General features: G+C 57.3%; 45 protein-coding genes and 1 pseudogene (2 of these 46 running past the window's edge). 21 read left to right on the top strand and 25 right to left on the bottom strand.

The window, feature by feature from the left end; translation table 11 throughout:
• The 8 genes from hisI to AO242_RS30385 form a co-directional block, all read left to right on the top strand.
• Positions 1–345, top strand: partial view of a phosphoribosyl-AMP cyclohydrolase gene (gene hisI / locus AO242_RS05590; protein WP_027901650.1) — the 3' portion only. It extends 48 nt beyond the left edge of the window; only the last 345 of its 393 coding nucleotides appear in the window; the start codon falls outside the window, past its left edge; it ends in the stop codon at positions 343–345.
• A 3-nt stretch (positions 346–348) separates the two neighbouring features.
• Complete coding sequence (locus tag AO242_RS05585; protein ID WP_027901649.1) at positions 349–681, top strand: phosphoribosyl-ATP diphosphatase; 333 nt, start codon at positions 349–351, stop codon at positions 679–681.
• A 41-nt stretch (positions 682–722) separates the two neighbouring features.
• The gene (locus AO242_RS05580; protein ID WP_027901648.1) at positions 723–995 is read left to right on the top strand and encodes a twin-arginine translocase TatA/TatE family subunit; all 273 of its coding nucleotides are present in this window, start codon (positions 723–725) and stop codon (positions 993–995) included.
• A 10-nt stretch (positions 996–1005) separates the two neighbouring features.
• Positions 1006–1497, top strand: a complete 492-nt coding sequence (gene tatB / locus AO242_RS05575; protein WP_099267987.1) for a Sec-independent protein translocase protein TatB — start codon at positions 1006–1008, stop codon at positions 1495–1497.
• Positions 1494–2288 carry a twin-arginine translocase subunit TatC gene (tatC, locus tag AO242_RS05570; RefSeq protein ID WP_099267986.1) on the top strand — a complete coding sequence of 265 codons (795 nt, stop codon included), beginning with the start codon at positions 1494–1496 and terminating at the stop codon, positions 2286–2288. The genes tatB and tatC overlap by 4 nt, the downstream gene beginning before the upstream one ends.
• Positions 2285–2992: a 16S rRNA (uracil(1498)-N(3))-methyltransferase gene (locus AO242_RS05565; RefSeq protein ID WP_099267985.1), complete on the top strand. Its 708-nt coding sequence runs from the start codon at positions 2285–2287 to the stop codon at positions 2990–2992. Before tatC ends, AO242_RS05565 begins: the two co-directional genes overlap by 4 nt.
• 381 nt (positions 2993–3373) lie before the next feature.
• Positions 3374–5257 carry a HAMP domain-containing methyl-accepting chemotaxis protein gene (locus tag AO242_RS05560; RefSeq protein ID WP_373562194.1) on the top strand — a complete coding sequence of 628 codons (1884 nt, stop codon included), beginning with the start codon at positions 3374–3376 and terminating at the stop codon, positions 5255–5257.
• Between the two features lie 249 nt (positions 5258–5506).
• Positions 5507–7450 (top strand): methyl-accepting chemotaxis protein, encoded by a 1944-nt coding sequence (locus AO242_RS30385; protein ID WP_099267983.1) that lies wholly within the window; start codon positions 5507–5509, stop codon positions 7448–7450.
• A 110-nt stretch (positions 7451–7560) separates the two neighbouring features.
• Here the strand turns inward: AO242_RS30385 and AO242_RS05545 are convergent, their stop codons facing one another.
• The 10 genes from AO242_RS05545 to bioB all read right to left on the bottom strand — a co-directional run bounded on the left by AO242_RS05545 (position 7561) and on the right by bioB (position 19377).
• Positions 7561–7722 (bottom strand): YqaE/Pmp3 family membrane protein, encoded by a 162-nt coding sequence (locus AO242_RS05545; protein ID WP_049826708.1) that lies wholly within the window; start codon positions 7720–7722, stop codon positions 7561–7563.
• Positions 7723–8087: 365 nt separating this feature from the next.
• Complete coding sequence (locus AO242_RS05540) at positions 8088–9866, bottom strand: acyl-CoA dehydrogenase C-terminal domain-containing protein (RefSeq protein ID WP_099267982.1); 1779 nt, start codon at positions 9864–9866, stop codon at positions 8088–8090.
• Positions 9867–10186: 320 nt separating this feature from the next.
• On the bottom strand, positions 10187–11479 hold the full coding sequence (locus AO242_RS05535) for a GGDEF domain-containing protein (protein WP_027902458.1): 1293 nt from the start codon (positions 11477–11479) through the stop codon (positions 10187–10189).
• A 638-nt stretch (positions 11480–12117) separates the two neighbouring features.
• The gene (locus AO242_RS05530) at positions 12118–13923 is read right to left on the bottom strand and encodes a phenylacyl-CoA dehydrogenase (protein WP_027902457.1); all 1806 of its coding nucleotides are present in this window, start codon (positions 13921–13923) and stop codon (positions 12118–12120) included.
• A gap of 345 nt (positions 13924–14268) precedes the next feature.
• Positions 14269–14565, bottom strand: coding sequence for a hypothetical protein (locus AO242_RS05525; protein WP_027902456.1), 297 nt, complete (start codon positions 14563–14565; stop codon positions 14269–14271).
• A gap of 203 nt (positions 14566–14768) precedes the next feature.
• Positions 14769–15449: a dethiobiotin synthase gene (gene bioD, locus AO242_RS05520; protein WP_099267981.1), complete on the bottom strand. Its 681-nt coding sequence runs from the start codon at positions 15447–15449 to the stop codon at positions 14769–14771.
• A gap of 28 nt (positions 15450–15477) precedes the next feature.
• Complete coding sequence (gene bioC, locus AO242_RS05515; RefSeq protein ID WP_099267980.1) at positions 15478–16290, bottom strand: malonyl-ACP O-methyltransferase BioC; 813 nt, start codon at positions 16288–16290, stop codon at positions 15478–15480.
• A complete protein-coding gene (locus AO242_RS05510; protein ID WP_099267979.1) occupies positions 16283–17014 on the bottom strand; it encodes an alpha/beta fold hydrolase in 732 nt (243 codons plus the stop codon). The genes bioC and AO242_RS05510 overlap by 8 nt, the downstream gene beginning before the upstream one ends.
• Positions 17007–18197 (bottom strand): 8-amino-7-oxononanoate synthase, encoded by a 1191-nt coding sequence (bioF, locus tag AO242_RS05505; RefSeq protein WP_099267978.1) that lies wholly within the window; start codon positions 18195–18197, stop codon positions 17007–17009. Before bioF ends, AO242_RS05510 begins: the two co-directional genes overlap by 8 nt.
• A gap of 124 nt (positions 18198–18321) precedes the next feature.
• Positions 18322–19377 (bottom strand): biotin synthase BioB, encoded by a 1056-nt coding sequence (gene bioB / locus AO242_RS05500; RefSeq protein ID WP_027901924.1) that lies wholly within the window; start codon positions 19375–19377, stop codon positions 18322–18324.
• Positions 19378–19498: 121 nt separating this feature from the next.
• On the opposite strand from bioB, the gene AO242_RS05495 reads away from it, so the two are divergent.
• The 3 genes from AO242_RS05495 (at position 19499) to AO242_RS05485 (ending at position 23169) form a co-directional block, all read left to right on the top strand.
• Positions 19499–20233 carry a ComF family protein gene (locus AO242_RS05495; RefSeq protein ID WP_099267977.1) on the top strand — a complete coding sequence of 245 codons (735 nt, stop codon included), beginning with the start codon at positions 19499–19501 and terminating at the stop codon, positions 20231–20233.
• Positions 20234–20418: 185 nt separating this feature from the next.
• Complete coding sequence (locus AO242_RS05490; RefSeq protein ID WP_099267976.1) at positions 20419–21183, top strand: TOBE domain-containing protein; 765 nt, start codon at positions 20419–20421, stop codon at positions 21181–21183.
• An 81-nt stretch (positions 21184–21264) separates the two neighbouring features.
• Positions 21265–23169, top strand: a complete 1905-nt coding sequence (locus AO242_RS05485) for a PhoX family protein (RefSeq protein WP_099267975.1) — start codon at positions 21265–21267, stop codon at positions 23167–23169.
• A 107-nt stretch (positions 23170–23276) separates the two neighbouring features.
• Here AO242_RS05485 and AO242_RS05480 read toward each other — a convergent pair whose 3' ends face one another.
• The 6 genes from AO242_RS05480 to AO242_RS05455 all read right to left on the bottom strand — a co-directional run bounded on the left by AO242_RS05480 (position 23277) and on the right by AO242_RS05455 (position 28941).
• Positions 23277–24110 carry a phosphodiesterase gene (locus tag AO242_RS05480; protein WP_099267974.1) on the bottom strand — a complete coding sequence of 278 codons (834 nt, stop codon included), beginning with the start codon at positions 24108–24110 and terminating at the stop codon, positions 23277–23279.
• Between the two features lie 137 nt (positions 24111–24247).
• Positions 24248–25279: an ABC transporter ATP-binding protein gene (locus AO242_RS05475; protein WP_099267973.1), complete on the bottom strand. Its 1032-nt coding sequence runs from the start codon at positions 25277–25279 to the stop codon at positions 24248–24250.
• Positions 25276–26070 (bottom strand): ABC transporter permease, encoded by a 795-nt coding sequence (locus AO242_RS05470; protein ID WP_099267972.1) that lies wholly within the window; start codon positions 26068–26070, stop codon positions 25276–25278. Before AO242_RS05470 ends, AO242_RS05475 begins: the two co-directional genes overlap by 4 nt.
• Complete coding sequence (locus AO242_RS05465) at positions 26067–26873, bottom strand: ABC transporter permease (protein WP_164706215.1); 807 nt, start codon at positions 26871–26873, stop codon at positions 26067–26069. The genes AO242_RS05470 and AO242_RS05465 overlap by 4 nt, the downstream gene beginning before the upstream one ends.
• Positions 26874–26933: 60 nt before the next feature.
• Entirely contained in the window at positions 26934–27938 is a 1005-nt protein-coding gene (locus AO242_RS05460) for an ABC transporter substrate-binding protein (protein ID WP_099267971.1), read from the bottom strand.
• Positions 27922–28941 (bottom strand): LacI family DNA-binding transcriptional regulator, encoded by a 1020-nt coding sequence (locus AO242_RS05455; protein WP_099267970.1) that lies wholly within the window; start codon positions 28939–28941, stop codon positions 27922–27924. The genes AO242_RS05460 and AO242_RS05455 overlap by 17 nt, the downstream gene beginning before the upstream one ends.
• 186 nt (positions 28942–29127) lie before the next feature.
• On the opposite strand from AO242_RS05455, the gene AO242_RS05450 reads away from it, so the two are divergent.
• Both AO242_RS05450 and rarD read left to right on the top strand, forming a co-directional pair.
• Complete coding sequence (locus AO242_RS05450; RefSeq protein ID WP_087266014.1) at positions 29128–30102, top strand: serine/threonine protein kinase; 975 nt, start codon at positions 29128–29130, stop codon at positions 30100–30102.
• Between the two features lie 450 nt (positions 30103–30552).
• Positions 30553–31440, top strand: a complete 888-nt coding sequence (gene rarD / locus AO242_RS05440) for an EamA family transporter RarD (RefSeq protein ID WP_099267968.1) — start codon at positions 30553–30555, stop codon at positions 31438–31440.
• Positions 31441–31678: 238 nt separating this feature from the next.
• On the opposite strand, the gene AO242_RS05435 is transcribed toward rarD, so the two are convergent.
• The gene (locus AO242_RS05435) at positions 31679–31897 is read right to left on the bottom strand and encodes a DUF6124 family protein (protein ID WP_099267967.1); all 219 of its coding nucleotides are present in this window, start codon (positions 31895–31897) and stop codon (positions 31679–31681) included.
• Positions 31898–32512: 615 nt separating this feature from the next.
• Positions 32513–33031, bottom strand: a complete 519-nt coding sequence (locus AO242_RS05430) for a glycine cleavage system protein R (protein ID WP_099267966.1) — start codon at positions 33029–33031, stop codon at positions 32513–32515.
• Between the two features lie 340 nt (positions 33032–33371).
• Between AO242_RS05430 and AO242_RS05425 the strand changes: the two genes are divergently transcribed.
• The gene (locus tag AO242_RS05425; protein WP_099267965.1) at positions 33372–35549 is read left to right on the top strand and encodes a malate synthase G; all 2178 of its coding nucleotides are present in this window, start codon (positions 33372–33374) and stop codon (positions 35547–35549) included.
• A gap of 131 nt (positions 35550–35680) precedes the next feature.
• On the opposite strand, the gene AO242_RS05420 is transcribed toward AO242_RS05425, so the two are convergent.
• On the bottom strand, positions 35681–36127 hold the full coding sequence (locus AO242_RS05420; RefSeq protein ID WP_027899830.1) for a response regulator: 447 nt from the start codon (positions 36125–36127) through the stop codon (positions 35681–35683).
• Positions 36128–36380: 253 nt separating this feature from the next.
• On the opposite strand from AO242_RS05420, the gene AO242_RS05415 reads away from it, so the two are divergent.
• Positions 36381–38315 (top strand): DUF294 nucleotidyltransferase-like domain-containing protein, encoded by a 1935-nt coding sequence (locus tag AO242_RS05415; RefSeq protein ID WP_099267964.1) that lies wholly within the window; start codon positions 36381–36383, stop codon positions 38313–38315.
• Between the two features lie 14 nt (positions 38316–38329).
• The gene (locus AO242_RS05410) at positions 38330–39043 is read left to right on the top strand and encodes a 3'-5' exonuclease (protein WP_099267963.1); all 714 of its coding nucleotides are present in this window, start codon (positions 38330–38332) and stop codon (positions 39041–39043) included.
• 995 nt (positions 39044–40038) lie between these two features.
• On the opposite strand, the gene AO242_RS05400 is transcribed toward AO242_RS05410, so the two are convergent.
• Positions 40039–47130, bottom strand: coding sequence for a PI-PLC X phosphodiestherase-like domain protein (locus AO242_RS05400; protein ID WP_257153377.1), 7092 nt, complete (start codon positions 47128–47130; stop codon positions 40039–40041).
• A gap of 582 nt (positions 47131–47712) precedes the next feature.
• The gene (gene gbcA / locus AO242_RS05395; RefSeq protein ID WP_027899826.1) at positions 47713–49011 is read right to left on the bottom strand and encodes a glycine-betaine demethylase subunit GbcA; all 1299 of its coding nucleotides are present in this window, start codon (positions 49009–49011) and stop codon (positions 47713–47715) included.
• Positions 49012–49330: 319 nt separating this feature from the next.
• On the opposite strand from gbcA, the gene gbcB reads away from it, so the two are divergent.
• On the top strand, positions 49331–50431 hold the full coding sequence (gene gbcB, locus AO242_RS05385) for a glycine-betaine demethylase subunit GbcB (RefSeq protein ID WP_027899825.1): 1101 nt from the start codon (positions 49331–49333) through the stop codon (positions 50429–50431).
• A 122-nt stretch (positions 50432–50553) separates the two neighbouring features.
• Here gbcB and AO242_RS05380 read toward each other — a convergent pair whose 3' ends face one another.
• The 3 genes and pseudogenes from AO242_RS05380 to AO242_RS30375 all read right to left on the bottom strand — a co-directional run.
• Positions 50554–51261, bottom strand: a complete 708-nt coding sequence (locus tag AO242_RS05380) for a hypothetical protein (protein WP_099267961.1) — start codon at positions 51259–51261, stop codon at positions 50554–50556.
• Between the two features lie 524 nt (positions 51262–51785).
• The gene (locus AO242_RS30380) at positions 51786–52649 is read right to left on the bottom strand and encodes a methyl-accepting chemotaxis protein (RefSeq protein WP_406644026.1); all 864 of its coding nucleotides are present in this window, start codon (positions 52647–52649) and stop codon (positions 51786–51788) included.
• A pseudogene (locus AO242_RS30375) lies at positions 52641–53396 on the bottom strand (MCP four helix bundle domain-containing protein); the annotation flags it as partial. The pseudogene AO242_RS30375 and the gene AO242_RS30380, both read right to left, overlap by 9 nt.
• A 430-nt stretch (positions 53397–53826) precedes the next feature.
• On the opposite strand from AO242_RS30375, the gene AO242_RS05370 reads away from it, so the two are divergent.
• Together AO242_RS05370 and AO242_RS05365 are read left to right on the top strand one after the other, a co-directional pair.
• Positions 53827–54060, top strand: coding sequence for a hypothetical protein (locus tag AO242_RS05370; RefSeq protein WP_027899824.1), 234 nt, complete (start codon positions 53827–53829; stop codon positions 54058–54060).
• Positions 54057–54359, top strand: a complete 303-nt coding sequence (locus AO242_RS05365; protein ID WP_099267959.1) for a cell division protein ZapA — start codon at positions 54057–54059, stop codon at positions 54357–54359. The genes AO242_RS05370 and AO242_RS05365 overlap by 4 nt, the downstream gene beginning before the upstream one ends.
• Positions 54360–54465: 106 nt before the next feature.
• Here AO242_RS05365 and AO242_RS05360 read toward each other — a convergent pair whose 3' ends face one another.
• Positions 54466–55506, bottom strand: coding sequence for a threonine aldolase family protein (locus tag AO242_RS05360; RefSeq protein WP_099267958.1), 1041 nt, complete (start codon positions 55504–55506; stop codon positions 54466–54468).
• 230 nt (positions 55507–55736) lie between these two features.
• Here AO242_RS05360 and AO242_RS05355 point away from each other — a divergent pair, with 230 nt between their 5' ends.
• On the top strand, positions 55737–56504 hold the full coding sequence (locus AO242_RS05355; RefSeq protein ID WP_099267957.1) for a TraX family protein: 768 nt from the start codon (positions 55737–55739) through the stop codon (positions 56502–56504).
• A 208-nt stretch (positions 56505–56712) separates the two neighbouring features.
• Positions 56713–57671, top strand: the 5' portion of a protein-coding gene (alaC, locus tag AO242_RS05350) for an alanine transaminase (RefSeq protein ID WP_099267956.1). The gene runs 262 nt beyond the window's last position; only the first 959 of its 1221 coding nucleotides appear in the window; the start codon lies at positions 56713–56715; its stop codon lies off the right edge, out of view.

The following is a 57671-nucleotide window of genomic DNA, read 5'->3' as shown; positions in this document are numbered from 1 at the left end:
CCTGCCATTGCTCAGGATCACAAGACCGGACGTGTTCTGATGATGGCGTGGATGAACCGCGAGGCCCTGAGCCTCACCGCCGCAGAGAATCGTGCAATCTATTGGTCGCGTTCGCGTGGCAAACTCTGGCGCAAAGGCGAAGAATCGGGCCATGTGCAGAAGCTTCATGAACTGCGTCTGGACTGCGACGCCGATGTGATCATCCTGATGGTCGAGCAGATTGGCGGCATCGCTTGCCATACCGGGCGCGAAAGCTGCTTCTATCGCGTCTACGAAGACGCCGCCTGGAAGACCGTCGAACCGGTCTTGAAAGATCCTGAAGCTATTTATCACGCAGGACACTGAAACATGACTGATACCTTGACCCGCCTGGCCGAAGTGCTGGAGTCGCGCAAAGGTGCCGCTGCCGACAGTTCCTATGTCGCCAGCCTGTATCACAAGGGATTGAACAAGATTCTGGAGAAGGTCGGCGAAGAGTCGGTCGAAACCATCATTGCCGCCAAGGATGCCGCTGTCAGCGGCGATTGCAGCGATGTCATCTACGAAACCGCTGACCTGTGGTTTCACAGCATGGTGATGCTTGCTGCACTGGGTCAGCACCCACAAGCAGTGCTGGATGAACTGGACCGCCGTTTCGGCTTGTCCGGGCATGCGGAAAAAGCCGCACGCACAGCTGACTGACCTTCACTTTTCGAGCTTGAAATTTCTACGAGGATTGCTTCATGGGTATTTTTGACTGGAAACACTGGATCGTCATCCTGGTTGTCGTGGTACTGGTGTTCGGCACCAAGAAGCTCAAGGGGCTGGGCAGCGATGTCGGCGAGTCGATCAAGGGCTTTCGCAAAGCCATGAACGATGATGAAAAACCCGCCGAGCAGCCGCCGGTGCAGCCTCAGCAACCGCCGCAAGCTGCGCCACAGGGCTCGCCTCTGAACCAGCCGCATACCATCGACGCGCAAGCGCATAAAGTCGAAGAGCCAATCCGCAAAGACTAGGTCGTATTGAATGTTTGGTATCAGCTTCTCTGAACTGCTGCTGGTCGGCCTCGTCGCCTTGCTGGTGCTTGGCCCTGAGCGTCTGCCCGGCGCTGCGCGTACCGCTGGCCTCTGGATAGGCCGGCTGAAGCGCAGCTTCAATGCGATCAAACAGGAAGTTGAACGCGAAATCGGTGCCGACGAAATACGTCGGCAACTGCATAACGAGCACATCCTGTCGCTGGAAGAAGAAGCGCGCAAGATCATGTCTCCGCAGCAACCCCCGGCCAACCCGCCTCCGGCAACCGAACAAACGCCCGCTGAGCCGGTGGTTTCGACTATTCCGAACACGCCGTCTGTGACACCTGCCGCTGATCTGGGGCCGGCCGCTCCGGCGGGCACTACGCCCGCTGCTGAACCGACGCCCCATGTCGCGACTGAACCTGCGCACGTGTCGCCAGCGACGCCAGCACCCAACGCACCCTCCGCCAACGATTCGTCACTGCCACCGCGAGCCCCATGAGCGATATTCCGGAAAATGACCAGCAAATGCCGCTGGTCTCGCACCTCACAGAACTCCGTTCGCGCCTGCTGAAATGCGTACTGGCGATTTTCGTGATCTTCGCCTGCCTGTTTTACTTCACCCAGAAGATCTACACCTTCGTTTCGGCACCGCTAAGGGTTTTCCTGCCGGAAGGTGCAACGATGATCGCCACCGATGTGGCCTCGCCGTTCATCACGCCGTTCAAGCTGACCATGATGGTTGCGCTGTTCCTGGCCATGCCGGTGATCCTGCATCAGATCTGGGGCTTTATCGCTCCGGGCCTGTACAAGCATGAAAAGCGCGTCGCGGTACCACTCCTGGTGTCGAGCATCATCCTGTTCTATTCGGGCATGGCCTTCGCTTATTACCTGGTCTTCCCGCTGATATTCCACTTCTTCGCCAGCGTAACGCCGGAAGGCGTGTCGATGATGACGGACATCGCCAGTTATCTGGACTTCGTCATGACGCTGTTCTTTGCGTTTGGCGTAGCGTTCGAGATTCCGGTAGCCGTCGTGCTGCTGGTGTGGATCGGCATCGTTGACGTGAAGTACCTGAAAAAGATCCGCCCTTACGTAATCATCGGCTGCTTCGTGGTCGGCATGATTCTGACCCCGCCAGACATCTTCTCCCAGACCCTGCTGGCTGTGCCGATGTGGCTGTTGTTCGAGATCGGGGTGTTGTGCAGCTCGCTGATTACCAAGCGTGGTGATCATGCCGATGACCAGCGCGAAGAAGACAAGCAAGACCAGCCGCCCGCGACTCAGCCGTGAACCTGCTGCTTCTCGAAGACGCCGACTTTGTTGCGGCTGACAGGGTCGTACTGCGCGACAGACGCCTCAAGCATATGCAAGAGGTGCATCGCGCAGAAGTTGGCGACAGCCTGCGTGTCGGCCGTATTGGCGGCTTGCTGGGCAGCGCTGAGCTGCTGCGGCTTGAGACACATGAAGCCGAGCTACGCATCACCCTCGACAGTGCCCCGCCCGCCAAACTGCCGTTGACCCTGTTGCTCGCCCTGCCCCGCCCGAAAATGCTGCGCCGGGTGTTTCAGACCGTGGCGACAATGGGTGTGTCCAAGGTCATTCTGCTCAACAGTTATCGCGTGGAAAAAAGCTTTTGGCAGACGCCGTTCCTTGAACCTCAAGCGATCCGCGAGCAGCTGATTCTCGGCCTTGAACAAGCACGGGACAGTGTGTTGCCCGAGATCATTATCGAAAAACGCTTCAAGCCGTTTGTCGAAGATCGGCTGCCGCAACTGGCTCAAGGGACTCTGGGGCTGGTCGGACATCCCGGAAACTTTCCCGCCTGCCCACGCGCCGTGACCGGGCCAGTTACCCTGGCCATCGGCCCCGAGGGCGGCTGGATTCCCTACGAAGTCGACCTGCTGACCAAAGCAGGGCTGCAACCGGTGCAGCTTGGCGACCGCATCCTGCGGGTCGAAACAGCAGTGACTGCGTTGTTGGCCCGGCTGTTCTGATCGACGCGCATCACGGCAAACGCGGTGAATGAATTCGGTCTCACAAGGGATTGAGTGCTTCGTTGGAGCGAGGCTTGCCCGCGAAGAAGGCGACGCGTGTTATCGGACAAACCGCGTTAAGGCTTTCGCGGGCAAGCCTCGCTCCAACAGGTCCGTGTTTGCTGCGCGCCAACGTGGCGTCCGGGACAATGGGCAACCTCCTATCAAACAAAATGCAATGTTCTGAGTTGACCCAAATCCTGTAGGAGATTGAGCCGATTCAGAACACTGTCGCCCCTTCAGTTCCCCACCCCCCTGCCGATGCATGTCGTAAGAAACTACCTACAAAAAACCTATTCCAAGGAGTTCCGCATGGGTTTGCTCGGCAAAAGTCTAGGTAACATGGGCGTCAGCCTGAAACTCGGAGTCGGTTTCGGGCTGGTCTTGCTGTTGACTGCACTGATTACAGTGACAGGTTGGCTAAGCGTCGGCGCACTGATCGAACGTGGCGACAAGCTGGGGGCCATCGCTGATGTCGCCAACCAAACCATGGAGCTGCGTATCCGACGCCTGGTCTATGAGCGTCAGTACGACGCTGAATCCGCCGCAGCAATGAATGCCACCCTCGATAAACTCGACGCCAGCGTCAAGAAAGCGCGCAGCATGGTCGTCAGTCCGGAAAGCCAAAAGTGGCTGGAAGAGGCACAGCAATCGGCCGCTGAGTACCGTAAAACCTTCAACGACATGATCAAGGCCATCGCAACCCGCGAAGCAAGCCGGAGCCTGATGGGCGATGCCGCTGACAGAGCGGTTGTCGAGATCGACAAGATTCAGGCTGCGTTGTTACAAGGCGATAACATTCTGCAATTCAACGATGCGGTGGGCGTCAGCAAACTCATTCAGCAGGCCCGGTTTCAGGTACGCGGATACACCTATAGCGGCAAGCCGGAATTCGAAAAGAACGCCAAAGCCGCCATCGACGAAGCACTCGTCGGTATCAACACGCTGGCTGGCAGTATCCCTTCTACCTACTTATCAGGTCTGCAGGCCGCAACAGCCGGTCTGAAAGACTACCAGTCAGCGGTTGATCAATACCGCGACGCACAGGCTGCCAGTAAAGAAGCGCTGGCAACCATGACCAAGGAAGGTACGGATTTGCTGGACCTGAGCGCCCAACTGAACGGTGACCAGTACAAGAAGCGAGAAGCAGAGAGTTCGAAAGCCAAGTCGACCTTGACCCTCGTTACTGTCCTGGCGCTGTTGTTCGGCGTCATAGCCGCCTGGGTTATCACCCGTCAGATCGTTACGCCTTTGCAGCAGACGCTGAGCATTGTCGAGCGGGTTGCTTCCGGTGATTTGAGCCACGATCTGGCCATTGACCGTCGCGACGAGATGGGTCAGTTGCAAACCAGCATCCAACGCATGACAGTGAACCTGCGCCAACTGATCGGCGGGATTCGCGACGGCGTGACGCAGATCGCCAGCGCGGCTGAAGAGCTGTCTGCGGTAACGGAACAAACCAGCGCCGGGGTGAACAGCCAGAAGGTCGAGACTGACCAAGTGGCCACCGCGATGCACGAAATGACCGCCACGGTTCAGGAAGTCGCACGTAACGCCGAGGAAGCCTCTGAAGCGGCCGTAGCAGCGGATCAGCAAGCCCGTGAGGGTGATCGCGTGGTCAATGAAGCGATTACCCAGATCGAGCGTCTGGCCTCGGAAGTGGGTAACTCCACCGAAGCAATGAGCGAACTCAAGCGCGAAAGCGACAAGATCGGCAGTGTCCTGGACGTTATCAAGTCGGTTGCACAGCAGACCAACCTGCTCGCCCTCAACGCCGCCATTGAAGCCGCACGCGCCGGGGAAGCCGGTCGTGGTTTCGCGGTCGTCGCCGACGAAGTGCGCAGCCTTGCTCAGCGCACTCAGAAGTCGACCGAAGAGATCGAGCAACTGATTGCAGGCCTGCAAAGTGGCACGCAGCAAGTGGCGACCATCATGGACAACAGCCGCGAACTGACCGTCAGCAGCGTGGAGCTGACTCGCCGTGCCGGTAGCTCGCTGGAGAACATCACCAAGACCGTTTCGGCAATCCAGGCGATGAACCAACAAATCGCGGCTGCCGCCGAAGAACAAAGCGCTACCGCTGAAGAAATCAACCGCAGCATCCTCAATGTGCGCGATGTTTCCGAACAAACCTCCGCTGCCAGTGAAGAAACCGCAGCGTCCAGCGTTGAGTTGGCACGACTGGGTAATCATTTGCAGGTGATGGTGAGCAAGTTCAAGATTTGAGTTAACACCGTAGGACCGGCTTTAGCCGGGAGGGCGTCATTCCTGACATAGAGTATGCTGCGAATGTAAAGCCCCCCTCCCGGCTAAAGTCGGTCCTACGGTTCTCCGTCGGTTCGATCACACGCCCCTCTCAGAATCCACCTACGACCAACTCAGGTCGCGCTCTTCTTTGCCCTGCCGATGCGCTGACAACGTAGGTCCTGGCTTGTCCAGGCCCTACCTGTTTCGCACAATTGCAGGAGCTTTCCGATGTTTCGATGGATCAACCAAACGCTTGGCAACACCAGCGTAAAACTCAAGCTGTCCCTGGGTTTCGGCCTGGTGCTGATGCTCACGATGGCAATCACCCTGACCGGCTGGCATGGCCTGGACACCATGATTGAACGCTCGGAATCCCTGACGTCCATCGGGCTACTGAGCAACATGACCAAGGATTTGCGCACCGACCGCATTATCTATCGTCAGAAAAACAGCCCGGAAAACGCGAACAAGGTTGTTAACCAGCTCAATGGACTGGAGAGCCATCTGGAGGCATTGCGAAAAGAAACAGACGACCGCATCAGCGTTGGCTTGCTGATCGGGCAAAGTAAAATCGTCGCTGATATGGAAAAGACTTTCACGGCGCTCAGCGATGAGAACCAACGGCGAGACTTGTCCCGGACTCAACTGGACCAACAATCGGAACAAGCGGTACAGGCTGTCGCGCTGGTGGAGATTGAAGTGCTCAAAGCCGTAAGCCAGGAGCAGGACAATGGCGAGCGGCTGGATGAATTCACCAACATCTCGCAGCTCAAGCAGCAGATCCAGAACGCTCGATTTCAGGTTCAGGCCTACACCTTCACTGCGCTGGAGGCCTATGAAACAGCAGCCATTGCCGCTATCGACGAGTCTCTGAAAGAAGTGCAGCAAATTGGCCAGGATCAGGCCGACAGCAACCTCAAAGGCCTGCAGCCGGCGAAAGAGGCGCTGGAGCGCTATCGTGCTCAGCTCGGTCACTTCAAGGACATTCAGGTCAAAGTGGAGGCCGCTCAGGAAACGCTCGAAGACCTGGGCGACAAGATGCTGAGCAGCGTCGCGGAACTGCTGGCCCTGCAAAGCCAGCAACGCGACACCGAGGCGGGCGCCTCTCGCACCATGCTGAGCAGCGTTGCCGTATTGGCCATGTTGCTTGGCCTGCTCGCAGCCTGGGTCATGACGCAACAAATCATCGCACCGCTGCGCGAGACACTGGCGGCCGCAGAACGTATCGCCAAGGGTGACTTGAGCAAGGACTTACAGGTTCAGCGCAAAGATGAAATGGGGCAACTGCAAGACAGCATGCAGGCCATGACCCTCAGCTTACGGCAGTTGATCGGCGGGATCAGCGAGGGCGTCGCGCAGATAACCGATGCGGCGCAGCAGCTGTCGGCTGTGACCGAGCAGACCAGTACCGGGGTCAACAGCCAGAAAGACGAGACCGATCAGGTGGCTGCGGCCATGAACGAAATGACCGCGACCGTGCACGAAGTTGCACGTAGCGCACAAGAGGCTTCTCAAGCGGCGGCGCAGGCGGATCAGCAGGCGCGGGAAGGCGATCAGGTGGTGGGACAGGCAATCGGGCAGATTGAGCAATTGGCGGACGAGGTCAAGAAATCCACTCAGGCCATGAATCTGTTGAAGCTGGAAAGCGACAAAATCGGCGGCGTGCTGGACGTGATCAAGTCAGTCTCGCAGCAAACCAACCTGTTGGCGCTGAACGCTGCCATTGAGGCTGCGCGTGCCGGAGAAGCCGGACGTGGTTTTGCGGTCGTCGCCGATGAAGTGCGCGGTCTGGCGCAACGTACACAGCAGTCGACAGAGGAAATCGAAGAGCTGATTGCAGCGTTGCAAAGCGGCACCCAACAAGTCGCCACGACACTGGATAACAGCCGCAGCCTGACCGACAACAGCGTGCAATTGAGCCGCCGCGCAGGCAGCGCGCTGGAGCAGATTACCCGCACCGTATCGACCATTCAGGACATGAACCAGCAGATAGCCACCGCCAGCGAAGAACAAAGCGCCGTGGCGGAGCAGATCAATCGCAACATTATCAGCGTGAGGGATGTGTCAGAGCAGACCGCGTCGGCGAGCGATCAGACGGCAGCGTCCAGTGTGGAGCTGGCGCGGTTGGGCACTCATTTGCAGGGACTGGTGGCGAAGTTTCGCGTGGGCTAGCGCGTTAACTGTTGGAGCGAGGCTTGCCCGCGAAGAACGATAACGCGGTGTTTCAGGCACACCGAGGCGATAGATTCGCGGGCAAGCCTCGCTCCAAGATGTTCAGCGAATCATTTACGGCTGGCGATGATGTACACAGCGTGAATGATGCCTGGGAAGTAACCAAGGATGGTCAGCAGGATGTTCAACCAGAAGGCGCCGGCGAAACCGACTTGCATGAACACGCCCACGGGCGGCAGCAGGATTGCGAAGATGATGCGAATAATGTCCATGGGGTAGCTCCAGATTAAATGGCTCTCGTAAGCCATACAGCGAATGGACCCATGGGCAATGAAAGAGGTTCCATTTGGTCTGGCAACCAGCCATTACCGAGGAGAATCATGGGTTGAAGCTGCCGTAAATCATCTGCAACTTAATCGGCCCCAATAAGAAAACCCCGCCTAAGCGGGGTTTTGCAGACTGTTTCCCTGACTTCCATTTCTCCCCACCATCCTGGCAGGCATCCTTACGTGTCCGTGTTATTTGTTGCGCTTCCTGCGCTACGTCCTTGGAACAAAGATTAACTTTGGATCCAACATTCGGATAGAGGCAAAAAAGCACCACGTAGTGTAAGCAAATGCTTACAAAGCCTCAGTCGTCAAAATTGCGCCGCATCCAGCAGGAACAGCGACTCGCTTCCCGCCTTGACCGAAGCACTCAATGAGTGGATGCGCGGCAGCAAGCGGGCGAAGTAAAAACGTGCCGTGCCGAGCTTGCTGGCGTAGAAATCTTCCTGAGCTTCTTTGCCCAGCGCCGCTTTGGCCATCATCGCCCACAGGTAGGCGTATGTGGTGTAACCAAACACGTGAAGGTATTCGACGGACGCGGCACCGATCTCCTGCGGGTTGTTACGGGATCGGTCGAGAATCCAGTGAGTCAACTCGTCCAGCGTATCCAGCGCAGCGCTCAACGGCTTGGTGAATTCGCTCAACGATGCGTCAGAACCGGTGATGAAACCACGGACCTCATCCGAGAACAGTTTGTAGTAGGCGCCGCCGCTGCCAACGATCTTGCGTCCCACCAGATCCAGCGCCTGAATGCCGTTTGTCCCTTCGTAGATCTGAGTGATGCGCACATCACGCACCAGTTGCTCCTGGCCCCACTCACGAATGTAGCCGTGGCCGCCAAACACTTGCTGGCCGTGGACAGTGGTTTCCAGGCCCATGTCGGTCAGGAACGCTTTGGCGACGGGGGTCAGCAACGCGACTAATTCATCAGCGCGCTGACGAGCGACGTCATCTTCGCTGAACTTGGCGATATCCAGCTGTATCGCTACATAGGTAGAAAACGCACGACCACCTTCATTCAGCGCTTTCATAGTCAGCAACATGCGCCGCACATCCGGATGGACGATGATCGGGTCAGCCATTTTCTCAGGCTGTTGCGCGCCGGTTGGCGAACGGCTCTGCAAACGGTCACGGGCGTAATCAATGGCGTTCTGGTAGGAACGCTCACCGGAAGCCAGGCCCTGAATGCCCACGCCAAGACGCTCGTAGTTCATCATGGTGAACATCGCAGCCAAGCCCTTGTTAGGCTCGCCGATCAGATAACCAACCGCTTCATCGAAGTTGATGACACAGGTAGCGGACGCCTGGATGCCCATTTTGTGCTCAATGGAACCGCAGCTCACGGTGTTACGCGAACCCAGGCTGCCGTCGGCATTAACCATGAATTTCGGCACCAGAAACAGCGAAATACCTTTTGGCCCAGCAGGCGCATCCGGCAGCTTGGCCAGGACCAGATGAATGATGTTTTCAGTCAGGTCGTGCTCGCCGCCAGTAATAAAAATCTTGGTGCCGGAAATTTTGTAAGAGTCGTCCGCCTGCGGTTCGGCCTTGGTGCGGATGATGCCCAGATCAGTCCCCGCATGGGCCTCAGTCAGGCACATCGAACCCGACCAGGCGCCGGAATACATGCTCGGCAGGTACGTGGCTTTGAGTTCTTCTGTGGCGTGGGTGTTGATCGAGACACAGGCCCCGGAAGTCAGCATCGGATACAGGCCGAAGGCCAGGCTTGCCGAATTGAGCATCTCTTCGACCTGAGCCGAAACCGCTTTGGGCATGCCCATGCCGCCGAAATCAGGATTACCGCCAACGCCCACCCAGCCGCCTTCCGCGTATGTCTGATAGGCCTGCGGGAAACCATCGGGGGTAGTCACGGCAGTGTCGTTCCAGGTACAGCCCTGTTCGTCGCCATTACGGCTCAGCGGTGCGATGCTCTTGCTGGTGACTTTGCCGGCTTCTTCAAGGATTGCTTCGACTGTCTCTGCATCAACCGTCTCAGCAAGTGCCGGTAACTGCGCCCAAAGCTTCGAGACCTCGAAGACCTCCTTAAGTACGAAACGCATATCGCGCAACGGCGCTTTGTAGTCAGCCATGGCAAACCTCACTGGGACAGGAGCAGTACGTCTGAATGGAGGAATCGCGCGATGAATGCGCGAAGTCAGTGTCGATGGGACGAGTGTACTCGAACACCGTTAGAGACACATAGGGTCGATATGTGACCATACACCAACAATTGGTCACTAAAGTTCGAAGCTGTCGTCACTTCCAGGAATTTCACATCGCTGTAGGACTGGCTTTAGCCGGGAGGGCGTCGGTAAATGCGCCGCATATCTTCAGTGTGTGTCAGGTAAACCGCTATCGCGGCCTCGCGGGGCTCGTGCGCTCCTACAGGGAGGTGCGCGTGCGGAGAGGATTAAGCAGCAGCTGTGCGCACTGCACCGCGTTTGGTGCTCTGCCCGTGGGACATGACGCAGTTGCGGCCAGCGCCTTTGGCGGCATAGAGCGCCTGGTCGGCCGCCTTGAGGACTTCTTCGGGGGTGCGGTGCTCCGGCAGGCGCTCGGCAACGCCAATACTGACCGTCACCGACACACTGGTGGCAGGCCCCGCCCCGCGTCGCTGACGGCCTTGCTGATCGTCTTTGGGGCGGTTATCTGGATTGCGCAACTGAATCTCATAGTTGGCGATCAATTCACGAATGGCTTCCAGATGCGGAATGCATTCCTCGATGGACTTGGCAGCAAACACGATGGCGAATTCTTCACCACCGTAGCGATAAGCCTTGCCGCCGCCACTGGTGATTCTCGACAACTTGCTGGCCACCAGCCGCAGCACCTGATCGCCCACGTCATGGCCGTGGGTGTCGTTGAATTTCTTGAAGTGGTCGACGTCGCCCATGGCCAGAACGTAATTGCGCCCCAGACGCTGCATACGCTCATTGAGCGCGCGACGCCCCGGCAATCCGGTCAATTCGTCGCGGAAGGCCATTTGATAAGCCTCATGAGCGACACCCGCTGCAATCATCAACATCACCTGGCTGCACATGATGTTCAGCGTGAACGGCAAAATGAAGGTTTTCGGCAATGCCCAGAACAGGCCAACCAGACCAATCAGCTGCGCGGCGTGCAAGGGACGAGGCTTGCGCACGTATTGCGCGATGAGCAAACCGAAGGCGATCAGAAAAGAAAGGTAGGACAGTTGAATCAGGCTCATCCACGAGCCGTGCAACGCAGGCCAGCGGATTTCTGCCAGCGACGCCAACAGCGCAGCCGGATAGCTTTGCTCCAGCCCCAGCGCGACAGCACCCACTGCGACCAGCACCGCAAGGCGGGCGATCAGGTCCTGGACCAAGTGAGTTCGCTCTTCCCAGGCGGCATAGACCCCGTACAACAGTGGCAGCAGCAAGCACACCAGATGGAATACCACGGCAGCGTCTTCACGCACCTTGCCGTTATCGCGGAAATAATCAGTTTGCGTGTCGAGCAGGAAATAGGCGGTGTAGACGGTAATCATCAAAAACAGCTCGCGCTGGCGACGATAGACACAGCAATACGCGCCGCCCAACAGCAGAACCAGTGTGGGCAGAACGTTGAACAGGGACGTGAAGAAAACGTTCAAGTCCTTGACGTACGCGGCCCCCAGCCCCCCCACCAATAAAACCAGCGAAGGCAGAAAATGACTCAGGCGTGCAGCAGAAGAACGCAACAAATGGGATGTCTCCTACCCATCACAGGGTAAAGAACTTAGTAGCTGGCATTGTGCCTTCATCCGCTCGGATATGCATTCAGAAGAACTAAATAGCAGGCTACTTTCTTTAACGGCAGCAATCCGGAAATGTTTATTGGTGGGAGGTGAAGATCGCGTGACGGCAGTGATAAGCCATACCGGACGCACCGCCTCGCGAACAAGTTCGCTCCTACCCGAAATCCCTGCCCCATCCGGATTTGCTTACCGCAGGACCCGAGTGGGCGATGACATCACCGGTGGGAGCGAACTTGTTCGCGAACAGCCATCTCCCATACACCGCCTCGCGAACAAGTTCGCTCCTACCCGCAATCCCTGCCCCATCCGGATTTGCTTACCACAGGACCCGAGTGGGCGATGCCATCCCGGTAGGAGCGAACTTGTTCGCGAACAGCCATCTCCCATACACCGCCTCGCGAACAAGTTCGCTCCTACCCGCAATCCCTGCCCCATCCGGATTTGCTTACCACAGGACCCAAATGGGCGATGCCATCACCGGTAGGAGCGAACTTGTTCGCGAACGGCGTCCCCGATACGAACAACAACCAAAAAAAAGCCGCCTCCCCCGAAGGAGAAGCGGCTTTGAGTGAAACCGGCGAGGCTTAGTAAGCCAGGCCGAAATCTTCTTCTTTCATGTCCATCAGGTTGTTGGCGCCCGACAGCATGGCGGCAACGTGCGAACGGGTACGTGGCAGGATGCGCTGGAAGTAGAAACGCGCAGTCTGCAGCTTGGCGGTGTAGAACGCCTCTTCGCTGGTGCCAGCGGCGAGCTTCTCGGCCGCCACGCGAGCCATGTCAGCCCAGAAGTAAGCCAGGCAGGCGTAACCGGAATACATCAGGTAATCCACCGACGCAGCACCGACTTCTTCACGATCCTTCATGGCGGCCATGCCCACTTTCATGGTCAGTTCGCCCCACTCCTTGTTCAGCGCGGCCAGCGGAGTGATGAACTCCTGAACAGCTTCGGCGCCTTCGTTGTTCTGGCAGAACTTGTGGACGATCTTGGTGAAGCCCTTGAGCGCTTCGCCTTGAGTCATCAGCACCTTACGACCCAACAGGTCCAGCGCCTGAATACCGGTGGTGCCTTCGTACAGCATGGAAATGCGGCTGTCGCGAACGTTTTGCTCCATGCCCCACTCGGCGATGAAGCCGTGGCCGCCGTATATCTGCACGCCATGGTTAGCGGACTCAAAGCCCACTTCAGTCATGAACGCCTTGGCAATCGGGGTCATGAACGCCAACAGTGCATCGGCCTGCTTCTTGTGTTCAGCGTCTTCGCTGTACTTGGCGATATCCACCTGTTTAGCGGTGAAATACACCATGGCACGCGTGCCTTCGGAGAACGCTTTCATGGTCAGCAACATGCGACGCACGTCGGGGTGGACGATGATCGGATCAGCGGCTTTGTCCGGCGCTTTCGGGCCAGTCAGGGAACGCATCTGCAGACGATCACGCGCGTATTTCAGGCCGCCCTGGAAGCCGATTTCGGCGTGGGCCAGACCTTGCAGCGCGGTACCAAGACGTGCGGTGTTCATGAAGGTGAACATGCAGTTCAGACCTTTGTTCGCCGGGCCGATCAGGAAGCCGGTGGCCGCATCGAAGTTCATCACGCAGGTCGCGTTGCCGTGGATGCCCATCTTGTGTTCCAGAGAACCACAGTTCACGGCATTGCGCTCGCCAACGCTGCCGTCAGCGTTTGGCAGGAATTTCGGCACGATGAACAGTGAGATACCTTTGGTGCCAGCAGGGGCATCCGGCAGACGCGCCAGTACGATATGGACGATGTTATCGGCCATGTCGTGCTCGCCAGCCGAGATAAAGATTTTGGTGCCGGTGACACGATACGAGCCATCAGCCTGAGGTTCGGCCTTGGTGCGCAGCATGCCCAGGTCGGTACCGCAGTGGGATTCGGTCAGGCACATGGTGCCGGTCCATTCGCCCGACACCAGCTTGGTCAGGTACAGGTGCTGCTGTTCTTCGGTGCCGTGTTCGGAAATGGTATTCATCGCGCCATGGGACAGACCTGGGTACATGCCCCAGGACCAGTTGGCTTCGCCGACCATCTCACTAACCGCCAGCCCCAGGGATTCAGGCAAGCCCTGACCACCATGCTCAACGTCGTGCGCCAGGCTTGGCCAGCCGCCTTCGACGAATTGCTTGTAGGCCTCTTTGAAGCCGCTCGGCGTTTTCACGCCCGACTCGCTCCAGGTACAACCTTCCAGATCACCAACACGATTCAGCGGTGCCAGCACCTGCTCACAAAACTTGGCGCCTTCTTCAAGAATGGCGTCGACCATGTCTGGAGTAGCGTCCTGGCAAGCCGGCAGACTTTGATAGTGCGCTTCGTAGCCGAGCAGTTCGTCACGAACGAAGCGAATATCACGCAAGGGGGCCTTGTAGTCAGGCATAGCGATAAACCTCTGCTGATGAAACCTGGAAATGTATGACCGATCGGTCGCTGCGGGAACGTTCCCCAACCACCGGACAATCTCGGATGCCTAGCGGTCAAACAGGTGTTTGAAACATACGTTTACGCCCAAACCTTGTCAAGCATGCGTCTACTACCTTTCATCTTGAGATGTTTTACAAGACGCACAGGCAAAGGCGCACAGCGGGATAAATGCCGTTCGTCGACGTCATGAGTCTAGTTGAGAGAGATGACTTTGCGGAGCTGCGCGGAGGAAATAGAAGCGAGTGATGACAGGGAATTCAGCGCATGCCGTGCGCAGATCGCACGGCACAGAAGGGGTAAATCAGGCGTAGGTATCGATCAAAGTGCCGAGCATTTCGTCGCTGGCTTTCTGCACGGCAACACCGGCTTCAGCCTGAAATTTCCCAGAAGCCATTTCGACCAGATTCGCGGACAAGTCAGAACGTTGGGAACGGTCAACCGAACGCAGGTTTTCCAGCTGGAAGTCCGAAGACTGGCTTCTGCCGGAGACTTCGATGTTGCTGCTGGCGATTTGGGTAGCCGCTTGATCGACACGAGACTGCCCGACTTCCATGGCGCTGAGGCCTGGATAGAGCGTGTTATTCATGGAGATTTGCATAAATCGATCCTCTGTTCGTAAGCGAACACGGGCTTATTTAAGCAGCAAACCCGGCGAAACACCCGACAAAAAGACTAATGGCACAAAGCCTCTTCATAGGCTTAGCCTTTCTCGTTTGGTCAGTTTACTGCTTCGACCTGAATCACATTGATCAATTTTTGTGCGGTGGCGCACATTCCAGCCACACCGATTTCTGTAAGGACTCAATCCAGCAACTCCAGATGCAGATACTTCGCCACCGCGTCAGCCCCGGCCTTCTTCAACTTCGGTACTCGGCCCAGACACGGCGCAGGCAGACGCTCAGCCAATGTCGCCAGATTCTCTTCGAGACGCGAGGTTTTCGGGTCGATGATATTGGCCACCCAACCCGCCAATTGCAGCCCATCAGCAGCGATGGCCTCAGCGGTCAGCAATGCATGACTGATGCACCCCAGGCGTACGCCAACAACCAGAATCACCGGCAATTGCAGACCGACGGCCAGATCCGACAGATTGGCCTGGTCGGCCAGCGGCACACGCCAGCCACCCGCCCCTTCGATCAGAGTGAAGTCAGCATTGCGGGCCAGTAACAAGCGCATCGGACCCAGCAGCGCCTGCACCGTGAGCGCGACGCCCGCCTCCCGCGCAGCCAGATGTGGTGCGATGGCGGGTTCGAACGCAAACGGATTGATCTCGTCATAACTCAACGCTATCGAACTCTCGGCCATCAGCGCCAGGGCATCCGGGTTGCGCAAGCCATCAGGAGCGACCACACACCCCGACGCGACGGGCTTACCCGCGAGCGTACTCAACCCGCTCAACCGGGCAGCATGCAACAAGCCCGCAGCAATCGTAGTTTTACCAACATCAGTGTCGGTGCCTGCGACGAAGTATGCACGGCTCATCTCGGCAATCCCTTTTCACGTGGTGAACTCAGACGGTTTTTTCCAATACCGCGTAGATAACCTGATACGTCGCAGGCAAACCTTCAGCCTGACGATAACCTTCATACGCCTCAATCAAGGCTAGTAGCCGCACCCGCCCGGTCAAACCGCCGGGACGTCCGGGGTTCAGATTGTGCGCGCCCAATGCTTTCAGCTCATGGGTCAGGCTGCGCACATCCGGGTAGTGCAGGACATGCGGACGGACCTCAAGCGAGCGTACTCGCATCCCGCTGGCCGCGCATAACTGTTGGTAATCGTCGAGTTGCCGGAAGCGGTTGACGTGAACCAGCCCGTCTACCGTCTGCCAGCTGTCGCGTAATTCATGAAGGGTGCCGACGCACAGACTGGCAAAGGCAAACACGCCCCCCGGCTGCAGTACGCGGCGGGCTTCACTCAGGACAGCAGCAAAATCGGCACACCACTGCACCGCGAGACTGGAGAAAATCACCTCACAACTGTCATCGCGCAATGGCATGCGTTCAGCATCGCCCGCCACGAAATGCTCAGCGCCGCCCAACGGCTGCGCATGGCGCAGCATGCCTTCGGCGATATCCAGCGCCACCCCTTTGCTGCCCGCAAAGGTCTCGGCCAGTGCGCGACTGAAATAGCCGGTGCCGCTGCCCAGATCCAGCCAGCGCCGAGGGGTCAGCCCGGCAGGCAGACGCGACAGCAGTTCGCCGCCCACCGCACGCTGCAACTCGGCGACGCTGTCATAACTGCCCGCTGCACGGGAAAAAGAGGCCGCCACCTGGCGTTTGTCGGGCAAACCACCCGGCAGCCGTGGATTGGAAAGATCAGTCATCACCGGACTCATGCAGAAACGCGTGGATTGCCGCCGCGACGCCGTGGGGGTTCTCCAGCAGGAAGGCATGGCTGGCCTGTTCGATCAGCCCTACTTCCACATCAGGTAACAGCGCCAGCAGATCACTCGCTGCCTCGGCGGGCACAAACGCATCCAGACCGGCGAACAGGTGCAACTGCGGGCCACGAAAGGTCTGCAGCGCGCTTCGGGTATCAAGTTGCCCCAGCAATTGCAGGCCGTGTACCAATGCGTTGATGGAGCCATGTGGCGCGCCCGCTTTGAGCAAGCGCGAAATAGCCCGCGGGTCTTCGGCCCCTTGTGCACACAGCAGACTGAAGCGCTTCAAGGTCGCGTCCGGATGATCAATGCATCCAGTCAGGAAAGCATCGAAATCCCCAGCGGGCATCGCGTTGGGCCACGCACCACGGGGCACGAAACTGGCGTTGCTGGCCAACGTCAGAAGACCACAGCAACGCTCACCACGACGCGCCGCCAGCTCAGCGGCGAGCATACCGCCCAGTGACCAGCCACCTAGCCAGGCGTCATCAGGCAGGGTCGCGTCCAGCTCGTCTAGCCATTCTCGAAGATCGCTGCTGTCCAGCTCCGGCAACGGCTCGATTTCCACCCGAAGGTGCTCGTCGAGACCGCGCAACGCAGCGGCTAAAGGCTCCAGAGGCGAGATACCCAAGCCCCAACCCGGTAACAGAATCAACCGATCACGCATGCTCTGGCTCCACCTGTTCGCTCATGCCCAGCAGCGGGTAACACTGCGCCAATGCATTCAACAATAGCTGCACTTGGGCGGCGCTGTGTGCGGCGGATAACGTCACGCGCAAACGCGCACTGCCAGCAGGCACAGTCGGCGGGCGAATAGCGGTCACCAGCAGGCCGTGCTCGCGCAGCATCTGCGACAGGCGCACAGCCTGCCCGGCATCGCCAATGAGGATCGGCTGGATCGGCGTGAAGCTGTCCATCAGCGTCAGGCCAATCTGTTCGGCTCCGGCGCGAAACTGTGCGATGAGCCGCGTCAGGTGTTCACGACGCCAATGCTCGGTGCGCAACAACTCAAGGCTTTTCAGTGTTGCGCAGGCCAGGGCCGGCGGCTGGCTGGTGGTGTAGATGTACGGTCGGGCGAACTGGATCAGGGTTTCGATTAACTCGTCGCTGCCCGCCACAAAGGCTCCGGACGTGCCGAACGCCTTACCCAACGTGCCGATCAAGACCGGCACGTCATTCATGCCCAAACCGAAATGCTCAACGATACCGCCGCCATTGGCGCCCAACGGACCGAAGCCATGAGCATCATCGACCATCAGCCAGGCGCCTTTGGCTTTCGCGGTGTGTGCGAGTGTCGGTAGATCGGCGATATCGCCATCCATGCTGAATACGCCATCGGTGACGACCAGCGTATCCCCAACGGCTTTCTCCAGACGTGAATTCAAACTCTGGGCGTCGTTGTGCAGATAACGGGAAAACCGCGCACCGCTGAGCAATCCGGCATCCAGAAGCGAAGCATGATTGAGGCGATCTTCGAGCACGGTGTCGCCCTGCCCTACCAACGCAGTAACGGCACCAAGGTTGGCCATGTAGCCATTGGAGAACAGCAGCGCACGCGGTCGCCCGGTGAGCTCGGCCAGCGCCTCTTCCAGTTCGTGATGCGGGCTGCTGTGGCCGATCACCAGATGCGAAGAGCCACCGCCAACGCCCCACCTATCAGCGCCTGCCTGCCAGGCGGCGATAATTTCGGGGTGATTGGCCAGCCCCAGATAATCGTTGTTGCAGAACGCCAGCAACGGCTTGCCGTCGACTACCACTTCGGGGCCTTGCGGGCTTTGCAGCAAAGGGCGCTGGCGATAGAGATTGTCAGCACGCCGGGAAGCCAGACGTGCGCTCAGATCGAAAGACATGGGGGCCTCGGGGAAGTCATTCCACGTAGGACCGGCTTTAGCCGGGAGGGGGCCAGTACATCCGCAGCATTTCCTAAGTCAGGAAAGAAGCCCTCCCGGCTGAAGCCGGTCCTACGGTCGGTGGTCAAACCACGGCGTTATAAAACTGCTCGCTGCTCTTCTGTTCGACCAGCGCTTGCTCGATGGCAGCCTGGTGCACTTCGTCGGCATGTTCTTCGCGGGCTTCGGGCTTGATCCCAAGACGCGAGAACAACAGCATGTCTTTGTCCGCTTGTGGGTTGGCGGTGGTCAGCAGCTTGTCGCCGTAGAAGATCGAGTTGGCACCGGCAAAAAACGCCAATGCCTGCATTTGCTCGTTCATGGCCTCGCGACCCGCCGACAGGCGCACGTGGGACTGTGGCATCAGAATGCGCGCCACGGCGAGCATGCGGATGAAATCAAACGGGTCGATGTCTTCGGCATTTTCCAACGGCGTACCGGCGACCTTGACCAGCATGTTGATCGGCACCGATTCCGGATGCTCTGGCAGATTGGCCAGCTGGATCAGCAAATTGGCGCGGTCATCCAGCGACTCACCCATGCCCAGAATACCGCCTGAACAGATCTTCATCCCGGAGTCACGCACGTAGGCCAGGGTCTGCAAACGCTCGCTGTACGTGCGGGTGGTAATGATGCTGGTGTAGAAATCCGGCGAGGTATCGAGGTTGTGGTTGTAGTAATCCAGACCGGCCGACGCCAGTGCTTCGGTCTGTTCCTGATCCAGACGACCCAGGGTCATGCAGGTTTCCAGGCCCATTGCCTTGACGCCTTTGACCATCTCCAGCACATAAGGCATGTCTTTGGCAGATGGGTGCTTCCAGGCCGCGCCCATGCAAAACCGGGTCGAACCGATGGCCTTGGCACGAGCGGCTTCTTCGAGAACCTTCTGCACTTCGAGCAGCTTTTCTTTTTCCAGGCCGGTGTTGTAGTGACCCGATTGCGGGCAGTACTTGCAGTCTTCCGGGCAGGCACCGGTCTTGATCGACAGCAGGGTCGAGACCTGAACGCGATTGGCGTCGAAATGAGCACGATGCACCGTCTGCGCCTGAAACAGCAGGTCATTGAAAGGCTGTACGAACAGCGCTCTGACCTCAGCTAAAGTCCAGTCATGACGCAAAGTGGCGGTGGTGCTGGCGCTCATCGGGCGGTCCTCGGTTTCTGCTGTGATTCTTTTGGCTAACGACCTGCGACTCAGCCCTGCTTGCACAGGCTAAAAGTCCACAAGCACGACATGGATGTTTCAGTATGTTTAAGGAAGAGCCTTGCGCTGTCAACCACATCCTACCTATCAGGTTTACAACTGGCTAAAAAACAACCAGAGATGTTTATTGTGCGACGAGTTGACCGACACGCTTTATCCGATTTGCACAGCCTGTGAAACCGAACTGCCCTGGCTCGGTGACCAATGCCAGCAATGCGCACTCCCTCTGGCGATGTCAGGCCTGAATTGCCCGCAGTGCACGAGAAACGAGCCAGCCTTTGACGAAGTAGCAGCGCCCTGGCTGTATGAATTCCCCATCGACAGCCTGATTACCCGATTCAAGCATCAGGGCAACTGGCCCATGGGGCGCCTGTTGGCGCAATTACTCGGGCAGTTTCTGCAACACCGCTTCGAAGAAAACCTGCCGCGCCCGGACTTTCTCCTGCCCGTGCCATTGGCTGTTAAACGCCTGCGCCAGCGCGGCTACAACCAGGCAGCGATGCTGGCTGACTGGCTGGGCGATCAACTGGAACTACCCGTGGAGGACCAGTTGGTATTGCGCACTCAGGAAACCCCGCCCCAACAAGGCCTCGATGCCAAAGCCCGCAAGCGCAACCTGCGTAATGCGTTTGTTGTGATTGATGAGGAGAAAATCAAAGGCAAGCATGTGGCGCTGGTGGACGACGTGCTGACCACAGGCTCCACGGCGGATGTGATTGCAAAGCTGCTGATCAAGGCCGGGGCGTGTCGGGTGGATGTTTATTGCCTGGCGCGGACGCCGAAGCCGGAGGATTGATTACCATCAATAGACGACATTTGTAGGAGCTGCCGAAGGCTGCGAAGCAGTCATCCTGACACACCGCCATCGCAGCCTTCGGCAGCTCCTACAGATCCGATGTGTGGCGTAGACATCCGGCAACACCTACAAAAACACCAATGCCTTACACTGCCCGCCATCATCACGACCAAAAAGCAGCCCCCATGCCCCTACCCACTCTGCTCACTCAACACATGGTCCGTCGCCCGCAACGTATTGCGCTGTTGCAGCACATTGCCGAGCAGGGCTCGATTACCCGTGCGGCCAAGAGTGCGGGGTTGAGTTACAAGGCGACGTGGGATGCCATTGATGAGCTGAACAACCTGGCGCAGAAGCCGCTGGTCGAGCGCAGTGTCGGCGGGCGTGGCGGTGGGGGTGCGAAGTTGTCTGCCGAGGGCGAACGCGTGTTGCGTTTGTACCATCGCTTGCAGGCACTTCAGGCTCAGGTGCTGGAGGCCACTGAAGAAAGCGCCGACCTGGATTTACTCAGCCGCCTGACGTTACGTACGAGTGCTCGCAATCAGTTACTGGGGCGCATAGAGAGCATTACAGCTCACGGTCACAACGATCTGGTTCGCCTGCGTCTGGCGGGAGATGTGTTTATAGAGGCGCAGATTACCCATGACAGTACGCTGCGTCTGGATCTGGTAGTCGGCACCGATGTGGTGGCGCTGATCAAGGCCGGCTGGCTGGAATTACAGGCACCAGGACACTCCGTAACAAATGGACACAATTGCTTGAGCGGCACGGTAGAAGAAGTCATCGGCGCTGCGGATGGTCCCAGCGAGGTGCGCATTACCCTGCCCAGCGGTCAGATTCTGTGCTCACTGGCAGAGCCTGCACAGCTTGCGGCCCTTCAGCTGAAAACCGGCAGCCCGGTGCTGGTTCAATTCGCGCCATCCCTCGTGCTGCTGGGCACGCCGCTGTAATAGCACGGCGTCATTGCGACGACACAATTTCGTCATATCTGCTCACTAAGGTGTCTGCCACACCTGCTGGGAGCCGTGTTGATGAAACTACTAGAAGAAAACCAAGCTACAGACCTCGAACAAATGGTCGGCCTGACCCGCCGTGGCTTCATTACCGCTGGCGCTTTGTGCGGCGCAGCGATGTTTCTCGGCGGCGGCCTGTTGAGCCGCACCGCGCTGGCCAAGAGTGTCAGCGCTGCATCATCAGGCAAGCTGCTCGGCTTCGACAGCATCCCCGCCGCCACGGCTGACAGCATCAGCCTGCCGCCGGGCTACACCTCTTCGGTTCTGATCAGTTGGGGTCAGCCGCTGCAGGCTGACGGACCGGCATTTGACCCTAGCGGTAAAGGCACCGCCGAAGCGCAGGAAGTGCAGTTCGGCGACAACAATGACGGCATGAGCCTGTTCCCGATGCCGGGTCATAAAGACCGCGCGCTGATGGCCATCAACAACGAATACACCAATTACCGCTACCTGTTCGATCACGGCAAAGAGCCTCAATCCGCTGAAGACGTGCGTAAAGCGCTGGCCAGTGAAGGCGTGTCGGTAATCGAAGTGCAGCAAAAGAATGGCAAATGGCAGTTCGTGCAGAACTCCAAATACAACCGCCGCATTCACGGCAACACCCCGATCAATCTGAGCGGCCCGGCCGCCGGGCACGACTGGCTCAAGACCGACGCCGACAGCACCGGCACCAAAGCCCTCGGTACATTCCAGAACTGCGCCAACGGCAAAACGCCGTGGGGCACTTACCTGACATGCGAAGAGAACTTCACTGATTGCTTCGGCAGCAGCGACGCCGAGCAGAAGTTCGACGCGGGCATCAAGCGCTACGGCGCGGTTGCCGCCAGCAAAGACATCAACTGGCATCAACATGACCCGCGCTTCGATCTGGCCAAGAACCCCAACGAGATCAATCGTCACGGCTGGGTAGTGGAAATTGATCCGTTCGACCCGAAATCCACCCCGGTAAAACGCACTGCACTGGGCCGCTTCAAGCACGAAAACGCTGCTTTGGCCGAGACCAAAGGCGGTCGCGCTGTGGTGTACATGGGCGACGACGAACGTGGCGAGTTCATCTACAAATTCATCAGTCGCGACAAGATCAACCACAAAGATCCGAAAGCCAACCGCAACCTGCTGGACCACGGCACGCTGTATGTCGCGCGTTTTGATAATGGCGACGGCAACCCGGACCGTCCGAAAGGCACAGGCGAATGGGTCGAGTTGACCCACGGCAAAAACGGCCTGGATGCAGCCGCTGGTTTCAATAACCAGGCTGAAGTGCTGATCCACGCACGCCTTGCGGCCAGCGTCGTGAAAGCCACGCGCATGGACCGTCCGGAATGGATCGTGGTCAGCCCGAAAGATGGTCAGGTTTACTGCACTCTCACCAACAACGCCAAGCGCGGTGATGATGGGCAACCGGTTGGCGGGCCGAACCCGCGGGCGAAAAACCAGTACGGGCAAATCCTGCGCTGGCGCGAAAACGCCGACAACGCCTCGGCGATGACCTTCGATTGGGATCTGTTTGTGGTCGCGGGCAACCCGACTGTTCACAGCGGCACACCACAAGGCGGGTCGAGCAACATCAACCCGCAGAACATGTTCAACAGCCCGGACGGCCTGAGTTTCGACAGCGCCGGTCGCCTGTGGATCCAGACCGACGGCGACTCCAGCAACAAGGGCGACTTCGCGGGCATGGGCAACAACCAGATGTTGTGTGCCGACCCACACAGCGGCGAAATCCGTCGTTTCATGGTCGGGCCCATTGGTTGCGAGGTCACCGGTATCAGCTTCGCGCCGGACTACAAAACCATGTTTGTGGGCATCCAGCATCCCGGTGAGAACGGCGGTTCGACCTTTCCGGAGCATCTGCCAAACGGCAAACCGCGTTCATCGGTGATGGTGATTACGCGGGATGATGGTGGTGTGATCGGCGCTTGATCTGCTCTTGATCTTTGGTAGNAACTTGTGGGGGAGCCGTTAGCCCTGCGAACGCAGGAATATCGTCTCGCGAACAAGTTCGCTCCTACCGTTGTTCATTTAAGACTTCAATCAATCAACCCATTCACGTCATAAAACGGATACGGCCCTGGGTACTCGCCGAACACGGCGTTGTGAGTCACCAGCCCCTCTAGCGGATGCCAGCGATGCAGCAAATAACCCGCCGGTTCCAGATTGAAATGCGCCGGGGCGTCTTCCTGCAGATCAAGCACGATCTGATGTGAAGTACCGGGGCAGATACAGCTCAGACTGCCACCAAAACGACGCTGCATCGGACGATGCAAATGCCCGCACAGCAAGCGCTCGACTTGCGGGTGACGTGCAATCACTTTTTCAAACTGCGCCCTGTTCCTGAACGGCTCACGGTCCATATGGCCGATGCCGGTGATGAACGGTGGGTGATGCAAAACCAATATGGTCGGCACGTCCGGGCGGCGCGCCAGCAACTCATCGAGCCAGAGCAACTGACACTCCGTCAGTTGTCCGCCGTGGGAGCCGGGAATGCTGGTATCAAGCCCGATCAACCGCACGGGATGCTCTTCCACGACCCAATCCAGTGGCGCATCGGATGAAAGGGGCAGGTACGTCTGGTTGGCAAACTCGGCCAACAAGTGCTGACGATCATCATGATTCCCCGGCACCAGATAGAACGGCATGTGCAAACGCTTGAGTTCCGGATGCAGCACGGCGTATTCATCCGGCTGACCGAAATCCACCAGGTCGCCACTGATCACCACGATATCGGGACGCGGCACGCTGGCGTTCAGATGATCAACCGCACGGCGCAATGCACCCAGGGTATCGACGACGCCATAGGTCAGTTTCTGACCGGCTTTAAGGTGCAGATCGCTGATCTGCGCAATGAGGAATGGGTGGTTCAAAATAGCTCCCTACATGACTGCAATTCTGTAGGAGCGCACGAGCACCGCGAGGCCGCGATTGCGGTGTGTCAGGCAAACCGCAATCGCGGCCTCGCGGTGCTCGTGCGCTCCTACAGGTTTTGTATTCCAAACAAAAATCAGGAGTTCAGGGTAAACAACACCTGCGGCGCAACGGTCAGGCCGATCAGTGCACCCGGGCTGTGGATAACGTTGTCAGCGCTATCAACCAACAAGGGCTGAGCCGCGCCGACATCCACCAGAAGGCGGCTTTGAGCGCCTTGGAAAAACTGCCCCACCAATCGACCACGCAGATGACTCTCACCGTCCATCACTCGTAAATGCTCGGGGCGGCAGTACACCGTCGAAGGCAGATTCGCAGCCATCCACGGCAACTCGCCGCCACTGACTTTCAGCCCCTGCTCGGTGCGCTCAACCACTGAAAACGCATTGAGATTGCCGACAAAACTGGCGACGAAGGCATTGGCGGGCTGTTGATAAATCTCTCGCGGCGTTGCGAGTTGCGCGACACGCCCCTTCTCCATCACCAGAATCCGGTCGCCCAGCGCCATGGCTTCGCCTTGATCGTGAGTGACGAAAACTGAAGTTATCCCCAACCCGCGCAGCAGGTCATTCAGCTCGCTGCGCAAGCGTTCACGCAATTGCGCATCCAGTGCCGCCAATGGCTCATCAAGCAACAACACTCGCGGACGTGGGGCCAGCGCGCGGGCCAATGCGACCCGCTGACGCTGACCGCCGGACAGCTCGTGAATGTTGCGCTTGCCGTGCTCCTGCAAGCCGACCAGTTCCAGCAATTCGACACAGCGCTTGTTGCGCTCAGCGGGCGACATGCCACGAATCTTCAGGCCGTAGACGATGTTTCCGGCCACATCCAGATTGGGGAACAACGCGTAGTTCTGGAACACCATGCCCACGTCACGCTTCTCGATAGGCAAACGGGTGACGTCGTTATCGCCGAAGAAAATCTGCCCGACGTCGGTGCTTTCCAGCCCGGCGATGAGGCGCAACGTGGTGGTTTTACCGCACCCCGACGGGCCGAGGATCGCGAGGGTTTCGCCGGGCTCGATGATCAGGTTCAGGTCATGCACAGCGACAGTGCCGTCAGCGAACGCCTTGCGGCAGCCCTGCAAGCGAATAGTGGTTCCGGTCATCGACTCTCTCCACGGGAAAGACGGGCGCTGATGGCCTGCAACGCGATCAACAGCGGCACGATCATCAACAGAAAAATAAGGGTGTAGGCACTGGCAACTTCCAGCCGCGCAGACGCGTAGCTGTCGGCGAGACCTACCGGCAGGGTTTTGGTCATCGGCGTGTGGAGCATCCAGGTCAGGTTGAACTCACCCAACGACAAGGTGACGACCATCAACACCCCGGCCAGAATCCCGGCTCGGCAGTTAGGCACCACGACGCTGAAGAATCGCTTGAACGGTCCTGCGCCCAGACTGGCCGCAGCCTCTTCCAGTACCGGCAGTTGCTGACGCTGCATGACCGCCATCACCGGACGAACCAGAAACGGCAAAGTGAACAGCACATGGCCCACCAGAATGAACAACCAGCTGCTGCGAAACCCGCCGAACTGGCCGTAGGTCAGCAGCAACGCCAGTGCGCTGGCCAGACCGGGCATGGCCACTGGCAAAACCATCAACTCTTCGAAGGCCCGGCTGAAGCGATTGTTCATCCGCACCAAGGCATACGCGGCCGGTACGCCAATCACGCAGACGCACACCGCACAGGCCACGGCCAACTGGATCGACAACCAGACCGTCGGCGAATAGGCCTGCCAGACCTGGATCAACCAGTCGAAGGTCAATCCACTCGACACGCCCTGAAAATAATTGCGCGTCAGGCCAGCGAGTAATGACAACAGCACCGGCACCAACATGAACGCGCAGACCAACAGGGTAAACAGCAATTGCATGACGAACAGCGATGAGCGCTTCACAGGACAGTCCCCGAGTTTTTCACCAGGCGCCGAGCCAGCAGCAACACGGCCCAGGTCAACGCGCCCAGCACCACGGACAGCGCAGCAGCGACGGCGAAGTTGGCGTAGTTGGTGAACACGTTGTAGATCGCGACGGGCGTGACGTTGAGCCGTGTGCCCAACGTGAACGCAGTACCGAACGCGCCCATTGAAGTCGCGAAACAAATCGCTCCGCAGGACACCAGCGCAGGCGCGAGGCCCGGCACGATCACGTCGCACACTACTCGCCAATGACCGGCGCCCAAGGAGTGCGCAGCTTCTTCAAGGCTACGATCCAGACTTTCACAGGCCGCCATCACGGTGAGAATCACACGCGGAATCGAGAAGTACAGGTAGCCCAGAAACAGTCCGGTCAGCGAATAAGCGAAGATCCAGCGCTCACCGGCCAGCTCCATGCCCAGCATCGCAAACAAGCCTTGGCGACCGGCCAGCAGAATCACCAGAAACCCTACGACCACGCCGGGAAACGCCAGTGGAAAAGTCAGCAGAGCCACCAGCGCCGAACGACCGAAAAACCGTTGCCGGGCGAGGAACACGCCGCTGATACCACCGACCAGCAAAGCCGCCAGCGTAACGACGATTGCCAACACGCAGGTCTGGGCAAGGCTGCCCAGATACTGCGCACTGCTCAGCACCTGCCAGTAACCCGCGCTGCCATCGCGGCTTTCGCCGCCCAGCAAAATCAGGTGCGCCAACGGCAGCAACCAGAAGGCAAACAACACGGCTGCGGCCGGAGCCAGCGCCCAGGCCGCGGTCGGACGCAGACGCGACCATGCGCGCCTGGCCGACGTCACGCCCTGAGCTTTCAGAACCGAAGCGGTCACTTACTTGACCTCACTCAGATAGCGCGCTGCGAATGCTTCCTGCACGGCGGCCATGTGTTCGTAATCAACCACGCCAGCCCGGGCGTAATCGCTGTCCGGCAGAAACTGCGCTGCCACATCCGCAGGCATTTTCACGTCACGCACCGGACGCAAATAAGCCTTCGCCCACAACGACTGGCCTTGATCGGACAGGGTGAAATCCAGCACCTTTTCAGCGTTGGCGCGATGCGGTGCGTTATCCACAATGCTCATCACGTACGGCACGCTGATGCTGCCTTCCTTGGGGATCACGAAAGCGACATTGGCTTTGTCTTTGTAGCGAGCGCGATAGGCGTTGAAGTCGTAATCGACGAGGATCGGCAATTCACCGGACAGCACCCGCGCATACGCGGTTTGCTTCGGCACGATCGGCGAGTTTTTCGCCAGCTTCTGGAAGTAATCGATGGCCGGTTTGAAATCATCCAGCGTGCCGCCCATGGCCTGGTTGATCGCCACCGCAGACACATAACCAACAAAGGCGCTGGACGGATCCAGATAGCCAACCATGCCTTTGTACTCAGGCTTGAGCAGATCTGCCCAGCTTTGCGGCACCGGCAGACCGCCCAGTGCATCGACGTTAACCATGATGCCCAAGGTGCCGGAATGGATCGCGAACCAGTGACCTTCAGGGTCTTTCAAGCCGGCCGGAATCTGATCCCAGCCTTTTGGTTTGTAGCTGCCCACCACGCCCGCTTTCTGCGCCTGCAGACCGAAAGTGACGCCGTAATACACCACGTCGGCAACCGGCGCTGCCTTCTCGGCGACCAATTGCGCCAGCGACTGGCCGGAGTTCTTGTTGTCCAGCGGCACTTGCACGCCTGTCGTCTCGGCAATTGCCTTGAGTTGCGTGCCCCAGTCCGCCCACTCTGGCGGGCAGTTGTAACAGATGGCGGTTTCAGCGGCCTGAGCCAGACTGGCCGCACCGCACAGCAGCAGCGCTGCCAGGGTTTTACTGAAGCGGATCATGAAGCATCTCCTCGTAGGGCTGAGTACTTTCACCCGGCCGGATATGGCAAGGCAGGCAATGGGAAATCGGAGCGGCACCGGCAATCTGTGCCAGGAGCTGATCGATCACGGTGCTGGCCAGCTCCGCGATGGGTTGCACGACGCTGCACAGCGTCGGGTGCATCTGGGCGCCGAGGGCGATGCCATCGAAGCCGATCACTGAAAGCTGGCCGGGCACGCTCCAGCCGTTGCGACGCAGTTCGGCGATCAGGCTGATCGCCAGCAAATCGTTGGAGCAAACCAAAGCGCTGGGCCGGTTGGGGCCGCGCAGCAAAGGCTCGATAGCGGCGAAATCAGCCTGGGTATGCGCAGGCATTTCAATCACCGGCAGGCTATCCAGCCCCCCCTCGACCATGGCCTCGCAATACCCGGCGTAACGCAGACGGGCACGGTCCGACTGCAACGCGGGACCGGCCACCATGCCGATGCGGCGATGCCCGGAGTCGAGCAAGTAGCGTGTCGCCAGCGCCATGCCCGCGCGGTTATCCACAGACACGGCGCTGTAATCAGGATTGCCCGGCTGGTGATAAGCCAGCACGAACGGCGTGTCTTCGTTGACCAGACTTTGCAGGACCCGATTGCTCTCGGCGTCGGTCACGGTCAGCACCAGGCCATCGACCCGCTGACGCAGTAACTCTTCAACCACGGCGCTTTCGCGCTCGCTGCTGTAATCAGTCGTTGCCAACAGCAGGTTGTAGCCTTTCAAACGCGCAGCACGCTCCATGGCCTGGAACTGCTCCGCGAAGACAGGGTTGAGGAGGTTGGGCACGATCACACCAATCAGATTGGTGGTTTGCAGGCGCAACTGACGCCCCAAGCGATTGGGCCGAAAACCCAACTGACGGGCGGCCTCGAACACCTGATCGCGAGTAGTCGGGCGCACGACGTCAGGGGATGCAAAGGCCCGCGCGGCAGTCGCCCGCGAAACCCCTGCCAGTCGTGCTACTTCTTTTAAATCACTCACGTTCGCTCGCCTTGAGATCGATCTCATTGGCGGCGACATTAACGATTCAATATTTCGTTACAGCTAACAGGTGATGACAGTTTGATTGCAGTGCGCAACTTTGCGGCGAAGCTAAAGCCCCATGCCCTGCCCGTCTGCGCTACCATCACGGGCCGACGCGGCAGCCTGCTGCGCGCAGGAGTTAGCATGGCCCACCCGTTCGCAACACTTACGCCAGACCTGGTCCTTGATGCCGTTGAAAGCATCGGGTTTCTCAGTGACGCCCGCATCCTTGCGCTCAACAGCTACGAGAACCGCGTTTATCAGGTCGGCATCGAAGACGGCCAGCCGTTGATCGCCAAGTTCTACCGGCCGCAGCGCTGGACCAACGAAGCCATCCTTGAAGAACACAGCTTCACCTTCGAACTGGCGAACGTCGATATCCCGGTCGTCGCCCCCATGGTGCATAACGGGCAGACGCTGTTCGAACACGCAGGGTTTCGCTTCACCCTCTTCCCTCGCCGCGGCGGCCGTGCGCCAGAGCCGGGCAACCTTGATCAGTTGTATCGTCTGGGCCAGTTGCTCGGGCGTATCCACGCCGTTGGCGCGACCAAACCTTTCGAGCACCGTGAAGCGCTGGCGGTGCAGAACTTTGGTCAGAACTCGCTGGACTTCCTGCTGCAGAACGACTGCATCCCGCGCAGCTTGTTGCCTGCTTACGAGTCAGTGGCGAAGGATCTGCTCAAGCGCGTCGAAGATGCCTACGCAGCCACGCCGCATCAGAACATCCGCATGCACGGTGACTGTCACCCCGGCAATATGATGGCCCGCGACGAGATGTTCCACATCGTCGACCTCGACGATTGCCGCATGGGCCCTGCTGTGCAGGACATCTGGATGATGCTGGCCGGCGATCGTCAGGAATGCCTCGGACAACTCTCGGAGCTGATGGACGGCTATAACGAATTCCATGATTTCAACCCGCGTGAACTGGCCCTGATCGAACCGCTGCGCGCCCTGCGTCTGATGCATTACAGCGCCTGGCTGGCCCGCCGCTGGGACGACCCGGCGTTCCCGCACAGCTTTCCGTGGTTCGGCACCGAACGTTACTGGGGTGACCAGATCCTGGCTTTGCGTGAGCAACTGTCGGCGCTTAACGAGGAGCCGCTGAAGTTGTTTTGAATGGGGAAACGCGATCTGTATGTGGAAAATTCCATGTTGGCTCGCAAACCCAATTCTCGTGGGAGCGAATTCATTCGCGAAGAGGCCGGTACATTCGCCGCCTTTTTACGGCCTGAAATACCGTCTTCCCGAATTAAGTGGAGCGCCACTCCGGTCGGTCCCACGGTCCATCATGAACTTAAGATCAGCGCCAACCTGTGGGAGCGTGGCTTGCCCGCGAATCAGTCACCTCGGTGAGTCAGTAATACCGTGTCATCGTTCATCGCGGGCAAGCGCGCTCCTACGGGTGGAATGAGATTTACATGGAAGGCTTGGACGCGATGGGTCTGATATTTGCGGTGTCCTTATCGCGGGCAAGCCACGCTCCCACAGAGGTCTGATTCCGGGCAAATAATAGATCCACGCATCACCAGACTCATAAGAATCCACCACCTGCCAACAGGACCCAACATGCCAGCCGTCAACCCGCGACGCGGGTACATTCTCGGGCTCAGTGCCTACACCATCTGGGGTTTGTTTCCGCTGTACTTCAAAGCCATCGCCGACGTGCCATCGGTGGAAATCATCGTCCATCGAGTGCTTTGGTCGGCGGTATTCGGCTCGTTGCTGCTGATGTTCTGGAAACACCCCGGCTGGTGGCGCGAATTGCGGGACAACCCACAACGTCTGGCGGTGCTGGCCTTCAGCGGCTCGATGATCGCGGTGAACTGGTTAGTGTATGTGTGGGCTGTGAATAACGAGCGCATGGTGGAGGCCAGCCTGGGTTACTACATCAACCCGCTGGTCAACGTCTTGCTGGGGATGCTGGTATTGGGCGAACGGCTGCGGCGTTTGCAATGGATCGCCGTCAGTCTGGCGGCGACGGGCGTGGCGCAGCAGTTATGGCAAGTCGGCAGCCTGCCGTGGGTATCGCTAGTGATTGCCGGAACGTTCGCGGTGTACGGCATTGTCCGCAAGAAAGCACCCGTCGCGGCCCTGCCCGGCCTCGTAGTGGAAACCTGGATACTGGTGCCTATCGCCGTGGGCTGGCTGCTGCTCAACCCGGCAGCCTACACCTCACAACCAGAATTCTGGACCACCAGTGAAGCGCTCTGGCTCGCCGCCGCAGGCCCTGTAACGATCTTGCCACTGGTCGCCTTCAACGCCGCCGCCCGACACCTGCCTTACACCACACTGGGCTTCCTGCAGTACATCGGCCCGACACTGGTGCTCGCACTGGCAGTGCTGGTCTTCAAGGAACATCTCGCGACAAGCACCATCGTGACCTTCGCATTCATCTGGGCGGGATTGGCGGTTTACAGCGTTGATGCGTGGATAACTTTACGGCGCAGGGCCTGATCATTTATTGATCAATGGCTTGCAGGCCTTGAGCTACATGGCCTGCAAGCGGTTCTCCAAAGGTTATCCACAGGCAGGCTCATGGATAAAGTGGATAACCTTAGGGAATGCGCAATTCCGTAGGACCGGCTTTAGCCGGGAGGGCGTCGGATCATTCACCCAATTTATTTCGCCAAGAATACCGCCCTCCCGGCTAAAGCCGGTCCTACGGGATTTGCGTAGCACCTGTGTGCATACTTCACCCGCAGTTGGTGGGTGCCTCCAGCCTGATCAAAGACTGATCAATAACACTGCGAGCCATATCCACCAGATGCATGACCGACATCGCCAGAAGCCGATCCGAACCGGTCAGGCGGTCGCCGTTTTCGTACGCTGTTACGGCTGCGCAGTGCAGCAGGTGGGAGGCGTGGTTCAAAGATTGTTCAAGGTCAGAAGGTGAAACCGGTAACTCGGTCATATCGAAGTCTCTTAATGTTGAAAGAGACCGCCAACCACCGCTACTGAACGATAAGGGTGGCAGCCGTGCGTAGGTTAGTAGACCGGGTTACCACCGGCGCGCTCGAAAGCGCCCTGCGCACAGCCGCCATAAATCAGACGTCCAAAGACGTCTATTTCAAGGTGTACTGCACGAGCGATAACCACGGGCTACTAAACCCCGTCACTGAAATAACAGCGACCGGCGCACCTTAGGAGCCAAAATCCTCACCCGCAAGCGCTTGGGATTGTTTCGGAAACTTCCCTCAAGAAAAACGGAAACGTAGCGCGAACCCTGAGGCGATAGCCTGCAAATTGGTTTGATTTAGCATTGGATGCATGGCCTCTGAGCCAACGAGCTTCAACTGCTCAATAAATAACCAGCCGCTCGCAAGCCTTGAGCCGTCTAGCCTGCAAACGGTTCTCCAACGGTTATCCACAGGCAGGCTAATGAATAAAGTGGATAACCTCAGGGGCACGCAATTCCGTAGGACCGGCTTTAGCCGGGAGGGCGTCGGATCACTCATTAAAATTCTTTCGCCAGCAATACCGCCCTCCCGGCTGAAGCCGGTCCTACGAGTTGAGGGCGGCGCGATGCCTACAGATCCGTACGCAACACCAGATCCACCATCAAATCATCCGCCAGGGTTTCCAGCGCTTGTTGCAGATCATCCAGCGCCAGCGATTCAGGCACGCCCAATATCGCGTCGGCGTGAAACAGCAGTTCACTGCTCATCGGCGCGGGTTTGACTTCAGTGACCAACCTTTCGACGTTAACGCCCTGCTCCGAAAGCAACCGAGTGATGTCGCGTACGATGCCCGCGCGATCATTGCCTACCAGCTCCATGCCGATGTGTTTCCAGGCGCCGGGGGTTTCGATGGCGGTATCGGCAAACAACACGCGTATGCCTCGACCGGACAACTCGATCAGCGCGCTCTTCAATTCTTCATGGGCGTCAGCCGCAACGCCAATGCGCAGGATGCCGGCGAACTGTCCGGCCATGTGCGACATGCGGCTTTCCAGCCAGTTACCGCCGTGGTCGGCAATGCATTTGGCGATGGCCTCGACCTGGCCGGGTTTGTCGGGGGCAAATACTGTAATAACAAGATGATCCACTGCTGACTCCTTCTGGTCTTGAATCCGCACCAGCCAGTCAGGCTGACGACAACGCAACAAGTATAGGCATGCCTGAACTTCACGCCGGGGAATGACCGGGCTGCCATTTTGTGTACGATCTCTATTTTTATCTGGAACAATCGGCAACATCTTTGAGAACATCCGAATCCCGATGATGACTAGCGATGAAATTTCAGTCGCGAAGTGACATATTTAGTTCCGTTTCCACGCGTCAAGCCTTCATGTAGCATCCCGCGTCGCGCACTACATAAACGGCGACCCAACAAAAGAGCGCTTCCTCCGGGGGCGTAAAAAAGCTGAGCAGAGTGAGGCAAGTGCAATGACTGAACACGTTCAAGTCGGTGGCCTGCAGGTCGCCAAAGTCCTGTATGACTTCGTGAATAACGAAGCACTTCCCGGGACCGGTCTTGATGTTGCTGGCTTCTGGATGGGCGCAGACCAGTTGATCAATGAGCTGGCCCCCAGGAACAAGGCACTGCTCGCTAAACGTGATGACTTGCAGGCGCAGATCGACGCCTGGCACCAGTCCCATGCCGGTCAGGCCCACGACGCCTCGGCTTACAAGGCTTTCCTTGAGCAAATCGGTTATCTGCTGCCAGAGGTGGCGGATTTCCAGATCACGACGCAAAACGTCGATGAAGAAATCGCCCGCATGGCTGGCCCACAGCTGGTGGTGCCGGTCATGAATGCCCGCTTCGCCCTCAACGCCTCGAACGCCCGCTGGGGCTCGTTGTACGACGCGCTGTATGGCACCGACGCCATCAGCGAAGCCGACGGCGCAGAGAAAGGCAAAGGCTACAACAAGGTTCGCGGTGACAAAGTGATCGCCTTTGCCCGCGCCTTCCTCGACGAAGCCGCGCCGCTGGCCGCAGGCTCTCACGTTGATTCCACCGGCTACAAGCTGATCGACGGCAAGCTGGTCATCAGCCTCAAGGGCGGTAGCAATACCGGCCTTGAAGACGACGCGCAATTGATCGGCTATCAAGGCGACGCATCAGCGCCGACCGCCGTGTTGCTCAAGCACAACGGTCTGCATTTCGAGATCCAGATCGACGCTGCCAGCCCGATTGGCCAGACCGATGCCGCGGGCGTCAAAGACGTGCTGATGGAAGCCGCGCTGACCACCATCATGGACTGCGAAGACTCCATCGCTGCCGTTGATGCCGACGACAAGGTTGTGGTGTACCGCAACTGGCTGGGCCTGATGAAAGGCGATCTGGCCGAACAGGTCTCCAAAGGCGGCGAAACCTTCACCCGCACCATGAACGGCGACCGTCACTACACCGCGCCTAATGGCGGCGAAGTGAAGCTGCACGGTCGTTCACTGCTGTTCATCCGCAACGTCGGTCACTTGATGACCATTGATGCAATCCTGGACAAGAACGGTCAGGAAGTCCCGGAAGGCATTCTGGACGGTCTGCTGACCAGCCTTGCGGCGATCCACAGCCTCAATGGCAACACCACGCGCAGCAACAGCCGTACTCGCTCGGTGTACATCGTCAAACCGAAGATGCATGGCCCGGAAGAAGCTGCATTCACCAACGAGCTGTTCGGTCGTGTCGAAGACGTTCTGCGTTTGCCACGCAACACGCTTAAAGTCGGGATCATGGACGAGGAACGCCGTACCACGGTCAACCTCAAGGCCTGCATCAAAGCGGCCAGCGAGCGTGTGGTGTTCATCAACACGGGCTTCCTGGACCGCACTGGCGACGAAATTCACACCTCCATGGAAGCAGGCCCTGTCGTGCGCAAGGCGCAGATGAAAGCCGAGAAATGGATCAGCGCCTACGAAAACTCCAACGTAGATATCGGCTTGAGCTGCGGCCTGCAAGGCCGTGCGCAGATCGGTAAGGGCATGTGGGCCATGCCGGACCTGATGGCGGCGATGCTGGAGCAGAAAATCGCTCACCCAATGGCAGGCGCGAACACCGCCTGGGTTCCGTCGCCGACGGCCGCTGCGCTGCACGCGCTGCACTATCACAAGGTTGACGTGTTCGCCCGTCAGGATGAACTGGCCCAGCGCACTCGCGCCTCGGTGGATGACATCCTGACTATCCCGCTCGCGCCGAACACCAACTGGACGCCCGAGGAAATCCAGAACGAACTGGATAACAACTCACAGGGCATTCTCGGCTACGTGGTGCGCTGGATCGATCAGGGCGTGGGCTGCTCGAAAGTGCCGGACATCAACGACATTGGCCTGATGGAAGACCGCGCCACGCTGCGTATCTCCAGCCAGCACATCGCTAACTGGCTGCGTCATGGCGTGGTCAACGAAACTCAGGTGATGGACAGCCTCAAGCGCATGGCGCCTGTGGTTGACCGGCAAAATGCGGGGGACTCGCTGTACCGTCCGCTGGCGCCGGATTTCGACAGCAACATCGCGTTCCAGGCGGCGGTTGAACTGGTAATCGAAGGGACTAAACAGCCTAACGGTTACACCGAGCCGGTTTTGCACCGTCGGCGTCGGGAGTTCAAGGCGAAGAACGGGTTGTAAACAAGTCATGCACGTCGGTCCTACACCATCTGTAGGACCGGCTTTAGCCAGGAGGTCGTCAGAACACTCACCCAATTTCCTTCGCCAGAATTACCGCCCTCCCGGCTAAAGCCGGTCCTACGGGGCGATCCTCACTCCATCCCCAACTCTCTCTTCACCAGCTTCACCAACTGCTTGGTGTTGATGGGCTTGAGCAGGAAGTCCAGCACGCTCAGGTGCATGGCATCGATGGCATCACGCACGTTGGCGTCACCGGACACAATGATGATCGGCAACGAAGCTCGCTCGGAATCGCGGACCTGACGAATCAGGTCCAGGCCGTTACACGGAGCCATGCGCAGGTCGGTAATCAGCAGAGCGATGCTGTCACGGGTGCGAAGCAACTCCATGGCGCTGTTACCGCCAGCCGCCGTCAGACAACTTATGTCGTTGAGGCTGAGGATTTCGGCCAGCAGTTCGCGCGCGTCCCGGTCATCGTCCACGATCAGCACCCGTTGCTCCGAACTGGACGGCGGCGCGAGCATCACCTCATGCAGAGCTTCGCGCTCTTCATCGCTCAAAATATCGTAATCCAGCATAACCGCCTCATTCCTTTGCACTGACTGACAAAAACACCGGGCTCTGCCCGGAGATATCTGTGTGCTTTTTTTGCTGGCGCCCTTGCATTCGAACAAGGGCCGTCCCAAGCATCGTACAACTCTGTACAGGTGCTTTTTACACCATGAAGGTAAGAGTCAGAAATCTTTTTGTTGTCGTAAGACTTACGTCCAATGGGCACTACCCCTCAAGCGGCCGACCATAGCCTTCAATAAAAACAAAGCGGTGCTGGTCATGAGTCGAGCCGATGCATTCACCCAGGCCGGGAAAACAGCGGTGTTGCAGAACATTCACGGCACCATGCAATTCCTGCAAAAATTCCCGCCATTCGACCATATGGAAAATGCGCACCTCGCGTATCTGGTCGAACAATGCCAACTGCGTTTTTACGCCGCCGACGAGAGCATCATCAAGCCGAGCGATGGCCCAGTAGAGCATTTCTACATCGTCAAACAAGGGCGAGTGGTCGGCGAGCGTCCTCACACAGCAAAAGGCGGCACTGAAACCACCTTTGAAATCACCACCGGTGAATGCTTTCCGCTGGCCGCTCTGCTGGGAGAACGAGCTACGCGCACCGAGCATCTGGCCGCTGAAGACACCTTTTGCCTGCAGTTGAACAAGCAGGCGTTCATCAAGCTGTTCGCGTTATCCACAACCTTCCGCGACTTCGCCTTGCGGGGCGTCAGCAGCCTGCTGGATCAGGTTAATCAGCAGGTCCAGCAACGCGCCGTTGAAACCCTCGGTACCCAATACTCCCTCAATACCCGGCTTGGCGAGCTGGCCATGCGTCATCCCGTGATGTGTACGCCTGATACGCCAATGCGTGAAGCTGTGAAGCTGATGCACGAGCAACAAGTTGGCAGCATCGTGATCATAGACCAGCATCAGGCACCGCTAGGGATTTTCACGTTGCGTGACCTGCGTGAGGCCGTGGCCGACATCAATGTCGACTTCAGCCAGCCGATCCAGAGCCGCATGATTCAGGCGCCCTTCCATCTCAGCCCTGACGCCAGTGCCTTTGATGCGGCCATCGCCATGACCAGCCGACACATTGCGCATGTCTGCCTGGTCAGAGACGGTCGCTTGTGCGGCGTGGTATCAGAAAGGGACCTGTTCTCTCTGCAACGGGTCGATCTGGTTCATCTGGCTCGCACTATTCGCACGGCACCGCGCATCGACAGCCTGTGCAACCTGCGCGGCGATATCGTGCAACTGGTGGATCGCATGCTGGCCCATGGCGCGTCCTCGACCCAGATCACCCAGATCATCACCCTGCTCAACGACCACACCGTGTGCCGCGTGATCGAGCTGACGCTGCAAGAGCGCGGCGACCCTGGCATCCCCTTCAGTTGGCTGTGTTTCGGCAGCGAAGGCCGTCGTGAGCAAACCCTGCACACCGACCAAGACAACGGCATTCTGTTCGATGCCAAGGACGCCGCTGAAGCGGAGCATATTCGCGGCCTGCTGCTGCCGATTGCCGAGCGCATCAATCAGAACCTGGCGCAATGCGGCTTCACGCTGTGCAAAGGCAACATCATGGCGAGCAACCCGGAGCTCTGCCTTTCCCGGGCTGAATGGTCCCGACGCTTTGCCGCGTTCATCCGCGACGCAACGCCGGAGAACCTGCTCAACTCCAGTATCTATTTCGATCTGCGAGTGGTGTGGGGCGAAGAAAGCGGCGGCGAGCAGTTGCGTCAGCAGATCCTCGACCAGGTCGCCGACAACCGCCTGTTCCAGCGCATGCTGGCAGAGAACGCACTGCGCCAGCGTCCTCCTGTGGGACGCTTCAAAGACTTCGTCCTGGCTCGCAAAGGCAGCGACAAGGACACCCTGGACCTCAAGACCCAAGGCCTGACACCCTTCGTCGATGGCGCGCGCGTGCTGGCGTTGGCCAATGGCGTTGGCGTCAACAACACCCTGGAGCGCCTGCGCCAGCTGGTTGCACGCGAAGTCATCGACGCTCAGGACGGCGCCGCCTATGAGGAGGCCTACCACTTCATTCAACAAACCCGCATGCAGCAGCATCAACTGCAAAGCAGACAGAACCTGCCGTGGTCCAACCGTATCGATCCAGACACCCTGAACCATCTGGACCGGCGGATCCTGCGTGAATCATTGCGCCAGGCCCAGCGCCTGCAAACCAGTCTGACGCTGCGTTATCAACTATGAGTGTGTTTACCAGCATGAACCTGTTCCAATGGCTACGCCCCCGGCCACCAAAACCGACGCTGGAAAAACGCGATCAGCAGCGTCTGGCTAACCTTGCTTCGGCAGCGCCCCTTAGCGAACACCCGCTGCGGCAGCAACGCTGGGTAGTGGTCGATCTGGAAACCAGCGGCCTGAACATGAACCGTGATCAGGTGCTATCCATCGGTGCAGTGGTCATCGAGGACGGGGCCATTGACCTGAGTCAGCAGTCCGAACGAACGTTGCTGTGCCCCAACAAAAAAGCCACCCCCGCCGTATTGATTCACGGCCTGGCACCCAGCGCGATTGCGGCGGGTAGTGAGCCTGTGCAGGCCCTGCTGGATTTCATGGAGTTTGTGGGTGAAAGCCCGCTGCTGGCGTTCCATGCGCCGTTTGACCAACACATGCTGAGTCGGGCACTGAAAGACAACCTGGACTACCGGCTTGAGCATCACTTCTTAGATGTAGCGGACATAGCACCGATGCTTTTTCCACAGGCTGGTTTCCGCAAGGCCGGGCTTGATGACTGGACACAGTTCTTCGGGCTGCATGCAGAAGAGCGCCACCACGCCAGCGCCGATGCGTTGGTGACAGCAGAGCTGGCGCTGATCCTGTTCAGCCACGCACGTCGCCAGGAGATCGGCAGCCCCGCCCGTCTCGACCAGAGCCTGAGCCAATGGCGTCGGCGGCAGCAGAGTCATTCTTTCTAAAGCCACTGAGCAGAACGGTAGGAGCGAACTTGTTCGCGAGCGCTTCTACAGACGATGAATATCTATAGCCTGCGCCATCTCTTCGCGAACAAGTTCGCTCCTACCGAGGTTATTCAAGCCTGTGAGCGTCAAGCCCCGCCTGCCTCGATCGGAGCTAGTGGCGTCGGCGGCGGCAGAGTCATTCGTTCTAATACCCGTTTCGACGGGCTCAGGTGATTCGTTGGAGCGAGGCTTGCCCGCGAATACAGGCGCCCCGTTTTATCAGGTCTACCGCGTCATCGTTCTTCGCGGGCAAGCCTCGCTCCCACAGGGTATCGCGTTGTGCGAGATGTAGGAGTTGTGCACATTGGTTGTTAGTGGCTCTGTGGATAAGTTGTTCGCTGATCCCTGCATCCCATGCTGGCCGCGCCTTACAGCTCATTGATCGAAAAACAACCAGCATAACCCACGGTTTTTATTGGTTTTTCATTGTGGATAAAGCATCCACTGGATAATTAGATCATTCACAACTACCCACAAAGTCTGTTGGCGCTTCTGTGGACAAGTTGTTCGCTTACCTCTACAGACCAAGTATATAAAGGCCTGCAAGAAAACGATCAAAAAACGACCAATCTCAACAAAAAAGCTTAAACCCCCTCCTGTCAACCTTGAAAGACGGGGTTTTCAGCAGTTTTCCACAGACCACAGGCGATATCTCCAGAGTTGCCCCCAAAGTCTGTTGGCGCATCTGTGGATAAGGTGTTTGTGTTCGGCTGCAGCCCTTATTATACGAGGCCTACAATGAATTGATCAATTATTGATCAATATCCACAACAAACTGAGATCCTGAATAAGTCACGGTTTTTATTGGTTTTTTACAGGGTGAATAATCGACTTCCCCACAATTGCTGTGGGTGGTCTTGTGGATAAGTTGTTTGCTGAAGCTGGCAGAGGGCGGCGGCGTTGGCCCAGAGCGGTATCGATCGATTTCTGATCAACACCGTTCCTTACGCCCTCTATTCGCCGCAATCAAGGGCGTGCCCCTCCGGCCAGAAATACAAGAACGAAATCTGCCCCCCTAATTTGTGCCCTCTGCATCTGCGTACCTTGACGTATTCATTCTCGAAATTGCTTTCAAAATTACCAATGACCACTGGCATCAGAATGTCTTTCTTGACCCGAACCTCTGCGAGTCCTTGGCTGTAGTCGCCGTAAGGGTGTCCGACCACTGAAAAGTAGGAGCCGGCCCTCGCCTGGACGATGACGGCGGAATCAATCTCATCGTTGTCGCAACCATAGCTGTTGTTACCGTGGCCAGCCCTTACGTTCTGCCTTGTGAACGGGACGGTACAGACGATGTTTTGCTGTGCGTTCACCTCTTCATAAAACACCACCTGAGCGTCTGCAAAATCTTCAGTATCCGGGGTGGTTCTGATCTTTATCCGAGAGACTTTCCCGTCGAGGCCATTATTGCGGAAGGCCAGTTTTCGGTACCAGAAGTTGTCCTCAGAACCCTCCAGTGAATTGATCCTGACCCGTTGCCCCAAGGGTACCGACTGCTTCATATCAATAAGGGTGAAGTCATCCTGACGGTCTGCGCCTGGGCTGTCATACAACTCGATACGTGTCCCGGCGCTGATACCGTCCAGTTCCATGGACCTGATTTCATCGTTTTCGCAACCACGTGTAGCAAGTCTCAAGTCGTAGTGCTCGCCACTCCCAGGCACACTTTGACCGCCAGGCAGCACGCAAACCGTATCCCCGTCGCGGTTACCGTTATTGCGTTCATAGAAGTAAAAACCACCTTGGGTCATCGCGGCGACGTAAGGGAACGCATCGCCCACCTGATTAAAGTCGATGGCCAGGAAATTGGGATTTCTCCAGCCAGTGTTCTGACCGCAATAACGCTCCACGCGACGTTGCAGCCATGTCAAATTATTATCCATATCCCCGGCATGGGCGGTGCTGCTGCCCCATGAGTGGAATTGATTGAGCACAAAGGGGCGATTAAACGTGCCATACACTTTGCGCAGTGACAGTTCGAGATCGTCGTAGCGGGTTCGGCATTCCCAGTTGTGGATTATTGCCGTATCACCAAGGTTGTAAGTATTCTCAACCTGAGTATCTCGAGCCTGTAAAATAGAAACAGTTTTGCCTCCATTCGTATAAGCACCCCAGCTACTACCATCGCTAAACATGACAAGTCTTTTATTAGTATTAATCATTTGCTGCAAAGTGGGCCATGGCCCATTTATTGGAGGCAAGACACTGTAACTAGCAAGCTCAGGAAACTGATCAAGCACTGCTTTCAATTCAGCGCGTGAAACAGTAGATTCAAACGTTATCGTGATGACGGCGTCCCTGTTCGTTCTAAGAAGCTCTAAAAAGACCGAAAAAGCGTCACGCAAAAGTGGATCATTTGTCCAGCAATAACCGATGGGCATTAAATGACAGACTCTGATCTGCCCCCCGTCTGGAGCGCCGCTCCCGTCCAGATGTATATCTATCATAAAGGCACGAACGCCTCGATTGAAATGATCACGCAACGTCTGAACCATTCCCCGGTCGCCAATATAAGCATTGTGTGCAGTGACCCAGCTGTATTCGTCAAACGGCTTGGAGAAGTCATTCACACCTTGGGCTGTCCATCGTGCGGTATCAATATTTTCCCAGTTGGCAAAGCTGAAGGCACCGTTCGGGTAAGGGGCGTAATGCGCATATGGCAACCCCGTCATCCTGGAAGTGAAATACAAATGTTGCTGACGATCCCAATGGATTGCCCCTGGCCAGGTAGGTTCAAACCAGGTTTTCGGGTCTTGCCGGGTCCCGGCATGCGTGCCCGTATACTCCCAAGCATCATTACTTTGCCCACCACCGGGGTAATTCCCGAGGTCGGCGGCAGGGTACCCCTCTCTCTTAGCCTTGAAGAAGGTAGTCAGACCCGCATTCTCGTAACGATGAAAGTCACCTATATACGTATATTCCGCCCACCCTTTTGGATCATCGTAAGTGCCGCGATGTATCGAGTGGTACTGCCAGTTTTCATTGTCGACTTCCGAGACTGGATAGTACCGGCTATGGCTCGACGGACGCCCTTCGTATTTGGCCCGGAATAACAAGCGCTTGCCTCCGTAGAGGTAGGCATTCAAATCCCCGGTGAGGGAATAGTCATACCATCCATTAGGAATAGCTGGGGTGCCATCTCCCTTGCGCATGAACTGCCACCATTCATTATCAGTACCGAAGGCGGGAAATTTTTTCTCCGGCACATCATTAGGTCGACCGGGCGGATCGGCCTGTCCCTGAAATTTGGAAGCAAACAACATCTGTTGATTGGCGACAGTTCCAGAGTGGATCAAACCTGGCTCGGTATAATCATTATATCTTTTGGGATTTTCGATGGTGCCGCTAGTATGAATAAACCCTGAATAAACCCAGTTATCGTCGTCCTTCAACTCGGCGGGGTATATCCAGCTATTATTGGCAGGGACTCCAGCGCGTTTAGGGCTATAGAAAGCACGAACACCGGACCTGCTTGCATAGTTAAACGCACTCGGCCATGTGACTTCCTCCCACTCTTTAGGATCCTCTTTAGTCCCTGCATGTTTCGATGTACCAAAAAACTCCCAGTTTTCGTTACTCATTTCACCCATTGGTAACGGCCATTGTGTTCCCGGGATGCCATCATTTTTTGCGATGTAGTATCTGGCCCCCACCGGGTTTCGGCTGCTAACGACTATTACACCAGGCCAAACCGGTTCAAGCCCGACATCTTTGGGGTCTTCCACAGTACCTGCATGGATACCAGTAGCGACGTACCGCCAGTGCTGATCGCTGGACTCACCATCGGGATACTCCCATCCATTCGCCAGCCCGCTGCCAGCAAATCGAGCCTCGAAATAACGAATGCTCGTAGCGAGTTTGACTTGGTGAATAGCACCCCTCCAAGTGATCTCATTCCACTCATGAGGCTCGGCGAAAGTACCGGCGTGCTCAGTAGTTCCAATATAAGCCCACCAATCATTACTGCTTTCGTCGGTGGGGTAATGCCAAAGATTTGTTTTATCCGAGGGCGTCCCCGTCATTTTCGCGGAAAAGTACAGGATCCTGCTGCCGATGTCGTAGTTATGGATACGACCGGGCCACGTGTATTCGATCCATTCTTTAGGGTCGGAATAGGTACCTAGATGCCGAGTAACTCCCAAAAAATCCCAGTTTTCATGATTTTCCGGTCCTGAGGGAGGCTCAATGTAGAGCATGGGGCCGTTTTTCTTGGACCTGAACAACTCTCCCGAAAGCGGATACCAGTGCACTGCCCCCTTCCAGGTTGTTCCTAAGAATAGACTGGGAGAGGACAGCGTGGCAGGGAGTATCGAACTACTGATGAATACCCATGCGCTGTTATAGGGCGTAGGCATGCCGTGCTCGGATGGATCCCCCCAAAATGTCGAGCTATAAAATGACCGAAATGGATGATCAGGACCAACAATTTCCTCCGGAAAACCTAGCATATATATAGCGCCAGGCCAGCTTATATCACTCCACGGTTTTGGATCGTCCCAAGTTCCGGCATGAACGCCAATATCAACGAGATCCCAACGCTCATCGCTATTGGGGGGCACTGGAAAAACCCACCCGGATTCAGGCGGCACGCCGTGAATCTTCGACCTCACGTAGTAGGCCTTACCTAGCCGCTCGAATCGGTGAATCGCATCTGGCCAGGTCATTTCATGAGCATCTTTAGGCGCAAGCACCGTGCCCGGCTGCGAGTTTTTCCCTACATACGTCCAGTCATCATTACTGGCCCCGACAGTGGGCGGGAATGGGTGGGTGGTGTTGGCAACGCCGGTGAACCTGGCCTGATAGTAAATATCAGTGGCGGTGCGGGTCAGCTTGTGAACATTGCCCGGCCACGTCAAAGCGGTACCGGTATGCGGATCATCCAGCGTACCTGCATTGCTATTGCGCCCGAGATATTCCCACGCGGCACTACTGCTTTCATCGGTGGGCAGTGGATAAGCATCGCCTATCACTTCAAGATTGCCGGAGAGCAATTTGTTGCGGTAATACATTTTTCCCTGCCCATCCTGGCGCATATGTATAGCGCCTACCCAAGACACTTCCCGCTGGTCTTTAGGGTTTATGAGGCTACCGCTGTGACGTGATTCGCCTGCAATATCCCAGTAGGCGTTTCTGCCAGTTTCAGGATAGGGCCAGTCATGCTCGGCGGGCAGACCGTCCACCTTCGAAGTCAGATAAACCCGTTTGCCATCTATGTGCACAGCGTGTATCAGCCCGGGCCATGTGAAATCATTGGCTCCTTTCGGATCGCCCCACGTGCCTTGTCGCAAGTTTTTCCCGAGGTATTCCCAGTACTCATTGCTGGCTTCTGCGTCTGGATACGCCCAGCCATTTTCTTCGGGCTGGCCATTTACGAGTGATCGGAAATAGAGCGTCTCACCCTCGACAGTACCGGTATGAATGAGCCCAACGACGGTGACCTCATTGAAGACTTTCGGGTCTGCAAATGTGCCATTGTGAAAGACCATGCCCACCAAGTCCCAATAGGCTACGGCGGAGGCACTCGGAACTGGCCACTGATCCTCGGCGGGGTTGCCAAACTGTTTGGCCAGATAGAGCGTGTCCTGACCTAGAAAACGGTTTTTATGAACAGCCCCCGGCCAGGTCTTACCCTGCAGGTTTTTGGGGTCGACGTAAGTCCCCGCTTGGTCAGTTGTAAACTCAAAGCCCCAGAACGCATTGCTGGTAGGGGTTTCGGGGTAAGGCGTTTCTGCACTTGGTACCCCGTCAAACTTCGATTTCAGGAACGTCAACTTGCCTTCAATGGTGGTCTGATGAACAGCGCCAGGCCATGTGGGTTCGTTGAAGGATTTCGGATCGGTGAAGGTTCCGGCGTGCTCGCCCACGTATTCATAAAACTCGTTGGACTCGGTCCCCGAGGGATATACCGCGCCGATATTTTTTGCGTAGCCACTAAATTTGGAGCGGTAGAGTTTCTGGCTTAACAAGTCGCGTTGATCGGCAAAGATCACCCCTGGAGCACTCGGCATGTTGCGCTCACGGGGAGCTTCGACAGTACCGCTGTTAGCGGCTAACGAAATGACGAAGTCCCATTGGTCATTGCTTTCCTCCCCTTCGGGGTACATCCACCCTTCAGGGCCCGGCTTGCCAGCCTGCTTAGCGGCAAAGACAATCTGTTGTGGCTCGTCTAGATGCAAGGCACCTGGCCAAGTCATATCATCATTGCCCTTGAAGTCACCTGCAGTACCCGCATGTTTGAACACACCGATGAATTCCCAGTGCGCCGTACTGGCTAGCGTCACAGGATAAGGCGTGGCAGGGCTCGGCCAGCCGGTGATGCGCGAACGGACCAACGCCCGCTGCCCGGCGATCTCGGCCTCATGGAAAGCACCGACGCGAGTGATGTCATCAAAGGGTTTCAGGTCTGTCATCAGCCCTGCGTGGTGACCGACGAACTCCCAGTTAGGGTCTGCCAGACCCACCGTGACAAAGCTGTCGATATCGTCGGCGGGGTAGCCTTCGATGTGCGAGATGTAATAGCTACTTGGATGATTGCCGTTGTTATCCACATAAACCGAGCCGGGCTGACCGTAATCGTTGAAGCGCCGTGGCTCCTCGAACGTACCCGGCGCGGGCACGAACGGGATAACTTGCCAGTCCTCAGTGCTGGTAGCCGTAGTTGGCAGTGGCCAGTCATGATCGGCCGGGTTGCCCTCCTGCAACGACCTGAAGTATGTCAATTGCCCGTCGAGAGTCGTGGCATGCACCGCACCCGGCCATGTCAGCTCATCCTGCCCTTTTGGGTCGGCGACAGTACCGGCATGAGTCGATATGCCCAACGGCTGCCATGCCTGTGTATCGGTGTATTGCCATCCACCTTCAGGTGCGTAATGTGAGGCCAGCGAGCGGAAAAAAGCCTGACCACTGCCCTGCGGCTGGGCGTGAATCTGGCCTGCCCAAGTGAACTCGTCCTGATCGTTTTTGGGGCTCTGCCAAGTGCCCGCGTGTGCGGAGACTGATACCAGAGTCCAGTAATCGTTACTTTTCAGCTCACTCGGATAAGGCGTTTCAGAGGATGGCGTACCTTCTAGACCGCGAGGGTGCAAAGACACCCATTTGCCTGCGATTCGAGCACGATATGTACCACTGCCCAAGAGAGGCTCACCAAAGACTTTAGGATCAATAGCCGACCCTTCGTGACGGCCCTTGTAGACCCATAAATCGCTCGACTGGGTGGTCTGGGGAAATACCGCGTCCATCAATGCCGGGAAACCCGTGAACCGGGACGCCCAGTAGTGATGACGCACGGCGCTGAGTGGCTGGAGATAATAAGAACCTGCCTGGGTGCTTCGCGCACTCCATGGCTTGGGTGCGGCAACAGGGATACCCGAGTCGGTCCCGGCAAATTTCCAATAGCCTGCGCCTTGTTCGCTATCAGGCGCGGGCCAGGCGTCGATCAGCGGATGCCCGGTGCGCAGCGCGACGTAAAACGAATGGTTTGGCTCGTATTTCATGAACACACCAGGCCATGCCAGGTCCTCGATGCTTTTCATGTCTATCTCGGTACCAGACTTCTCGAAGAAACCGAGGAAATCCCAAAAATCATTACTTTGTGAGGTGGTTGGGTATGGCGTTTGCGAGCTGGGCAGGCCCGCGATTTTCGAGCGTAGCAGCGCCTTTTTGCCTTCTATTTGCGCAAGGTGAAGTGCGTCGATACGAGTGGGTTCGGTGAAGGGTTTGAGGTCCGGTCCCAATCCTGAATGTTGACCTGCATAGGTCCAGAATTCACTGGATTGCGGTATGTCAGGGAAGACGGGGTTGGCCTGCTCGGGCTGGCTGTCGAACGCTGCTATGTAGAACGCGCCTGGTTGAACCTTGGTATCAAGAAATACCGCACCTAGCCATGCGGGTTCGGTGATGAGTCGGGGCTCTTCGAATGTTCCAGCGTGGATTTCTTCCCTTACCGTCTGCAGGGCAGACTTGCCCGTTGCTGCGTTGAGCATGAGCGCCAGTAAACAACTCATGAGCATTGCAACGAGCAGCGCACTCCTGTGCATTGGCTTCATGTTCAGCCTCTCTTCAATTGCAGACGCGCAATGGAAAAATTGCTCGGAATACACACTCGAGAGTCATCTGATGGTAGGGCGGGAGGGACGGCGCGGGTACTGGTAGAAATGACAGTTTTTAAGACTGTTTCGGAGTGTCAAAGCGAGTGGAGCTAACTTTCAGAGGGCAATGGCAGCCATCTGATTATATTTCCGAGGGCGGTTCTGAAGATGAGGTGTTTGCTGACGCTGAAGACGTCCGATCGGGTTGCGCTGGCGGGGATTTGATCAAAATTTGAGCCAAGCCACGGCAGAAGGTTAACCCGTGGGAGATTCTATGTTTGCCTGCAAGCGTTGATCCCTGATGGGAGCGAATTCATCCGACGTATCAACTGCGCCTGGCAGGTCTTCGCGAATGAATTCCACATAGGCCGCGTTTTACCGTAGGACCGGCTTTAGCCGGGAGAGCGGTGTTTCTGCCGACGAAAATTTAGCGAATATCCCGGAGCTCTCCCGGCTGAAGCCGGTCCTACAAGATCAAGCTTGCAGGCCAACATAGAATCTCCCACAGGTACTTCACCGCAACTAATTAAGCACCGGGCATCACTCGTGATTAACCGCCACGCCCTTCAGGTACGGTGCAGGCTCGGCGCCCATGTTTTCGAGCATGCGAGCACTGTACCAGTCGATGAAGTTGACCACGCCGAACTCATAGGTCTTCGAGTAAGGACCTGGCTGGTAGGCGTCTGAGTTGATCCCGCGCTGGTTTTCTTCAGCCAGACGGCGGTCCTGATCGTTGGTCGCGTCCCAGACTTCGCGCAGGCGAGCCACGTCGTAGTCCACACCTTCAACGGCATCTTTGTGTACCAGCCATTTGGTGCTGACCATGGTTTCCTGAGCGCTGATCGGCCACACCGTGAACACGATGATGTGATCGCCCATGCAGTGGTTCCAGGAGTGCGGCAGGTGCAGGATGCGCATCGAGCCCAGGTCCGGGTTTGTGATCCGGCCCATGAGCTTCTTGCAGCCCTGTTTGCCGTCCATGGTCATGGAAACCGTGCCCTTGAGCAGCGGCATGCGCACGATACGGTTACGCAAGCCAAAAGCAGCGTGAGCGAACGGGATCTTCTCAGCCTCCCAGGCCGCAGCCGATTCGGCGACGTGATCCTTGAACGACTGGGTCGCACGCGGATCTGTTACGTCGTCCCACTCCAGCAACGTATTAAGGAGCTCTGGATGTGAACCAGTGCAGTGATAGCACTCGCGGTTGTTTTCCAGCACCAGTTTCCAGTTGGCCTTTTCCATCAAGGTGGTCTGCACCGCCACCTTGGTGTTTTCCATGTCGTACGGTTCCATGTAGTGCTTGAGGGTCTGCAGGAACTCGTCGATGGCAGGCGGGTTTTCCGCGAGGCTGATGAAGATATAGCCACCCGCGGTTTTCACGTTGATGGGCTTGAGGCTGAAGTTCTTCATGTCGAAGTCATCGCCCATTTCGCTGCCCGCGTACAACAGACGACCATCAAGCTCGTAGGTCCACTGGTGGTATGGGCACACCAGTTTGGCGACCTTGCCCTTCTCCTTGGTGCACAGACGCGAACCACGATGGCGGCAGACGTTGAAGAAGGCATTGACCGCGCCATCCGGACCGCGCACCACAACCACCGGGTTCTTGCCGATCTGCAGCGTCAGGTAGTTACCCTTGGCCGGAATCTCGGCGGTCATGCCTGCGATCAACCACTCTTTGTGGAAGATCTCCTGCATGTCGATTTCAAACAACCGCTCATCACTGTAGAAAGGCTGCGGCAGCGAATAGGTGCGTTCGCGATTCTGCAGCATTTCGGCAGTGGCCTTACGTGCCGGTTCCAGCGGATCGCCCAAGCTCAAGGTTGCGGTGACGTCCATCGTTTGAAGTCCTCATGACCATACGGTTTACGGTCGGCGAATTTGGCTAATACGGTTCTTTGTGGCGTTTGGCACGCAAGACGGCGATTGTTTTGCCGCTCATGCTTTTCGATAAACATTTAGTGGCGAGTGTGGAGTCCGGCGCAGACTTGACCTTATCCATGGGCGACATGGCCGAATCCGTTCCCGACGCGCTAATGCAGGTAATCAGGGGCTGGTCGCGATAAGTACGCCGATGTCGCTGGCAGGTAAGTGGGTGGTCTGCGCCTTACGCAGAATTCGCATCATGAGGCCGGTCGTCGGCCGTTGGAGATTCAGCATGTCCCAAAGCTTCCTGAGCCCGGTAAATACCCAGACATGGGCGAACGGCCGTCACCTGGTTCGCGTCGTCAAAGTGATCCAGGAAACCTGGGACGTGCGCACCTTCTGTTTCATGGCTGACCAGCCGATCATGTTCTTCTTCAAGCCCGGTCAGTTCGTGACCCTGGAGCTTGAAATCGAAGGCGTGCCGGTGATGCGCTCGTACACCATTTCCAGCTCGCCTTCGGTGCCTTACAGCTTCTCGGTCACCATCAAGCGCGTGCCTGGCGGCAAGGTTTCCAACTATCTGCACGACACGCTGCATGAAGGTCAGGAGCTGGCGGTCCACGGTCCGGTCGGGCTGTTTAACGCTATCGACTTCCCGAACCCGAAAATCCTCTACCTGAGTGGCGGCGTCGGCATCACGCCGGTGATGTCCATGGCGCGCTGGTTCTACGACACCAACGCCAACGTCGACATGGTGTTCGTGCACAGCGCCCGCACCCCCAAAGACATCATTTATCACCGTGAACTGGAACACATGGCGTCGCGGATCGATAACTTCAGCCTGCACCTGATTTGCGAAAAGCACGGTCTCGGCGAGCCCTGGGCCGGTTATCGCGGGTATCTGAATCAGAAGATGCTAGAGCTGATGGTGCCGGACTTCATGGAGCGCGAGGTGTTCTGCTGCGGCCCGACGCCTTACATGACGGCCGTCAAACGCCTGCTGGAAGCCAACGGTTTCAACATGGCGCAATACCATGAGGAATCGTTCGGCGCGACGCCTCCCGAAGCCCGTGCCGATGCTGTGGAACAAGCGGAAATCGCTGCTGACGCACCGGAAGTCGATGCATCGGATTTGCATCAGGTGGAATTCACCGACACCGGCAAGAGCATCCGCGTGGCACCGGGCGAAACCGTCCACGCAGCCGCAGCCAAGCTCGGCCTGATGATCCCCAAAGCCTGCGGCATGGGCATCTGCGGAACCTGCAAGGTGATGAAACTCAGCGGCGAAGTGGAGATGGAGCACAACGGCGGGATCACCGAAGAAGACGAAGCCGAAGGCTACATTCTGTCGTGCTGCAGCATTCCGAAGGGGGATGTGCGGATCGAATATTAATCGTTTGAGCGATTGATACAGGTAGGAGCGAACTTGTTCGCGAGGCGATTTACCTGGCAAAGCAGGTCTGACGCCTCACTAACAAGTTGGCTCCTACAGGAAATCCAAAGCGTGGGAGCCTGTCACTCGACCCCATACATCTTCATGCTTGAAGCATTGCCTGGATCGCCACTCACCGGATCGACATAGTAAGAATGCACTGTCGCCCTCCCCCCATCCGCCAGAACCCTATCAAACCAGGCCTTGGGCACCTTGAATGTCATCGGGACCGAACCAATTGAAGTCTTGCTCTCCGAATGATTCGTGTTGTTTGGACCCATAGCACTCGCTGTAATAACGTCGCCAGCCTGAGCCCCCGGATAATCAACCAGCAGTGTCGCGCCGGAGATCGGAAGACTCGAAACAACAATGGAGTCGGCGACAGCTTCCTGTATAACCGGAGCAGGTAACGGCTCCGGAACTGAATCAGTAACTGTATAGTGAGCGGCCTCAGATATAGCAATAACACTATGATCATCCGCCCGCAGAAAGTACTGAAAACTTACAGACCGCTTTCCACTAAAGTACGCTCTAGGCACCTTGAAGGTCAAAGAAATCGCTCTATCCGGAACGACTTGCGTTTCATCGTAGTTGTTGGGAGGCGTCAGTCCCCACGCCTGGACTCTATCCCCTGTCTTGATGCCGTCATAGGCAACGACCAAGGTAGCGCCTTCCGGCTCAAGACTCCCGAAGTCTATAGTGCTCTCACCATCAATCACCTGAGCCTCCAGCACAACGGGCTCTTTCAACTTGACCGGGGCATTCGATTTTTCATCCTGTTTTACGCTCATTACATATCCCTCTTGAAATTGACACTTGGCCACGAAATATCACACAAAGCCGCCAAAGCAAAAGGCTCATTCATGTCGACGTAGAGCGATACTAAACAGGAGGAAATACGGTGTCACTGTCATAACTAACAGGTATCTAATCTGCGCAAAAAATAAATAACTGCACAAAGCTATAACTTTCAATGCATTAAAAAACAGCCATGAGTTTGGCTATCTTAGTCATTCCAAAATGTTCTAGCTAACTCTGCAGGAGGGGATGTATCGGGATCGAGCACTCATTATCAGGGACGGCAAGAGACCTGTGGGAGCGAATTCATTCCCACATAGACCGCGCTATTCCGTAGGACCGGCCGGGCGGCGTTCCGCTTTAGCCGGGAGGACGTCGGGACATTCGCTAAATATCCTTCGCTAGTAATACCGCCCTCCCGGCTAAAGCCGGTCCTACGGGATTGCAGGTGAACATAGAATCTCCCACAGGTATTCACAGCCCCGGAATCTGATTCCTATGGGCCGGGTATCAGCGCTTACAAACTAAACCTTGAAACCATGCCGTTCAGGTCAACCGCCAACCGGGTCAGCTCGCTGCTGGCGGCACTGGTCTGGGTGGCACCGTCAGACGACTGGGCCGACAGATCACGGATGTTCACCAGGTTGCGGTCCACTTCACGAGCCACTTGAGCCTGCTCTTCGGCGGCACTGGCAATCACCAGGTTGCGCTCGTTGATTTCCACTACAGCGGTGTTGATGGTGTCCAGCGCCAGGCCTGCGCCTTTGGCGATGCTGAGGGTCGACTCAGCACGCTCAGTACTGTTACGCATTGAGCTGACTGCCTGTTCAGTGCCACCTTGAATGCTGCCGATCATGCGTTCGATTTCGCTGGTGGACTGCTGAGTACGATGCGCCAAGGCACGCACTTCGTCCGCGACCACGGCAAAACCACGACCGGCTTCACCGGCACGCGCCGCTTCGATGGCAGCGTTGAGGGCCAGCAGGTTGGTCTGGTCAGCCAGACCGCGAATCACATCCAGCACTTTGCCGATGTCACGGGACTCTTCAGCCAGATTACCGATCAGTGTTGCAGTGCTCTGCACGTCACCGCTCATGCGTTCGATGGCATTGACCGTTTCCTGAACCAGATCACGACCGTCGCCCGCCGATGCAGTGGCGTTTTTCGAGGCTTCAGAAGTACTGACCGCATTACGCGCCACTTCTTCCACGGCACTGGTCATCTGGTTGACAGCAGTAGCGGCTTGTTCGATTTCGTTGTTCTGCTCAGCCAGGCCACGAGCGCTTTCGTCGGTCACCGCATTCAACTCTTCAGCAGCAGAAGCAAGCTGGGTGGCGGAACCCGAAATACGCGTCAATGTGTCACGCAGCTTTTCCTGCATTTTTTGCATGGCGGCGAGCAAACGACCGGCTTCGTCAGTACCGTCGGCTTTGATCGGGCGAGTCAGATTACCCTCGGCGATGGTTTCGGCGGCTTCAAGCGCTGAAGCAATTGGCTGCGTGATACTGCGGGTCAACAGCCAGGCGAACAGAATGGTCAGGATCGTGGTGGCGATCAGCAGACCCACCACCAGGGTGAATGCCGACGCATACTGCCCGGCTGCGTTTTTGTTGGTATCACTCAGTTGCCTGGCATTGATCTCGACCAGCTTGGCCAGCGCTGCGTTCATCTGATCGGAGTTAGCCAGCGTTTCTTCATTGAGCAATTTTCCTAATTCATCAATCTTGCCAGCACGACTCAGGTTTTTAATGCGCTCCTCTAGCTGGCGGTAATCGCCCAGCAATCGCACGTATTGGTTGTAAGCGGTCTGCTCTTCAGGAGAGGCAATGAATGTCTCATAGACAGCCTGGGCGTCAGTGATTTGCTTGTTACGCATGGCGAACAAATCGATGGTTTTGCTCTGAATGTCCGGTTCGCGGTTGATCAGTAGACGATAGGAAAGAACGCGCAGGCGAATGCTGATTTCGGTGAGTCGGTCCAGACTCTGGATGCTGGGAACGCTGCTTTTGGCGATTTCATCGCCTGCGTCACGGATCTTGCTCATCTGCGACAGCGCAAAAACGCCGAGGACCAACATAAGGGTGCCGATCAAGGCGAAGCCTAGAAACGCGCGGGGCGCGATATTCATGGTGCGTAATGACATGGGTTTTCCAATAGAAGAAGCGCATTCCTTGCGTTGAATTGAATAGAAGAGGTGGTGATGCCTATCGGTTACAGGCTGAGGGACTTGAGGCCGCCACACTGAAATCAGGCGTGGCGTAAGGTCGCAGGCTCTTTTCGATATAGCAAAAAGCCATGCAAGTCATTGAAAGGCAAAGTTTACGGGGCCTTGGGTTAAAAACTCTGAAATATCGAAGGCGACATGTTTTCTCGGTCCGGCCAGACTGACGAGCAGCAGGAACCAGATCGGAAAATCACAGTCAACAGGGCCTGTTTATGCACTTGCCTTCAGGGAGGACGCAGCGCGCCAGAACGCCGTTATTTAAGTGGCTTAACTGGTATGCGCAGTGACTTTTCTTTAAGGTGTGCGCCCGTTGAAATTTGCTAGAGAAATCAAAATGTTGGAAGCATCCCTTAGCCAGTTGGAACAACTCGTCAGCGATCTGGTGCAACAAAACCAGCAACTGCAAAGCACAAACGCTCAGCTCAGCACGGAGCTGGCCCAAGCCAGGGATGACAACGACAGTCTGCAACTGAGTCTGATGGAGCAGGAAGAGAAACAAGGTGCCACTGCGGCGCGGATTCAGGCCCTTGTTGACCGTGCGACCAGCGCAAGCGCAGTCAGCGCATGAGCACTGACAGAAACGGGGTGACGGTCGTTTCGATTCTCGGCAACGACTATTCGATCAAGGCCCCGGCCGGTGAAGAGCAAACCCTGCAGCAAGCCACCGCATTGCTGCGCGCATCGCTGGCCGATACCAAGCGCAAATACCCGACGCTGATTGGCGACCGCCTGCTGGTGCTGGCCGCCCTTAACCTGTGTTCGCAGCAGATCGAGCTCAAACAGCAACATCAGGTCGAGCTGGACCTCTGCCGCGAGAAGGTCGATGCGACGGTGGAAGCGATTTCGAAGACGATTGCGCAGGGCTGATTCGAATACACAGGTAGGAGCGAACTTGTTCGCGAGGCGGCGCATCTGACACACCGCGTCGCCAGCATCGCCAACAAGTTGGCTCCTACCGGAATTGCATCGCGCGTTAAGCCCCCATCACCAACCGGATATCCGCTGCCAACTCACGCACGCGGGCTTCTTCGGTGTCCCATGAGCACATGAAGCGCGCGCCGCCATTGCCGATGAAGGTATAGAAGCGCCAGCCCTTGGCCGTCAGTGCCGCAATGGCAGGTTGTGACAATTGCAGAAACACACCATTGGCCTGCACCGGGAACATCAGTTCAACACCCGGAATATCCTTCACCAGCGACGCCAGCAATTGCGCGCAATGGTTGGCATGATTGGCGTGTTTGAGCCAGGCATCACCTTCCAGCAGCCCAACCCAGGGTGCTGAAAGGAAGCGCATCTTCGACGCCAGTTGCCCGGCCTGCTTGCAACGGTAATCAAAGTCTTCAGCCAGCTTGTGGTTGAAGAACAGAATCGCCTCGCCCACCGCCATGCCGTTCTTGGTGCCACCAAAGCACAGCACATCGACACCCGCCTTCCAGGTCAGCTCAGCGGGTGAACACTCGATAAATGCACAGGCGTTGGCAAATCGCGCGCCGTCCATGTGCAGATTCAGATTCAACTCTTTGCAGGTTGCGCTGATCGCCTTGAGTTCTTCTGGCTGGTAAACACTGCCGACTTCGGTGGCTTGGGTCAGGGTCACGACCCGAGGTTTCGGGTAGTGAATATCCTGACGTTTGAGCGCCACTTCGCGGATCGACTCAGGCGTCAGCTTGCCCTGTTCGCTGCGTGCAGTGAGCAGCTTGGAGCCGTTGGAGAAGAACTCCGGAGCGCCGCACTCGTCAGTTTCGACGTGAGCGGTTTCCGAGCAGATAACGCTGTGATAGCTCTGGCACAACGAAGACAGGGCCATTGAGTTGGCCGCCGTGCCGTTGAAGGCGAAGAACACTTCACAGTCGGTTTCAAATAATTTACGGAATTGATCCGAGGCACGCGCGGTCCATTCGTCATCGCCATACGCACGTTGATGGCCGTGGTTAGCCTGTTCCATCGCAGCCCAGGCTTCAGGACAGATGCCCGAATAGTTATCACTGGCAAACTGCTGGCTTTTATCGGTCATGGCCGAATCCTTGTCATTGATTATGCTGCGCACTGTAGCGAAGATCGCAGGGCTTGGTCATTAGCTGCCTTGTTGCAGATAGCTTTGGTAGGAGCGCGCTTGCCCGCGATGGCGTCAGGTTAGCCGACAAAGATGTTGATTGACCTGACGCCATCGCGGGCAAGCGCGCTCCTACAGGGCTGATATTAAACCGGCCTCGTTGCGAAGAACCCCCAAAACGCTGGAGAGATATGGATCTTTCGAACCCGCCTTACCTGCCCGGACGCGACAAGGCGCTCGACTTGCTCAAGTGGCTGGCGATGCTGGCCATGGTACTCGACCACTTGCGCTATGTCGGCTGGTCGATAGATCTGCTGTACGTCCCGGGCCGCCTGGCATTCCCTTGGTTCTGTCTGGCGATTGCGGCCAATCTGGGTCGCAAATCCGCGCTGTTTCCTGACCCCAAAGTGCAGTGGCGTTATCTGGGATGGATGCTCTTGTTCGCGGTACTGGCCGAGCTGCCCTATCGGCTGTACATGGCGGATGACGCCCATACGCTGAACGTATTGCCGACGCTGGTGCTCGGTTTGCTGATCGCCCAAGGCTGGCGACACCGATTGCCTGCAACACGATTGATGGCACTGGGTTCGCTGCTGATCGCCGCACTTTTTCACAAATACCTGATGTTTGGTTTCTTTGGCACACTGCTGCCGCTGGCGCTTCTGCTTGTGCTGCATCGGCCGCTCTGGTTCGCCTTGTTGCCGGGCGTGATTTGCGTGGCGAGCAATGCCTGGCCGCAGATGTTTGCTGGGGCCGCCTGGGGTGATCCGATCTCCATCGGTTCGCTGATGGTTTGCCTGACCGCACCCATGCTCGGATTGGCATTGCTGCGTCGCCGTCTGACATTCCCGGTCAAACCGATGCGGCGCTGGGCATACGCGATCTATCCCGCGCACTTTCTGGTGTTGTTGGGGTTGCGGGAGATATTGGCAATATGGATCACACCCGCCCCCCTGTAGGAGTGAGCTTGCTCGCGATGGCGTCTAGTCAGATGATAATTGTCTGAATGACACAGCGCATCGCGAGCAAGCTCACTCCTACAGGGAATAGGGCGGTCTGAAAATCCCTGTAGACAAAACGCCAGCAGCGCCCTTATCTTCAGCGCTGGTCACCGCAGTGGCCAACGTCGCTCGGACGGTTCCGGGCGCTTACGTATCTGAGGCCTCCATGGCAGACCTACCTTCGCCGCGCCGTTTTGCGCGGATCGATCGACTCCCCCCTTATGTCTTCAATATCACCGCCGAGCTGAAAATGGCCGCGCGCCGTCGTGGTGAAGACATCATCGACTTGAGCATGGGTAATCCCGACGGGCCAACCCCACCGCACATCGTCGAAAAACTCGTTACCGTCGCCCAGCGTGAAGACACTCACGGCTACTCGACTTCGCGTGGCATTCCGCGTCTGCGTCGGGCGATTTCCAACTGGTACAAAAAACGCTACGACGTCGATATCGACCCGGAAGAAGAGGCCATCGTCACCATCGGCTCGAAGGAAGGTCTGGCGCACTTGATGCTCGCCACCCTCGACCAGGGCGACACGGTATTGGTACCGAACCCGAGCTATCCGATTCATATCTACGGCGCGGTGATTGCTGGCGCCCAAGTGCGTTCGGTGCCACTGATTCCCGGTGTGGACTTCTTCGCCGAGCTGGAAAAAGCCATTCGCGGCTCGATCCCCAAGCCGAAAATGATGATCCTCGGCTTCCCGTCCAACCCGACCGCGCAGTGCGTGGAACTGGATTTCTTCGAGCGCGTGGTTGCGCTGGCCAAGCAATACGACGTGTTGGTGGTTCACGACCTCGCCTACGCCGACATCGTCTACGACGGCTGGAAAGCCCCGTCGATCATGCAGGTGCCGGGCGCCAAAGACATCGCTGTCGAGTTCTTCACCCTGTCCAAAAGTTACAACATGGCGGGCTGGCGAATCGGCTTCATGGTCGGCAACCCGGAGCTGGTCAACGCTCTGGCGCGGATCAAGAGCTACCACGACTACGGCACATTCACACCGCTGCAGGTCGCGGCCATTGCTGCACTGGAAGGCGATCAGCAATGCGTGCTCGATATTGCCGAGCAGTATCGCCAGCGTCGTAACGTGTTGGTCAAAGGTCTCCATGAACTGGGCTGGAT

This window comes from Pseudomonas sp. ICMP 561 (genome assembly GCF_002699985.1).
GTDB classification, from domain to species: Bacteria; Pseudomonadota; Gammaproteobacteria; order Pseudomonadales; family Pseudomonadaceae; genus Aquipseudomonas; species Aquipseudomonas quasicaspiana.
Note: the sequence above shows the minus strand (reverse complement) of the source record. Positions and strands in the feature narration are given on the sequence as shown.

Excerpts from the sequence above, each read along its gene's own strand:
- AO242_RS05585 (WP_027901649.1), top strand. The coding sequence starts at position 349 with ATGACTGATACCTTGACCCGCCTGGCCGAAGTGCTGGAGTCGCGCAAA.
- AO242_RS05580 (WP_027901648.1), top strand. The coding sequence starts at position 723 with ATGGGTATTTTTGACTGGAAACACTGGATCGTCATCCTGGTTGTCGTG.
- tatB (WP_099267987.1), top strand. The coding sequence starts at position 1,006 with ATGTTTGGTATCAGCTTCTCTGAACTGCTGCTGGTCGGCCTCGTCGCC.
- tatC (WP_099267986.1), top strand. The coding sequence starts at position 1,494 with ATGAGCGATATTCCGGAAAATGACCAGCAAATGCCGCTGGTCTCGCAC.
- AO242_RS05560 (WP_373562194.1), top strand. The coding sequence starts at position 3,374 with ATGGGCGTCAGCCTGAAACTCGGAGTCGGTTTCGGGCTGGTCTTGCTG.
- AO242_RS30385 (WP_099267983.1), top strand. The coding sequence starts at position 5,507 with ATGTTTCGATGGATCAACCAAACGCTTGGCAACACCAGCGTAAAACTC.
- AO242_RS05545 (WP_049826708.1), bottom strand. The coding sequence starts at position 7,722 with ATGGACATTATTCGCATCATCTTCGCAATCCTGCTGCCGCCCGTGGGC.
- AO242_RS05540 (WP_099267982.1), bottom strand. The coding sequence starts at position 9,866 with ATGGCTGACTACAAAGCGCCGTTGCGCGATATGCGTTTCGTACTTAAG.
- AO242_RS05530 (WP_027902457.1), bottom strand. The coding sequence starts at position 13,923 with ATGCCTGACTACAAGGCCCCCTTGCGTGATATTCGCTTCGTTCGTGAC.
- AO242_RS05525 (WP_027902456.1), bottom strand. The coding sequence starts at position 14,565 with ATGCAAATCTCCATGAATAACACGCTCTATCCAGGCCTCAGCGCCATG.
- bioD (WP_099267981.1), bottom strand. The coding sequence starts at position 15,449 with ATGAGCCGTGCATACTTCGTCGCAGGCACCGACACTGATGTTGGTAAA.
- bioC (WP_099267980.1), bottom strand. The coding sequence starts at position 16,290 with ATGACTGATCTTTCCAATCCACGGCTGCCGGGTGGTTTGCCCGACAAA.
- AO242_RS05510 (WP_099267979.1), bottom strand. The coding sequence starts at position 17,014 with ATGCGTGATCGGTTGATTCTGTTACCGGGTTGGGGCTTGGGTATCTCG.
- bioF (WP_099267978.1), bottom strand. The coding sequence starts at position 18,197 with ATGTCTTTCGATCTGAGCGCACGTCTGGCTTCCCGGCGTGCTGACAAT.
- bioB (WP_027901924.1), bottom strand. The coding sequence starts at position 19,377 with ATGAGCGCCAGCACCACCGCCACTTTGCGTCATGACTGGACTTTAGCT.
- AO242_RS05490 (WP_099267976.1), top strand. The coding sequence starts at position 20,419 with ATGCCCCTACCCACTCTGCTCACTCAACACATGGTCCGTCGCCCGCAA.
- AO242_RS05485 (WP_099267975.1), top strand. The coding sequence starts at position 21,265 with ATGAAACTACTAGAAGAAAACCAAGCTACAGACCTCGAACAAATGGTC.
- AO242_RS05475 (WP_099267973.1), bottom strand. The coding sequence starts at position 25,279 with ATGACCGGAACCACTATTCGCTTGCAGGGCTGCCGCAAGGCGTTCGCT.
- AO242_RS05460 (WP_099267971.1), bottom strand. The coding sequence starts at position 27,938 with ATGATCCGCTTCAGTAAAACCCTGGCAGCGCTGCTGCTGTGCGGTGCG.
- AO242_RS05450 (WP_087266014.1), top strand. The coding sequence starts at position 29,128 with ATGGCCCACCCGTTCGCAACACTTACGCCAGACCTGGTCCTTGATGCC.
- rarD (WP_099267968.1), top strand. The coding sequence starts at position 30,553 with ATGCCAGCCGTCAACCCGCGACGCGGGTACATTCTCGGGCTCAGTGCC.
- AO242_RS05435 (WP_099267967.1), bottom strand. The coding sequence starts at position 31,897 with ATGACCGAGTTACCGGTTTCACCTTCTGACCTTGAACAATCTTTGAAC.
- AO242_RS05425 (WP_099267965.1), top strand. The coding sequence starts at position 33,372 with ATGACTGAACACGTTCAAGTCGGTGGCCTGCAGGTCGCCAAAGTCCTG.
- AO242_RS05420 (WP_027899830.1), bottom strand. The coding sequence starts at position 36,127 with ATGCTGGATTACGATATTTTGAGCGATGAAGAGCGCGAAGCTCTGCAT.
- AO242_RS05415 (WP_099267964.1), top strand. The coding sequence starts at position 36,381 with ATGAGTCGAGCCGATGCATTCACCCAGGCCGGGAAAACAGCGGTGTTG.
- AO242_RS05410 (WP_099267963.1), top strand. The coding sequence starts at position 38,330 with ATGAACCTGTTCCAATGGCTACGCCCCCGGCCACCAAAACCGACGCTG.
- AO242_RS05400 (WP_257153377.1), bottom strand. The coding sequence starts at position 47,130 with ATGAAGCCAATGCACAGGAGTGCGCTGCTCGTTGCAATGCTCATGAGT.
- gbcA (WP_027899826.1), bottom strand. The coding sequence starts at position 49,011 with ATGGACGTCACCGCAACCTTGAGCTTGGGCGATCCGCTGGAACCGGCA.
- gbcB (WP_027899825.1), top strand. The coding sequence starts at position 49,331 with ATGTCCCAAAGCTTCCTGAGCCCGGTAAATACCCAGACATGGGCGAAC.
- AO242_RS05380 (WP_099267961.1), bottom strand. The coding sequence starts at position 51,261 with ATGAGCGTAAAACAGGATGAAAAATCGAATGCCCCGGTCAAGTTGAAA.
- AO242_RS30380 (WP_406644026.1), bottom strand. The coding sequence starts at position 52,649 with ATGCAGGAAAAGCTGCGTGACACATTGACGCGTATTTCGGGTTCCGCC.
- AO242_RS05370 (WP_027899824.1), top strand. The coding sequence starts at position 53,827 with ATGTTGGAAGCATCCCTTAGCCAGTTGGAACAACTCGTCAGCGATCTG.
- AO242_RS05365 (WP_099267959.1), top strand. The coding sequence starts at position 54,057 with ATGAGCACTGACAGAAACGGGGTGACGGTCGTTTCGATTCTCGGCAAC.
- AO242_RS05360 (WP_099267958.1), bottom strand. The coding sequence starts at position 55,506 with ATGACCGATAAAAGCCAGCAGTTTGCCAGTGATAACTATTCGGGCATC.
- AO242_RS05355 (WP_099267957.1), top strand. The coding sequence starts at position 55,737 with ATGGATCTTTCGAACCCGCCTTACCTGCCCGGACGCGACAAGGCGCTC.